Origin of the sequence: Gilliamella sp. BG1 (assembly GCF_046635625.1) — a bacterium.
In the GTDB taxonomy this organism is placed as follows: domain Bacteria; phylum Pseudomonadota; class Gammaproteobacteria; order Enterobacterales; family Orbaceae; genus Gilliamella; species Gilliamella bombi.
Genome location: NZ_JBIDFG010000018.1, coordinates 1 through 55,876, shown reverse-complemented (window position 1 = coordinate 55,876; position 55,876 = coordinate 1). Strand labels below are relative to the sequence as shown.

Annotated in this window: 57 protein-coding genes, 1 tRNA gene and 3 pseudogenes; 38 read left to right on the top strand and 23 right to left on the bottom strand. The window is 33.6% G+C overall.

Translation table 11 applies throughout. The features are described from left to right. Together ACGH80_RS10265 and ACGH80_RS10260 are read left to right on the top strand one after the other, a co-directional pair. Nucleotides 1-516 (top strand): hypothetical protein (locus ACGH80_RS10265; protein WP_411631086.1); only part of this gene is annotated, 516 nt, incomplete at its 5' end. A 60-nt stretch (nt 517-576) separates the two neighbouring features. Next, a pseudogene (locus ACGH80_RS10260) lies at nt 577-1,236 on the top strand (IS3 family transposase); the annotation flags it as partial. A 92-nt stretch (nt 1,237-1,328) separates the two neighbouring features. Here ACGH80_RS10260 and ACGH80_RS10255 read toward each other — a convergent pair. Then, a pseudogene (locus ACGH80_RS10255) lies at nt 1,329-1,556 on the bottom strand (transposase); the annotation flags it as partial. A gap of 204 nt (nt 1,557-1,760) precedes the next feature. Then, a tRNA-Ser gene (locus ACGH80_RS10250) sits at nt 1,761-1,848 on the bottom strand. Between the two features lie 194 nt (nt 1,849-2,042). On the opposite strand from ACGH80_RS10250, the gene ACGH80_RS10245 reads away from it, so the two are divergent. The 6 genes from ACGH80_RS10245 to ACGH80_RS10220 are packed head-to-tail and all read left to right on the top strand — an operon-like array spanning nt 2,043 to nt 5,557. Beyond that, nucleotides 2,043-2,360 carry a TusE/DsrC/DsvC family sulfur relay protein gene (locus ACGH80_RS10245; protein WP_065560941.1) on the top strand — a complete coding sequence of 106 codons (318 nt, stop codon included), beginning with the start codon at nt 2,043-2,045 and terminating at the stop codon, nt 2,358-2,360. Nucleotides 2,361-2,381: 21 nt separating this feature from the next. Continuing rightward, nucleotides 2,382-2,678: a cell division protein FtsB gene (ftsB, locus tag ACGH80_RS10240; protein ID WP_065590839.1), complete on the top strand. Its 297-nt coding sequence runs from the start codon at nt 2,382-2,384 to the stop codon at nt 2,676-2,678. After that, on the top strand, nt 2,678-3,391 hold the full coding sequence (gene ispD / locus ACGH80_RS10235; protein WP_065590840.1) for a 2-C-methyl-D-erythritol 4-phosphate cytidylyltransferase: 714 nt from the start codon (nt 2,678-2,680) through the stop codon (nt 3,389-3,391). Before ftsB ends, ispD begins: the two co-directional genes overlap by 1 nt. Nucleotides 3,392-3,395: 4 nt before the next feature. Further along, nucleotides 3,396-3,881 (top strand): 2-C-methyl-D-erythritol 2,4-cyclodiphosphate synthase, encoded by a 486-nt coding sequence (ispF, locus tag ACGH80_RS10230; RefSeq protein ID WP_411631084.1) that lies wholly within the window; start codon nt 3,396-3,398, stop codon nt 3,879-3,881. A gap of 18 nt (nt 3,882-3,899) precedes the next feature. After that, on the top strand, nt 3,900-4,925 hold the full coding sequence (gene truD / locus ACGH80_RS10225) for a tRNA pseudouridine(13) synthase TruD (protein WP_363319050.1): 1,026 nt from the start codon (nt 3,900-3,902) through the stop codon (nt 4,923-4,925). Nucleotides 4,926-4,930: 5 nt separating this feature from the next. Further along, complete coding sequence (locus ACGH80_RS10220; RefSeq protein ID WP_065590842.1) at nt 4,931-5,557, top strand: protein-L-isoaspartate(D-aspartate) O-methyltransferase; 627 nt, start codon at nt 4,931-4,933, stop codon at nt 5,555-5,557. 102 nt (nt 5,558-5,659) lie between these two features. On the opposite strand, the gene pnuC is transcribed toward ACGH80_RS10220, so the two are convergent. Both pnuC and nadR read right to left on the bottom strand, forming a co-directional pair. Beyond that, complete coding sequence (gene pnuC / locus ACGH80_RS10215) at nt 5,660-6,349, bottom strand: nicotinamide riboside transporter PnuC (protein WP_034910015.1); 690 nt, start codon at nt 6,347-6,349, stop codon at nt 5,660-5,662. 6 nt (nt 6,350-6,355) lie between these two features. Then, nucleotides 6,356-7,588 carry a multifunctional transcriptional regulator/nicotinamide-nucleotide adenylyltransferase/ribosylnicotinamide kinase NadR gene (gene nadR / locus ACGH80_RS10210; protein WP_296317879.1) on the bottom strand — a complete coding sequence of 411 codons (1,233 nt, stop codon included), beginning with the start codon at nt 7,586-7,588 and terminating at the stop codon, nt 6,356-6,358. A gap of 237 nt (nt 7,589-7,825) precedes the next feature. Here nadR and ACGH80_RS10205 point away from each other — a divergent pair, with 237 nt between their 5' ends. Both ACGH80_RS10205 and recD read left to right on the top strand, forming a co-directional pair. Continuing rightward, nucleotides 7,826-8,044 (top strand): hypothetical protein, encoded by a 219-nt coding sequence (locus ACGH80_RS10205; RefSeq protein WP_296317881.1) that lies wholly within the window; start codon nt 7,826-7,828, stop codon nt 8,042-8,044. Nucleotides 8,045-8,068: 24 nt separating this feature from the next. After that, nucleotides 8,069-9,919, top strand: coding sequence for an exodeoxyribonuclease V subunit alpha (gene recD, locus ACGH80_RS10200; RefSeq protein ID WP_174799045.1), 1,851 nt, complete (start codon nt 8,069-8,071; stop codon nt 9,917-9,919). Nucleotides 9,920-10,019: 100 nt separating this feature from the next. On the opposite strand, the gene ACGH80_RS10195 is transcribed toward recD, so the two are convergent. The 11 genes from ACGH80_RS10195 to ACGH80_RS10145 form a co-directional block, all read right to left on the bottom strand. Continuing rightward, nucleotides 10,020-10,745, bottom strand: a complete 726-nt coding sequence (locus tag ACGH80_RS10195; RefSeq protein WP_034910011.1) for an amino acid ABC transporter ATP-binding protein — start codon at nt 10,743-10,745, stop codon at nt 10,020-10,022. Continuing rightward, on the bottom strand, nt 10,742-11,422 hold the full coding sequence (gene gltK, locus ACGH80_RS10190) for a glutamate/aspartate ABC transporter permease GltK (RefSeq protein WP_065590846.1): 681 nt from the start codon (nt 11,420-11,422) through the stop codon (nt 10,742-10,744). Before gltK ends, ACGH80_RS10195 begins: the two co-directional genes overlap by 4 nt. Further along, nucleotides 11,419-12,159: an amino acid ABC transporter permease gene (locus tag ACGH80_RS10185; RefSeq protein ID WP_065590847.1), complete on the bottom strand. Its 741-nt coding sequence runs from the start codon at nt 12,157-12,159 to the stop codon at nt 11,419-11,421. The genes gltK and ACGH80_RS10185 overlap by 4 nt, the downstream gene beginning before the upstream one ends. Before the next feature lie 92 nt (nt 12,160-12,251). After that, a complete protein-coding gene (locus ACGH80_RS10180) occupies nt 12,252-13,160 on the bottom strand; it encodes a glutamate/aspartate ABC transporter substrate-binding protein (RefSeq protein WP_085164646.1) in 909 nt (302 codons plus the stop codon). Nucleotides 13,161-13,387: 227 nt separating this feature from the next. Beyond that, a complete protein-coding gene (gene lnt / locus ACGH80_RS10175; RefSeq protein WP_296301162.1) occupies nt 13,388-14,929 on the bottom strand; it encodes an apolipoprotein N-acyltransferase in 1,542 nt (513 codons plus the stop codon). Continuing rightward, nucleotides 14,922-15,794, bottom strand: a complete 873-nt coding sequence (gene corC / locus ACGH80_RS10170; protein ID WP_085164649.1) for a CNNM family magnesium/cobalt transport protein CorC — start codon at nt 15,792-15,794, stop codon at nt 14,922-14,924. Before corC ends, lnt begins: the two co-directional genes overlap by 8 nt. Before the next feature lie 117 nt (nt 15,795-15,911). After that, entirely contained in the window at nt 15,912-16,379 is a 468-nt protein-coding gene (gene ybeY / locus ACGH80_RS10165; protein ID WP_065590851.1) for an rRNA maturation RNase YbeY, read from the bottom strand. An 18-nt stretch (nt 16,380-16,397) separates the two neighbouring features. Beyond that, nucleotides 16,398-16,868 (bottom strand): 23S rRNA (pseudouridine(1915)-N(3))-methyltransferase RlmH, encoded by a 471-nt coding sequence (gene rlmH, locus ACGH80_RS10160; protein ID WP_411631081.1) that lies wholly within the window; start codon nt 16,866-16,868, stop codon nt 16,398-16,400. Between the two features lie 4 nt (nt 16,869-16,872). After that, nucleotides 16,873-17,190 (bottom strand): ribosome silencing factor, encoded by a 318-nt coding sequence (gene rsfS / locus ACGH80_RS10155; protein WP_034909992.1) that lies wholly within the window; start codon nt 17,188-17,190, stop codon nt 16,873-16,875. A 743-nt stretch (nt 17,191-17,933) separates the two neighbouring features. Next, the gene (locus tag ACGH80_RS10150) at nt 17,934-18,734 is read right to left on the bottom strand and encodes a YdgH/BhsA/McbA-like domain containing protein (protein WP_411631079.1); all 801 of its coding nucleotides are present in this window, start codon (nt 18,732-18,734) and stop codon (nt 17,934-17,936) included. Between the two features lie 357 nt (nt 18,735-19,091). Beyond that, nucleotides 19,092-19,703 carry an NUDIX hydrolase gene (locus tag ACGH80_RS10145; RefSeq protein WP_065590855.1) on the bottom strand — a complete coding sequence of 204 codons (612 nt, stop codon included), beginning with the start codon at nt 19,701-19,703 and terminating at the stop codon, nt 19,092-19,094. A 113-nt stretch (nt 19,704-19,816) separates the two neighbouring features. On the opposite strand from ACGH80_RS10145, the gene ACGH80_RS10140 reads away from it, so the two are divergent. The 17 genes from ACGH80_RS10140 to ggt all read left to right on the top strand — a co-directional run bounded on the left by ACGH80_RS10140 (nt 19,817) and on the right by ggt (nt 38,866). Further along, on the top strand, nt 19,817-22,300 hold the full coding sequence (locus tag ACGH80_RS10140; RefSeq protein WP_411631077.1) for a class I adenylate cyclase: 2,484 nt from the start codon (nt 19,817-19,819) through the stop codon (nt 22,298-22,300). A gap of 219 nt (nt 22,301-22,519) precedes the next feature. Further along, nucleotides 22,520-23,092: an RNA polymerase sigma factor RpoE gene (rpoE, locus tag ACGH80_RS10135; protein ID WP_034909980.1), complete on the top strand. Its 573-nt coding sequence runs from the start codon at nt 22,520-22,522 to the stop codon at nt 23,090-23,092. 50 nt (nt 23,093-23,142) lie between these two features. Next, on the top strand, nt 23,143-23,721 hold the full coding sequence (locus ACGH80_RS10130) for an RseA family anti-sigma factor (protein ID WP_174799053.1): 579 nt from the start codon (nt 23,143-23,145) through the stop codon (nt 23,719-23,721). Nucleotides 23,722-23,727: 6 nt separating this feature from the next. Beyond that, entirely contained in the window at nt 23,728-24,711 is a 984-nt protein-coding gene (locus tag ACGH80_RS10125; RefSeq protein WP_174799059.1) for a MucB/RseB C-terminal domain-containing protein, read from the top strand. A gap of 155 nt (nt 24,712-24,866) precedes the next feature. Further along, on the top strand, nt 24,867-26,663 hold the full coding sequence (gene lepA, locus ACGH80_RS10120) for a translation elongation factor 4 (RefSeq protein WP_034909972.1): 1,797 nt from the start codon (nt 24,867-24,869) through the stop codon (nt 26,661-26,663). Nucleotides 26,664-26,711: 48 nt separating this feature from the next. Continuing rightward, nucleotides 26,712-27,713: a signal peptidase I gene (lepB, locus tag ACGH80_RS10115; protein WP_411631075.1), complete on the top strand. Its 1,002-nt coding sequence runs from the start codon at nt 26,712-26,714 to the stop codon at nt 27,711-27,713. 8 nt (nt 27,714-27,721) lie between these two features. Beyond that, a complete protein-coding gene (gene rnc / locus ACGH80_RS10110; RefSeq protein WP_411631089.1) occupies nt 27,722-28,399 on the top strand; it encodes a ribonuclease III in 678 nt (225 codons plus the stop codon). Next, nucleotides 28,396-29,301: a GTPase Era gene (era, locus tag ACGH80_RS10105; protein ID WP_085164856.1), complete on the top strand. Its 906-nt coding sequence runs from the start codon at nt 28,396-28,398 to the stop codon at nt 29,299-29,301. The genes rnc and era overlap by 4 nt, the downstream gene beginning before the upstream one ends. Nucleotides 29,302-29,562: 261 nt before the next feature. After that, nucleotides 29,563-29,790 (top strand): ChaB family protein, encoded by a 228-nt coding sequence (locus ACGH80_RS10100; RefSeq protein WP_065590864.1) that lies wholly within the window; start codon nt 29,563-29,565, stop codon nt 29,788-29,790. 83 nt (nt 29,791-29,873) lie between these two features. Then, on the top strand, nt 29,874-30,158 hold the full coding sequence (locus ACGH80_RS10095) for a YciI family protein (protein WP_085164854.1): 285 nt from the start codon (nt 29,874-29,876) through the stop codon (nt 30,156-30,158). Nucleotides 30,159-30,372: 214 nt separating this feature from the next. Then, entirely contained in the window at nt 30,373-31,809 is a 1,437-nt protein-coding gene (locus ACGH80_RS10090) for a 6-phospho-beta-glucosidase (protein ID WP_411631073.1), read from the top strand. A gap of 25 nt (nt 31,810-31,834) precedes the next feature. After that, a complete protein-coding gene (locus ACGH80_RS10085; RefSeq protein ID WP_065590867.1) occupies nt 31,835-32,152 on the top strand; it encodes a PTS cellobiose transporter subunit IIB in 318 nt (105 codons plus the stop codon). A gap of 165 nt (nt 32,153-32,317) precedes the next feature. Beyond that, nucleotides 32,318-34,333 carry a BglG family transcription antiterminator gene (locus ACGH80_RS10080; RefSeq protein WP_411631072.1) on the top strand — a complete coding sequence of 672 codons (2,016 nt, stop codon included), beginning with the start codon at nt 32,318-32,320 and terminating at the stop codon, nt 34,331-34,333. Between the two features lie 14 nt (nt 34,334-34,347). Further along, nucleotides 34,348-34,686 carry a PTS cellobiose transporter subunit IIA gene (locus tag ACGH80_RS10075; RefSeq protein WP_363319047.1) on the top strand — a complete coding sequence of 113 codons (339 nt, stop codon included), beginning with the start codon at nt 34,348-34,350 and terminating at the stop codon, nt 34,684-34,686. 15 nt (nt 34,687-34,701) lie between these two features. Then, entirely contained in the window at nt 34,702-35,187 is a 486-nt protein-coding gene (locus tag ACGH80_RS10070; protein WP_296301152.1) for a hypothetical protein, read from the top strand. A gap of 14 nt (nt 35,188-35,201) precedes the next feature. Continuing rightward, a complete protein-coding gene (gene celB / locus ACGH80_RS10065; protein ID WP_065590869.1) occupies nt 35,202-36,551 on the top strand; it encodes a PTS cellobiose transporter subunit IIC in 1,350 nt (449 codons plus the stop codon). Between the two features lie 653 nt (nt 36,552-37,204). After that, complete coding sequence (ggt, locus tag ACGH80_RS10060) at nt 37,205-38,866, top strand: gamma-glutamyltransferase (protein ID WP_411631087.1); 1,662 nt, start codon at nt 37,205-37,207, stop codon at nt 38,864-38,866. Between the two features lie 53 nt (nt 38,867-38,919). On the opposite strand, the gene rplI is transcribed toward ggt, so the two are convergent. Genes rplI through rpsF form a run of 4 tightly spaced genes read right to left on the bottom strand, consistent with a single transcriptional unit; the run spans nt 38,920 to nt 40,299 of the window. Continuing rightward, a complete protein-coding gene (gene rplI, locus ACGH80_RS10055; RefSeq protein ID WP_411631070.1) occupies nt 38,920-39,369 on the bottom strand; it encodes a 50S ribosomal protein L9 in 450 nt (149 codons plus the stop codon). A 22-nt stretch (nt 39,370-39,391) separates the two neighbouring features. Then, nucleotides 39,392-39,619 carry a 30S ribosomal protein S18 gene (gene rpsR, locus ACGH80_RS10050; protein ID WP_025314965.1) on the bottom strand — a complete coding sequence of 76 codons (228 nt, stop codon included), beginning with the start codon at nt 39,617-39,619 and terminating at the stop codon, nt 39,392-39,394. 4 nt (nt 39,620-39,623) lie between these two features. Beyond that, nucleotides 39,624-39,932 (bottom strand): primosomal replication protein N, encoded by a 309-nt coding sequence (gene priB, locus ACGH80_RS10045; protein WP_065560729.1) that lies wholly within the window; start codon nt 39,930-39,932, stop codon nt 39,624-39,626. Beyond that, nucleotides 39,916-40,299 (bottom strand): 30S ribosomal protein S6, encoded by a 384-nt coding sequence (rpsF, locus tag ACGH80_RS10040; RefSeq protein ID WP_065590872.1) that lies wholly within the window; start codon nt 40,297-40,299, stop codon nt 39,916-39,918. Before rpsF ends, priB begins: the two co-directional genes overlap by 17 nt. Before the next feature lie 413 nt (nt 40,300-40,712). On the opposite strand from rpsF, the gene ACGH80_RS10035 reads away from it, so the two are divergent. Genes ACGH80_RS10035 through ACGH80_RS10020 form a run of 4 tightly spaced genes read left to right on the top strand, consistent with a single transcriptional unit; the run spans nt 40,713 to nt 43,968 of the window. Beyond that, nucleotides 40,713-41,060, top strand: coding sequence for an HIT domain-containing protein (locus ACGH80_RS10035; RefSeq protein ID WP_065560728.1), 348 nt, complete (start codon nt 40,713-40,715; stop codon nt 41,058-41,060). Nucleotides 41,061-41,067: 7 nt separating this feature from the next. Then, nucleotides 41,068-41,703 (top strand): hypothetical protein, encoded by a 636-nt coding sequence (locus ACGH80_RS10030; protein ID WP_411631068.1) that lies wholly within the window; start codon nt 41,068-41,070, stop codon nt 41,701-41,703. Beyond that, nucleotides 41,703-42,746 carry a beta-N-acetylhexosaminidase gene (nagZ, locus tag ACGH80_RS10025; protein ID WP_296301155.1) on the top strand — a complete coding sequence of 348 codons (1,044 nt, stop codon included), beginning with the start codon at nt 41,703-41,705 and terminating at the stop codon, nt 42,744-42,746. The genes ACGH80_RS10030 and nagZ overlap by 1 nt, the downstream gene beginning before the upstream one ends. Further along, on the top strand, nt 42,727-43,968 hold the full coding sequence (locus tag ACGH80_RS10020; protein ID WP_411631066.1) for a sigma 54-interacting transcriptional regulator: 1,242 nt from the start codon (nt 42,727-42,729) through the stop codon (nt 43,966-43,968). The genes nagZ and ACGH80_RS10020 overlap by 20 nt, the downstream gene beginning before the upstream one ends. A gap of 65 nt (nt 43,969-44,033) precedes the next feature. Here the strand turns inward: ACGH80_RS10020 and ACGH80_RS10015 are convergent, their stop codons facing one another. Then, nucleotides 44,034-45,068 carry a glycosyltransferase family 2 protein gene (locus ACGH80_RS10015; RefSeq protein WP_174799085.1) on the bottom strand — a complete coding sequence of 345 codons (1,035 nt, stop codon included), beginning with the start codon at nt 45,066-45,068 and terminating at the stop codon, nt 44,034-44,036. 13 nt (nt 45,069-45,081) lie between these two features. After that, nucleotides 45,082-45,999 carry a hypothetical protein gene (locus ACGH80_RS10010; protein ID WP_238786448.1) on the bottom strand — a complete coding sequence of 306 codons (918 nt, stop codon included), beginning with the start codon at nt 45,997-45,999 and terminating at the stop codon, nt 45,082-45,084. Nucleotides 46,000-46,195: 196 nt separating this feature from the next. Here ACGH80_RS10010 and rfbB point away from each other — a divergent pair, with 196 nt between their 5' ends. Genes rfbB through rfbD form a run of 4 tightly spaced genes read left to right on the top strand, consistent with a single transcriptional unit; the run spans nt 46,196 to nt 49,555 of the window. Beyond that, the gene (rfbB, locus tag ACGH80_RS10005; protein WP_174799088.1) at nt 46,196-47,257 is read left to right on the top strand and encodes a dTDP-glucose 4,6-dehydratase; all 1,062 of its coding nucleotides are present in this window, start codon (nt 46,196-46,198) and stop codon (nt 47,255-47,257) included. Between the two features lie 13 nt (nt 47,258-47,270). Beyond that, nucleotides 47,271-48,137 (top strand): glucose-1-phosphate thymidylyltransferase RfbA, encoded by an 867-nt coding sequence (rfbA, locus tag ACGH80_RS10000; protein ID WP_065626154.1) that lies wholly within the window; start codon nt 47,271-47,273, stop codon nt 48,135-48,137. Nucleotides 48,138-48,150: 13 nt separating this feature from the next. Then, entirely contained in the window at nt 48,151-48,681 is a 531-nt protein-coding gene (rfbC, locus tag ACGH80_RS09995) for a dTDP-4-dehydrorhamnose 3,5-epimerase (protein ID WP_174799090.1), read from the top strand. A 7-nt stretch (nt 48,682-48,688) separates the two neighbouring features. Beyond that, on the top strand, nt 48,689-49,555 hold the full coding sequence (gene rfbD / locus ACGH80_RS09990; RefSeq protein WP_174799092.1) for a dTDP-4-dehydrorhamnose reductase: 867 nt from the start codon (nt 48,689-48,691) through the stop codon (nt 49,553-49,555). Here rfbD and ACGH80_RS09985 read toward each other — a convergent pair. After that, the gene (locus tag ACGH80_RS09985; RefSeq protein WP_065610264.1) at nt 49,547-50,440 is read right to left on the bottom strand and encodes a glycosyltransferase family 2 protein; all 894 of its coding nucleotides are present in this window, start codon (nt 50,438-50,440) and stop codon (nt 49,547-49,549) included. The two genes, rfbD and ACGH80_RS09985, sit on opposite strands and share 9 nt — an antisense overlap. Nucleotides 50,441-50,934: 494 nt before the next feature. On the opposite strand from ACGH80_RS09985, the gene ACGH80_RS09980 reads away from it, so the two are divergent. The 3 genes from ACGH80_RS09980 to ACGH80_RS09970 all read left to right on the top strand — a co-directional run bounded on the left by ACGH80_RS09980 (nt 50,935) and on the right by ACGH80_RS09970 (nt 54,564). Continuing rightward, a complete protein-coding gene (locus ACGH80_RS09980) occupies nt 50,935-51,885 on the top strand; it encodes a UDP-glucuronic acid decarboxylase family protein (RefSeq protein ID WP_174799093.1) in 951 nt (316 codons plus the stop codon). 15 nt (nt 51,886-51,900) lie between these two features. After that, a complete protein-coding gene (locus ACGH80_RS09975) occupies nt 51,901-53,199 on the top strand; it encodes a UDP-glucose dehydrogenase family protein (RefSeq protein ID WP_174799095.1) in 1,299 nt (432 codons plus the stop codon). A 246-nt stretch (nt 53,200-53,445) separates the two neighbouring features. Next, the gene (locus ACGH80_RS09970; protein WP_174799097.1) at nt 53,446-54,564 is read left to right on the top strand and encodes a glycosyltransferase; all 1,119 of its coding nucleotides are present in this window, start codon (nt 53,446-53,448) and stop codon (nt 54,562-54,564) included. Nucleotides 54,565-55,059: 495 nt separating this feature from the next. On the opposite strand, the pseudogene ACGH80_RS09965 reads toward ACGH80_RS09970, so the two are convergent. Continuing rightward, nucleotides 55,060-55,876 (bottom strand): annotated as a pseudogene (locus tag ACGH80_RS09965) (IS3 family transposase); the annotation flags it as partial.

The following is a 55,876-nucleotide window of genomic DNA, read 5'->3' as shown; positions in this document are numbered from 1 at the left end:
GGACCAGTAAACAGTAGTGCTAATAAAAATTTTAGTCCCTCTACATTTAAGCTTTATTCAGATAGAGCCAAAAGTAACGTCTTGTATAGCTTTAAAATTGAAAGATGGTATATAGCACAAGGGGTTGGTATAAATGCTTCAGCTAGTAAGACAAAAGATTATTGCAATCAAATAGGTTATCGGATGCCGAGTGTTGCAGATTATACTAATGCAAATAATGATGATATTTGGACAGGAGGTATTCCTGGAAGAAATATCAATGGTTATCGCCGACAATTAAGCTATCGCGGAGGTAATGGCAAGTGGATTGGTGGGCTAATTAATGAATGGGGAACTTTGTTTAATCATCCTAATCACTATTTAGGTCTTGACGACTGGGAAACTAAGCATCCTTATGATTGGTATTGGACAATCGATACATACAAGGGAAAATCAATTCGAGTCGATCTAGGGGATGGGGATTTAGGTTATGAATTAACTTTTAACCTATATAGAGCTGCTTGTGTTAAGCCTTAGTTAAATTTGTTTTATCTGTTCTGTAAATAGTTTGACTCCGTAACTTTTTATCGTGCTTATGGTACAAGGCGTCTGCAAGCAGAGCTGAGAAAGCAAGGCATAACCGTATCTCGACGCCGAATAGGTCGAATCATGGCGAAAAATGGCTGGGTTTCGAAATACACCTGTAAAAAATATTGTATTCATACAGAAAAAAGCAATGAATCGCTGGTAGGGAATGAACTGAATCGAGAATTTGATATAGGTCAACCACGAAAGATATTGGTGACCGATTTAACCTATGTAAGGGTTAAACAACGTTGGCACTACCTTTGTGTAATTGTTGATATCAGTAATCGAGAAATAGTGGGGCGAAGTGCTGGCAGGCATAAAACAGCGGCACTGGTCATGCAAGCTATGAGTCAAATTCCAATGAACTTACAGACGATTGAGTTGTTTCATTCTGATAGAGGAAAAGAGTTTGATAATTATTTGATTGATGAATGTTTAACAGCATTTGGAATTAAACGGTCGTTAAGTCGCAAAGGCTGCCCCTATGATAACGCAATTGCAGAAAGCACATTCAAAGCAGTGAAAACAGAATTTGTGTCAAATACTATTTTTGATTCACTGGCGCAACTTAAATTGGAATTTAATCACTATGTGGATTGGTTTAATTATAATCGACTTCATTCAACATTAAATTACCAGTCGCCGATTGAATACAAAAGAAATCGATGACCTTATCTTTTTGGTACTAAAAAGTGTGGACATACCAATGATAAATTGTAGTTGCTGTGCCCACGTTTTACGTGCCTTTGTGGGCACTAAAGCTTTTTTATAATTTCTTCTTGAAGCTGGGATTTTAAACTCAGTTCGGCAAATATCTGCTTAAGCTTGCGGTTTTCAGCCTCCAGCTCCTTTAAGCGTTTGATATCCGAAGTTTCCATTCCGCCGTATTTTTCCCGCCATTTATAGAAAGTTGAATTACCCATGCCATATTTACGGCACAGTTCTTTAACGGGAATACCCGCTTCAGCTTCTTTTAAAATAGCCACGATTTGAGTTCAGTCATTTTTTTCATAATTAATCCCCTTTACTTTTATCATAGAGAATTTTCTACTTTTTTGCTGTACTCTTTTAGGGGATGGTTACAGTATTTGATGAAAAATACAAAATAATTCAAATATATTTCGGTAGGCGTTTAAATAGTGGATTTAAGTGGACTTCTATGGACAACTGTGGAATTTGCCACAATAAGAAGATGGCGGAAGCGCAGAGATTCGAACTCTGGGAGGGTCGCCCCTCGCCGGTTTTCAAGACCGGTGCTTTCAACCGCTCAGCCACACTTCCGCAATGGCTGTGAATATTAAAGTAGACTTGCTTATTTGTAAATAGCTATTTTAATTTTTTTTATCGTTTGCTTTAAATTTCATCAAATTTCGAAGAAATTAAACAAACAATAACGTATTCGCCTGCAAAATTAGTGTTGGATTTTGATTAATTGAGTATAATACAACGCAAATAAAATAACGTACTTTGAAAAAATGTTAGAGCAGATAGAAACTGATGAGAAAGGCTATTTAAAAAATTGGCAGGATTGGACTGTTGATTTAGTTCCAGAATTGGCAGCCAAAGAGTCCATTGAATTAACCGATGCCCATTGGGAGGTTATTTTATTTGTTCGTGATTTTTACTTAGAATATAAAACCTCACCAGCTATTCGAGCTTTAGTCAAAGCAATGGAAAAAAAGTTTGGTGCAGAAAAGGGCAATAGTCGTTATTTGTATAAATTATTTCCAGACGGTCCTGCTAAACAAGCAACTAAACTTGCAGGCTTACCAAAACCAGTTAAATGCATATAGATAAAGGATAATACTAAATTCATGAGAAGATGGAAGCTACCTTTATTGTTATTAGCTGTACTGGGTTATCTGCAATATTCTTTATGGTATGGCAAAAATAATGTGTACGATTATCAAGATAATGTAGAAATGTTAGTCAATTTGCGTGCCGATAATGAGAAGTTAAAGACTCGTAACGAACAGATGTTTGCTGAAATTAACGATTTGCAACGTGGCTATGAAGCAATAGAAGAGCGTGCTCGTAGTCATTTGGGTATGGTTAAACCTGATGAATATTTTTATCGAATTATAATTGATTCGGATACTAAAAAACGATAATGCATAACTTGAATAATCTTAATGATATCATTGCTATTGTACCGGCAGCAGGAGTTGGTTGCCGTATGAATAGTCAAATCCCTAAACAATATCTAAAAGTTGGTTCGAAGACCGTTTTAGAACATACTCTAAATAAATTATTAACGCATCCTCAAATCGCTCAAGTTATTGTTGTGATTAGCTCAGAAGATAATATATTTAATACCCTTTCAATTGCTCAGCACGATAAGATTAAAGTTGCTTTAGGTGGCAAAACTCGAGCTGATTCTGTTTTAGCCGGATTAAAATTGCTAAATGATGAACAGTGGGCTTTAGTTCATGATGCGGCAAGACCTTGTGTGACTCATTGTGATATTACTCGGCTGATTGAAACAGTAACAACTAAAAAACAAGGCGGTATATTAGCCACTCGTGTTAGTGATACGATTAAGCGAGCTTGTCAAAATAATGATACCATTATTGATTATTCTGAAGATCGGACTTATTTATGGGGCGCTGCTACTCCTCAACTGTTTAATGCTGGCGAACTAAAATCATGTTTGCAACAAGCTCTAAATGATCATGTTGCCATCACTGACGAAGCTTCAGCCATTGAGTATTGTGGTGGGCATCCTTTATTAATTGAGTGTCGTGGGGATAATATAAAAATAACCCGTCCTGAAGATTTAGCATTGGCTACTTTTTATTTAACTAAGCAGATTCCAAATAGGTAAAAGTATGAGAATAGGTCATGGATTTGATGTTCATAAGTTTAGTGGAGAGGGTCCTATAACTCTTGCTGGGGTAAAAATTCCTTATCAATATGGCCTTGTTGCTCACTCTGATGGTGATGTTGTGTTACATGCAATAACCGATGCTTTAATTGGCGCATTGGCATTAGGTGACATCGGTAAGCTATTTCCTGATACAGATCCTAAATATAAAGGTATAGATAGTCGAATATTATTGAAAGATGTGTATACCCTTGTTCAAGCTAAAGGTTATGAATTAGTTAATTTAGATGCTACTATTATTGCCCAAGAACCTAAAATGCAACCTCATGTTGATCAAATGCGAGTTAATATAGCAGAAGATCTGAAAGTTCATTTTGAACAAATTAGTGTAAAAGCAACAACAACTGAACAATTAGGCTTTACTGGGCGTAAAGAAGGCATTGCTTGCCAAGCGGTAGTGTTATTAAGTAAAAAATCCGAAACAGTTTAAATTATACAATAGGCAATAATAGTGTTAGCACAACTTAATTATTTATATGGCAAACCGACCACTAAAGGACAATACAAGCAACAATACGAAGATTTTAATGTGACAGAAGATCTTGGCTTTGAGTTGACTGGTGAAGGCGAACATGTTTTAGTTTTTTTGCAAAAACGTGATTGTAATACCATTTTCGTGGCTGAGCAGTTGGCTAAATATGTGGGAATTTCAACCAAGCTAGTAAGTTATGCTGGTTTGAAAGATCGCCAAGCGGTGACTGAGCAGTGGTTCAGTTTACATATGCCAGGTCAACAAACACCAGACTTTTCGGCATTTAATTTGGCGGGTTGTAAAATATTAAAAGTCACGCGGCATAATAAAAAATTAAAAATTGGCGCATTAAAAGGTAATTATTTTAAAATAATTTTAAAATCGTTAAATAGTCAATCTGAAATTGAATCTAAATTAGCATTAATCAAACAGCATGGTGTGCCTAATTATTTTGGTGAGCAGCGTTTTGGTCGTGATGAAAATAATATTACTCAGGCTATAAAATGGGCCAATGGCGAAATTTCGGTTAAGGATCGAAAAAAACGTAGCTTTTATCTTTCTGCGGCGCGAAGTGCGATTTTTAATAATATTGTCAGTCAACGCATAACCCAAAGTTTGCATCAAACCGTGCTCAATGGCGATATATTACAATTAGCGCATCGTGGTAGCTGGTTTATTGTTCAAGCAGGCGAATTAGTTCAGTTACAAATGCGTTTAGAACAAGGCGAGATCAATATTACTGCACCAATGGTGGGGGATTCACCACTAGGTACATTATTTGATGCGCTGGAGTTTGAGCAAAAATGTTTAGAAAGTTGGTCTGAATTTAATGATCTATTTAAAAAAGAGCGAGTAGAAACAGCAAGACGGTCAATATTGTTACGAGCAGAGCAGCTTAATTGGCAATGGTTAGATGAGCATAGTCTCGAACTCAATTTTTATTTGCCATCAGGTTGTTATGCAACAAGTGTGATACGTGAACTAATAATAGAAAATGAGTAGCCCAAATGCAAAATCTAAAAATGCAATCCCTAATTGAATTCTTACGGCAACAAGGAATAAAAGACGAGCGCGTTTTAGATGCTATTGCGTCAATTCCTCGTGAACATTTTGTTGATGAGGCGCTTTCGCATCAAGCTTACGATAATCGTCCATTGCCAATAGGAAGCGGTCAAACTATTTCTCAGCCTTATATCGTAGCAAAGATGACTGAACTATTAAAATTAGAGCCTAATTCAAAAGTACTTGAAATTGGAACAGGGTCGGGATATCAAACGGCTGTTTTAGCAAAGTTAGTCGAAAATGTCTGCTCGGTAGAACGAATAAAAAGTCTACAATGGAATACTAAACGACGTTTAAAGCAACTTGATATTCATAACATTGCAACACGCCATGGTGATGGTTGGTTAGGTTGGCCTGAACGTGGACCATTTGATGGCATCATTGTTACAGCCGCCGCATCTGAAGTGCCACAAAGCTTACTAGAACAGTTAGCCGATAAAGGACGTTTAGTTATTCCTGTTGGCGAAAATAAACAGGTTTTACAATTAATTGAGCGTGATGGAGATAATTTTGTAGCTAAAAATATGGGCGAGGTTATATTCGTGCCTTTGGTTAAAGGGGATGTTGAATAATTAGACTGCATCTCAAATAAAAAATAGAAAATAAAGCACTTATTTTCTATTTTTATACTTAAACACAGTCTTTCCTGAAACTTTTTAACAAAATTAGAATATTTACTCTGGCTGCTCAGAGCGTTTCCATTCACAAATTCCATAAATGGCATTAAACAGATAGATTAAATATTGTGTTGCGATAATGATATTGTCGGTATAGATATTTAAACCAATTACCAGTACATTTAATATAACCCATAAATACCAGTTAAACGCATATCGCATCATCAATAATAATTGAGCAACAATGCCTAGACCAAATATAAAACAGTTAGTTATTAGTTGGTAGGTTGTATTAGTTGCACCAATTTTATCCGTTAAGTAAATATTAATAAAAGCGGCAATAATAAGAAATATGATTGTATATAAAAATGTGGTTTCATTGAGTGAGCGAACTTTAACGTTTTTATTATTATCAAGGTTCTTTTGCCAAGTGAATAAACCATAGATGTGTGAACAAAAATAGTAGATTGGCGGTAGTCCTGCACCAATATTGCCGCCAAGAATATTAGCACAACATTCTGCAACAACGGCAAACATACCTAATACATTTCCCATGTTTTTACGTTTTGCTAATAAGATAACGCATAGCAGACCGCAAAAAGCGCCTATGTAAGAAGTAGCATAGCGTAAATCAAATTCAGTAAATGGGTCAGTGTATAAAAATGCTAGTGTTACACATAATATACAAAAAAATGGATAGAATTTATTACGTCCAATTAAAATGGCAAGATTGCTTAATTTATTCATAATTTATTACTCTTCATCATTAATAAGTTGATTAACTAGTTCAATGCAACGTAAATAACGTTCTTCGTAATCAGGCGATTCTATTTCTATATATTTGATATTATTTTTTTCTAATAACGTTATTAATAGTTTTTGAAAATCTTTACGTTGTTTTGGACTGCCTAAATGACGTAAACCATCAGCGACCCATGGCGTGTTATTGCCGAGTAAAATTACTAAATCAAAACGATAGTTATTGATCATAGCTTGTAAAAATGGATGTTCTTTACCTTCATATTTTTTACAAAAAGCTTGAGTTGTCACAAAATCGGTATCAATAAACGAAACTTTATTGGCATGTTTTATGGCAAAATCGATATATTGTGCATGCCCTAATGCGATTTTATCGTAGTCAGCATACTGTAATGCGCGTTCGTCCCCGCCAAGTTGAGAAAATACATAATCCCGACCATATTCCCATGCACTGGTTGTGTTAAATACGTTTGCTAGTTTATTAACTAAAGTTGATTTACCACTAGATTCTCCCCCTAAGATGGCAACGGTTCTAACAAAAAAAGGTCTAACTTCGGTTGGAATGTATTGCCAGTTTTTCAGCGGTGCTTGACGGATTTGAGTACCACTTATTTGCATAAATTGTCGTTTTGGATCAATTAAGACAGTTTCTAGATCAAACAAATCTTTATACATAGCGACATCTTGCGGTTCACTTGAGTAAACATAATCTGGTTTTATGCCTTTTTCTTGAAATAGTTTCTTTACTCGTTCACTCCACTCATGCCAGCCATTTGGGTAAGCTGGAATGCCGTCTTCTTCTAATAATTCAATGTGGATATTTTTTTGATATTTAAAAGTTTGTAGTAGCCAACGAATTCTATCATTAATAGTTGGTTGGCGAGACATAGCACTTTGTTTAAAAAGCGCTTCGTCGCGTTGAGTATCAGAACAAAGAATAACATATAACTCATCAACCTGACTAATTGCTCGCTGAATAAGATAAATATGTCCAGTATGTAAAGGATAAAATTTACCAAAAATCACACCTACTTTTTTATTTTTGGTTGTTTTTTCGATTTGTAAATATTGATGGAGTGATTGTAATTTTTGTGCGCTCGGATTTTTAATTTTATCATTAATGAGTTGACTAAGATAACCTTTAGTCATTTGGCAAGCATCGGCGACAGTTTGTAAAGATATATTCTTACGTTTGATTGCTTTTTTTAGATAATTGAAGTTACTCATAGAATATTCCTTATTTTGTTTTTTATCTTAAACGAAATATAAATCATTTTTATTTTTCGTTCAATATATTAAACAAAAAATAATTTATTTTTTATACAATCATGTTAAAATTAATAGCAATTAAACAGATAGAATAACTACTTTATTACCATTGTTAGAGAGAATCATGTGCCATTTAACTTATAACATAATTATTTTTAAATAGTTATAAATTAGTTTTTATTTCAAAGGAACTATATGAAAATACAGAAATTAGCTTTTTTAAATGCATTTGCTTCTAGCAGTGTTTTTACAAACAATAATGTAACACTTAATAAAGTCAAGTTTTTTTTGCAAGGTGCAGAATTACAAGGGCAATCAAAAGTATTGTTGACCAAAGGTGAAAATAAAAATCTTAACTTAAGTTTTAAACTGACTTATCCAAAAGATAAAGTTAACGATATAATTGGCTTATAAATAAGTTAATAACAGAAATAGAATATGTTAAACGAGTGGTTAAGCCAATTTAAACAAGATAGCCAAATTAGTTTGCTAGATATTCATTTGGCAACGTTTTTGACGAATAAAGCAATGTTAAATGATGATATTACTACCAAACGTTTTAGTTTTTTGGTTCTATCACTAAGTAAAGAGGTTAGATCGGGACATGTTTGTCTTGATCTTGCTTATTTAGATGAATCAACGATTGAATCACAGCTTTGGTTACAATTAGATTCGCCAAATGCGCAAGATTGGAAAATTGCTCTTGAACAAGCTTATGATAGTCAGGTTGTGAGTGATGGAACAAATTTGTCTCCGCTTATTTTTATTGAAAATAAACTTTATTTTCAAAGAATGTGGTTAGATGAACAAAATGTAGCTCAATATTTCAATCATACAGCTTTAGATAAAGAACTTAGCTACAATACTGATTTAACCACTGTACTTAATCAACTTTTTATTCAGAATCAAACCGAAATTGATTGGCAAAAAGTAGCAGTTGCTGCTGCGTTAACACGCAAAGTTGCTATTATTTCTGGTGGACCAGGTACGGGTAAAACAACTACTGTTGCCAAAATTTTAGCCGGAATTTTGTTAACCAATCCGCATGCTCGAATTATTACATCGGCACCTACAGGAAAAGCGGCATCAAGGTTAACCGAATCACTGAGTCGCACAATCGAGCAACTCGATTTTGCACCACTAAATATAAAAGCAGAAGCAATCACTTTACATCGTTTATTAGGTGCAAAAGCAGATAATCGTTCATTTAAGCATGATAAGAATAATCCATTGCATGTCGATGTGTTAGTCATTGATGAAGCATCTATGGTTGATTTAAATATGATGGCAAGAGTAATTGAAGCATTACCTAATTCTGCTCGTTTAATTTTGTTAGGTGATAAAGATCAACTCTCATCAGTTGAAGCGGGAGCTGTGTTTGGTGACCTTTGTACCTTTATTTCGCATGGTTATAGCAAAGCACGGGCAAAAGAGCTAAGTCAATTGACTGGTTATGATGTACCAGCTTGCCAGCAAACAGCAAAAATTACTGATAGCATTTGTTTATTACAAAAAAGTTATCGTTTTAACGAATCATCTGGTATTGGATTGTTGGCTAATGCAGTCAAAGCTGGGTGCTCAACTTCTGTTAAAAAATTATTATTAGATGAATCATTAAGTGATATTCAGTATCATGCTCTTTCTTCACAACAGGCTTATGAAGATGTTTTACACGATAGTATTAATCATTATAAACATTATTTAAATGTGATTAAGCAGAATGGCACTGATGATATAGCGTTGGTTTTATCTAAATTTGCTGAATATCGCTTACTTTGTGCTGTCAGAGAAGGACATTTTGGTGTCGAAGGTTTAAATAAACAAATTGAATTACTTTTAGCCAAAAACAAATTAATTTATTTGAAAAATAAAGAAGCATGGTATGTTGGTCGACCCATCATGATATTACGTAATAGTGCTTCATTAGGGCTATATAATGGCGATATTGGCATTACATTAAAAGCCGAGCATGATAGTTCAAAATTGCGTGTTTATTTCCCTTTTGCTGATGGATCTATTAAAGGATTTTCTCCATTTCGATTACCCGAACATGAAACGGCTTATGCCATGACAATTCATAAATCACAAGGTTCAGAATTCGATGATGTAAATATTATCTTACCAACTGATAATTCGCCGTTACTTAATCGTTCTTTACTTTATACTGCTATTACCCGTGCTAAAAAAACGGTTTCAATTTATGCGACTGAAGCTATCTTGTTACAAGCAATTAAATCACAAACGCAAAGACATAGTGGTTTAGTCAGTTTATTGCAAAATAATAGCTGATTCTGTTTTGATAAGCATATTTGAGTTTATTTTTTGAAAGATGATGTGTAATTCGAGGAAGAAATAATAAAACAGGGCTAAAAGCCCTGTAATAATTAAATTAATGGATAATTTTAGCTAAGAAGTCTTTAGCACGATCTGATTGTGGATTAGTAAAGAACTGCTCTTTTGAGGTATCTTCAATAATTTCACCAGCATCCATAAAGATAACTCGGTGGGCTACCTTACGCGCAAAGCCCATTTCATGAGTAACCACCATCATAGTCATACCTTCATAAGCCAGTTCAACCATAACATCTAGCACCTCGTTTACCATTTCAGGATCTAGTGCTGAGGTTGGTTCATCAAACAACATAACAATAGGATCCATACATAACGCACGAGCGATCGCTACACGTTGTTGTTGACCACCAGAGAGCTGAGCAGGGTATTTATCTGCATGGGCAAGTAAACCAACACGCTCTAAAAGATTAAGCGCTTTTTCTCGAGCTTCTTCGTCTGTTCGACCTAACACTTTAATTTGTGCAAGTGTTAGATTTTTTAAAATAGTTAAATGTGGAAACAGTTCAAAGTGTTGAAATACCATACCTACTTTGGAGCGTAATTTAGCTAAGTTAGTCGCTTTATTTGTAACTTCTGTTCCATCAATAATAATTTTGCCTTTTTGTACAGGCTCTAAACAATTTACAGTTTTTATCAGGGTTGATTTTCCTGAACCTGAAGGACCACAAACAACAACAACTTCGCCTTTACCAACTCGAGTGGTGCAGTTTTTTAATACCTGAAATTGTCCATACCATTTTGAAATATTTTCTAAGGAGATCATCGAGTAATCCTTTTCTTAAAATAATTAACTAGACGTGAAACGGTGAAGCAAATAACAAAATAAACTGCTCCTGTAAATAATACCATTTCAACGATTAAACCATCTCTATTGCCTACAATATTAACCGCACGATAGAAGAAATCCGCTAAATTTAATGTATAAATAAGCGTTGTATCTTGGAATAATATAATCCCCTGCGTTAATAATAATGGAGCCATAATACGAAATGCTTGCGGTAAAATCACCATTCTTAATGCCTGACCTTTAGTCATGCCCAGTGCTAATGATGCACTGATTTGTCCTTTAGATACACTTTGAATACCAGCCCGAATAATTTCTGAATAGTAAGCTGCTTCAAATAATGCAAAAGCGATCAATGCTGACACAAAACGTATATCTGTTGTAGGCGGAAGATTTAAAATTTTTTCTAATAGTTGAGGCACAAGCAAATAAAACCAGAGCAAAACCATCATTAATGGAATTGAACGGAATATATTTACATAGCATAAAGCAAACCAATGTAGCACTTTAATCGAAGAAAGTCGCATAATGGCAAGTAGCGTTCCCCAAATAATACCAAAAATTACAGCGGTAAGTGTTATCTCTAAAGTTAATAACATACCTCTCATGATATAAGGTAAATTAGGTAGGATTTGTCCCCATTCTAAATCCATCATGATTTACCTCCTAATACGCCAGGAAGTCGTACTTTTTTCTCAATATATTGCATAGTAAACATTATAACGACATTGATAAGTACATACCCAAATGTTATAGCTATGAATGATTCATAAGGTTGGCCTGCATGTTCAAGCAGTTGGTTTGCTTGTTTGGTTAATTCGACGTAACCAACAGTTGAAGCAACAGCCGAGTTTTTAACCATATTTAATATTTCAGATGTTAACGGTGGTAGAACACGTCGATAAGCGTTTGGTAATAAAATATATAAATAGGTTTGTTTTAGGGTTAATCCTAATGCAATTCCTGCACTTTTCTGACCTGTAGGGATTGACTGAATAGCAGCTCTCACTTGTTCACAAATACGTGCACCTGTGAATAATCCTAATCCTATGGTTGACATTAATAAAGTAAATATCATAGGGTCAAGGCTATATAACCAGTCACGGATAGATTCTGGTACCAACGCTGGTACAACTTCAATCCAAAAGAATAAGTGAATGATTAACGGGATATTCCTAAAAACTTCAACATAACATGTACCTAAGCCAGATAAAAAGCGGTTAGGTAATGTTCTCAGCACACCAAATAGCGAACCAACCAAAAAGGCAACAGTTCCTGATGTAATAACTAGCAATATGGTCATTTGGAAACCTAACCACAACCAGCCTAGATACGTTGTATCCCCAAATGGTGCTGGTTGAAGAAAAATCCCCCAATTCCAACTTGTTGTCATAAATACTCCAACATGTAAAAAAAAAATGTAAATAGTACTAAATAAGATGATGGACGCAGTTACCTACGTCCTTATGGGAAAATATCTGCGTATTAATCTAATGCTTTATCATTAGGATGAGCGAAAAGTTCTTTCATCTCAGAAGACATATCAAAGTTCATATTTAACCCTTTTGGTGGAATAGGTTGTTTAAACCAACGGTTATATGACTTTTCGGCGACACCTGATGTTTGTGCTTCTGAAATAGTTTTATCGACTAAAGCTTTAAATTGTGGGTCTTGTTTACGCAACATACAACCATAGGCTTCATAAGATAATGGTGTACCTACAATTTCCCATTGTTCAGGTTTTTTTGCTTTGGAGCGCTCACCTGCTAATAATGCATCATCGATAAGAAATGCTGCTGCTCGTCCACTTTCAAGTGTGCGAAATGCATCACCATGATCTTTGGTTGCAATAATACGAATATTTAACCCTTTTTCAGTATTGATTTTGTTGAGCATAACTTCGGATGTTGTACCTGAAGTTACGACCACATTTTTACCTTTCAGATCGTCAATATCTTTAATATTGCTACTAGTTTTAACTAAAAAACGAGTGCCAACAATAAAGATCGTATTTGAAAAATCAACTTGTTGTTGACGAGAAAGATTATTGGTTGTTGAACCACATTCAAAATCGTAAGAACCATTTTGTAACAGTGGAATACGGTTTTGAGAAGTCAGCGGTAAGTATTTAACTTGCAAGTTAGGCATGTTTAACTCTTTTTTTACCGCATTAATAATAAGATCTGAGTAATCTTGAGAATAACCAACAACTGTTTGGTTATCACCATAATATGAGAATGGGACTGATGATTCTCTATGTCCTACGACAATCACACCATTTTCTTTTACTTTAGCTAGTGTACCAGTTAATTCATCGGCAAATGCGGTACTACTTACTAGACCTAACATTGCAAATGATAACACTAGTTTGGTTAATTTTGTCTTTTTGTTCATACTCATCTCCTACTGTTTATTTTGTATCATATTAAATAATTTTAACATTTTTACAAAGGGCATATATTATAACTTATTTTTTAGCATAAAAGTACTTTTTACTGTTTATTTATCTATTTATTGGAGTTAGATGTAACCAGCAATTAACGCAATATTAGATTGCTGATTACATCAAGACTTATTAAAACCCAATTATATTTAAGCAATAATTATGCCAGTATAGTGAACTATAAACGTTTTTTTATAAAAAGTGAGATAAACATTAATGACATCACAACTAAATAAGGCCAATTCCCCCATATAGCATAAGGCGTTAGGCCAGTTGTTGGTGATACAGATGCAGATAATGCGCCTGTTTCAAATTGCGGTAATTTTTTAACAATATTACCATGTGGATCAATAATGGCTGTAATCCCTGTATTAGTACTACGAATTAAAGGTCTACCAAATTCAAGCGCTCTAGCTTGCGCCATTTGTAAATGTTGTTTAGGTCCAATACTATCACCAAACCAAGCATCGTTTGAAACAGTAAGTAAAAAATCTGTATCTGGAGAAAAATTTTGCCATATTAAATTAGATAAAATCACTTCATAACAAATGGCTGGGGTAAATTTAAAGCCTTTTATTTGTAATTGAGGTTGTTTTGTTTCGCCAGATTTCATTGAGGACATAGGAATGTTGAGCAATTCAGCAATTGGTTCAAGTACTGATTCTAACGGTGTAAACTCCCCAAAGGGCACTAGATGGTGTTTTTTATAACGGTTGATAGTTGGATATTGATAATGCTCCTTTTCTCCTAATACTAATAAAGTATTGTAGATATATCCATTAGATTGATACCCATCTTCGCCAAAACGATAATCAATAATACCAACAGCTATTTCAGAATCATGGGCTCGGGCTTCGTTATCTAGATATTGTAAAAAAGATTGTTGATTTATTTCGTAATCGGTGATGCTAGCCTCTGACCAAATGATAATTTTATCTTTACCAAAGTTTTGTTTAGTCAGTTTTGTATAGGTTTGTAGTGTGTTGTTAAGTTGTTCTCTTGTCCAACGAATTGACTGCGAAATATTTCCTTGAATTAAAACAAAATTAGCTGAACGAGTGTCATTAACTTTAGTCCAATTAATATTATTGAATAAAATTGGTGCAAATAAGATCGCAAGTAGTGCAATAAATGCACCAAGCGTGTGCCTTTTTGGCGTTTTGCTATTTATTGTCTTTATGCAATAAACAAATAATCCGCATAAAATTGTTAGCAGTAAATTAACACCATCAATCCCCAATATAGGAAAATAGCCTTTTAACGGACTATCTAGTTGGCTATAACCGAGTTGCAACCAAGCAAATCCGGTTAAAATATACCCTCGTAAGAATTCGGTTAATTGCCAAAGCACAGGAGCAAGAAATATAAGTTGTTTAAATGAAAATTGTCCAGCAAAACGATTTGCCATCCTTAATAGAAAAGCAAATAGCATAGGATAGAGTGACAAGTATAGGATTAAAAAACCTAAAATGATAATAGCAATGGGAGCGGGTAACTCTCCATATTGCTTAATACTGATATAAACCCAATGGATCCCAGCGGCAAAATAGCCAATGCCCCAACTTAATCCCAGTAACATAGCTTGTTTTTTAGATCTATCAGCAATAAGCCATAAAAGACCGGCAAACGATACAAAAGCTAGAGGCCAAATATGAAATGGAGCATAACTAAAAACTGCTATACCACCAAAAATTAGGCTTAATAATATTTTTTTAAGCATTTTCAGATAACTCTAAATTAGGCACGGTAGCCCCATCAGGAATAGTCACATGCAATTGAATGATTCGTCTTCGATCTGCAATGGTAACTTTAAATTGATAGCCGTCAATGGTAATGGTTTCACCGCGTAAGGGTAAGCGTCCAAAATGTTGCATTACCAGTCCTCCAATGGTATCCATCTCATCATCACTAAAATCAGTTGAAAATATTTCATTAAAATCTTCCACTAGAGTGAGGGCTCGCACAGTATAAACCGATTGCGTTAAGCGACGAATATCGCGATCTTCAACTTCATCATACTCATCTTCAATATCGCCCACGATGAGTTCTAAAATATCTTCAATAGTCACAAGCCCCGAAACACCACCAAATTCATCAATAGCCATTGCCATATGGTAACGCTGCATACGAAACTCTTTTAGCATATGATCAACACGTTTACTTTCAGGTACAACAACGGTTGGTCTAAGGATTTTTTTCAAATCAAAATTATCGACGCCTTGGCGAATAAAAATCAACAGATCTTTTGCCAATAAAATCCCTTCAATGTGATCGCGATCTTCACTAATAACAGGATAACGGGAATGCCCATGTTCAGAAATAATATCTAAACACTCATCAAGTGAATAATTGTCTTTTATGGTAACAATTTGAGAGCGGGGGATCATAATATCGCGAATGCGTTGTTCGGCAATATCCATAACGCCTTCGATCATATCAAGCGTATCGGGATCGATAAGCTCGTTTTCTTCGGCTTCGCGGATCACTTCGATCAGTTCTTCTTTATCTTTGGGTTCTGAATGAAATAACTGACTTAACCATAATGCAAACCCTTTTTTAGGTCTCCGGTGATTATCATCACTCATTTGTGCTTTTCCTTTCTTACTTTATTATTAATTTACTATTTTTGGCTTAGTTTACTTAATTTACTTACTAAAAAAGTTTGCAAAATAGCATATAACTAAACGACCTATCGTACATTTCTATTCATCAATGGGTTGATAAGGATCTTCAAACCCCAACTGCAGCATAATATCAATTTCGATATTTTCCATTTCTTCAGCTTCTTCGTCAAGAATATGATCATAACCGAGTAAATGTAAACAACCATGCACAATCATATGTGCCCAGTGCGAAGTTAATGATTTATGTTGTTGCTCAGCTTCAGCTTCAACCACTTGCTTACAAATAATTAGATCACCCAATAAAGGAACATCGATCTCGATTGGAGATTCAAACGGAAAAGATAAAACGTTAGTTGGTTTATCTTTATGACGATAGGTACAATTTAATTGCTGACTTTCTTGTTTATCGACAATACGGATAGTGAGCTCGGCGTTATCCATAAACTGAGGTAAAATAACCTCTAACCATTGCATAATTTGCGCTTCGGTAGGCAAATTTTGGTTATCTTCTGTAGCAATTTGCAAATCTAAAATAATTGCGCTCATCATATTTACCTTACTTTATTATTCACGATGATAAGGATGATTAGTGGTTAAACTCCATGCACGGTAAAGGCTTTCAGCTACAATAACCCGCACTAAAGGATGAGGTAGGGTAAGTGGCGACAGTGACCAACTCTGTTCCGCTGCCGTTTTGCAAGAAGGAGATAACCCCTCAGGTCCACCAATTAATAAACTCACATCACGGCCATCTACTTTCCAACGTTCTAATTGTTCAGCTAAATTATGCGTTGTGTAAGGTTTACCTGGAATATCAAGAGTCACAATGCGATTGCCTCTGCCACAGGCACTTAACATTGCTTCGCCTTCTTTATCTAAGATCCGTACAATATCTGCATTTTTTGTACGTTTTCCAGCGGGGATTTCAATAAGCTCTAAAGGCATATCTTTAGGAAATCGTGATTGATAATCATTAAAAGCAGTGGTAACCCAGTTTGGCATTTTATTGCCAACAGCAATAAGCTGTATCTTCACGTGATTAACTCCAAAGCTTCTCAAGTTCGTAAAGCTGACGGCTTTCTTCTTGCATTATATGTACAATGACCGCATCCATATCAACTACGACCCAATCGGCATCACTTTTACCTTCGCTACCTAACACCAAATGGCCTTGTTTTTTTGCTTCATCAAGTAAATGGTTAGCAATAGAGGAAACATGACGGTTTGAAGTGCCAGTACAAATAATCATATAATCGGTAATACTTGATTTGCCACGAACATCAAGGGTAACAATGTCTTTTCCTTTTAGATCATCAATCTTATCAATAATAAAATCTTGTAACGACTGTTGCAAAATAATCTCTCTTTTTATTAAAAATAAAGCGCCATTATAGCATATATTTTAAAAATAACGGTGATGATAACTTACACATATTTTTATTGATTATTGGGATTGCTTTTTTCTTTTCTTTTTTGCTAGTTTATCTTCATGCAATTTTTTTATTTGTTCTTTTCTGTTTTTCTTTATTTGGTCTCTTTTCGCTTTTTTTCTCTATTTATGCTAAATTCCTCTAGCACCTATGTTAACGACGATATACCCAACAAGAATAAAAGTCCTAAAAATAAACCTAATAAAGATGGATATATTGGGTTGTAATCGTGACCCACGCGCGGAAGGATTCTAACCGTTGCTGCTTCTACAAAATTGGTACTAAATAAAAAAAAGTAAGAAAAATATCGCTTTCATAATATATGCAATTTAATGGAATAATTTCCACGTATTTTATCTTATACAAATATATAGATGTTAAAGGAAATTTGAACAATAAAAAAGCAAAGTTTTATATTTCAATGGCACACATTTTCAAACAAAAAATTAGCGTTGCTGATCCAATTTTTGTAAAAATATTCAGGATTCTATACCGTCTTGAGATTAAAAAATGAAAATAATAATACGAAATTTGAATTGAGATGTGGAATAATCTAGGAGTAAACAAATAAAAACTTTAATAAAATTAATTCTAAATCTGAGGTGTTTTTAGTCAAAGCCCACGGGCAAGTAAAATTGCTCACGTGGGTTTATTTCAGTTACGTACAATCTTATTTATATAGATTTATAAAAACAGTTTGTGCAGTGCTTGCGGGGTTAGATGATACTTCTTTTACATAATAAAAGTGCGCACCATTAGCAACTGCATGTTTTTGTGCGGCGGCACTGATTTCTGCTGTATTGTTAAATACACCATGGAAGCTAATAGTACTAAATGGCGTCATGTGTTTAAATGCTTCGCTACTAATTTCGTAGGCATCTTGACCTGCTATTGCTGTTGTGACGATATAATCCCTAACGGGTGCGTCTTGTTTGTATAAAGCAACTTCGATATTTTCTGCTTGGTTTCTAATATCATCAGATGAAATTGAATCGATATAAAACGCATAGGCATTTTTTTCAGCGGCTAATTTACTTGCAGTTTCGGTAATTTCGGAAGTGTTATTGTAATTACCTTTAAATTTAACAACATCAAATGGTAAATAGTAAAGAGCTTTTGAACGTTCATAAGAAACCACGCCATTATAAATAGTTTCATTTTTCTGTACGGCTATTGGTGCGTTAGATTTGTAAATATTGGCATAAACAATCGCACGATCTGAAGAAGTTCCATTAGCTGGACTTTCCATTGCAGTAATATAGTAATATTTAGCACCTGCTTCATCGGCAGCGCGAGAAATATCTTTAGCAGCATTTTCGGCTTGTAAATAACTTCCAGTTACTGAAATTTCTTTTAATGGTACTAAATGACTACTTTCTTTAGCAGTTAATGGCTCAGCAGCATAAAGACTAGCAACAGGTAATGATAACAATACGGCTAATGCAATAGAGGATTTGGTAAAACGTTTCATAATATATTCCTTCATTTTTGAATTATTAAAATAGAAAATCGTTGTTTAACGCTTATTTTATTTGCAAATACATTTATTGATATTACTTCGAAAGTATTCGAACTGGCAGAGCTCCTGATGTGTTGTCCTTGTCTACTTGTAAAAAGCGTTAAGACATTAATAGTTGTTTTGGTAGGAAAAAATAGTAAAACAACTTGTTATTGTTATAAGACGTTCAGTAATAATCCTCAAGTTCTTTTAATCAAATAGAAGGGTGCCTAGCATTAATTGTTTAAAATGAAATGAATTGTCAAAAAAAGAGTTAATTTGAGCTAATTAAGAATGTTAATATTTTCTAAATTATATTTTTCCTACAGATTATTCTCTAATTCTTTCAATAAAGAATTTAAGGATTTGTGCAGTTAATCCCCAAATAACCCGATTGTGATACTGATAATAATAGACAGAATACTCAGCTCTTTTTTGCCATTTAGGTGATCGGTTTACAATGATATCAAAAGGGAAATCATCAGAAGGTTTATGCCCGACAAACATTGTTGCACGCTGAGGGGGATTTTGAATAAACCACTCAATAGGAACGGTAAAAATCTGTTCGACTTCATCATGATTTAGTTTCAGATCATCAAGTGAATTGATTGTGCCAACAAATGGATAAATAGCCATACCTAATGTTGCAATAAACTTGGGTAATGCTCCTAAAATTGTTATGTGCTTAAAGGGGATACCCAATTCTTCAACTGTTTCACGTTTAGCTGTGTATTCGGGATTGGTATCAGATAATTCCACACGCCCACCAGGAAAGCAAATATCTCCAGGTTGCCATTTTAATTTTCTAGATCTAATTTGAAATAAAAGATGCAATTGATGATCAATATCAATAATCGGCAATAATACTGCAGCTTTATTATCGATAAATTTTGTGTTTTCTTTTTTTTGCATCTGTTTAGCAATATTTTCAATTGTTATCATAATTATTCATTTTATTTAGGGTTTAAATTTTTGTTCTATTTACCTTACACAAATAACATGCTAGATTTAATAGTAGCGTTAAATTAATACGCGTGTTTTATCTAATTGAAGCCATGCAATATTATATCAATAACATAAAAAAAGAGCTTGAAGATCTTGCCAAATTGAAACGTGAGCGTGCTATCATTGGTATGTCTCCTGAATTTCAGCAGGTATTTTTATTACTTCCTGCGCTTTTTCATTATCACACACCTAAATTACCAGGATATATGGAAGGCGATATACCTTCAGGTATTGCTTGCTATCAATTGTCTGATGATGTAAGTAAACGGCTTAAAACTGAATTCGATTTTATTCCATCCACTAACGAAAATAAAATAATTAACATCCCAGCCATATCCGCTTTATATACAATGGGAAGTACCTGTTCTATTGGACAGTCAATTCAATCTGATCTTGATATCTGGATATGCATTGAAAACAATTTAACAGATCAACAAAAAGAAGCCTTACAACAAAAATGCCGTTTGATCGAAGACTGGGCAGCAAATTTGCAAGTCAAATTAACGTTATTTGTGGTAGATGCTGATCGTTTTATTAATAAACATCATGAATGCCTAATGGGCGAAAATTGCGGAACTGCACAGCATATTTTGTTACTTGAGGAGTTTTACCGTTCCGCAAATTTATTAGCTGGCAAATACTTGTTGTGGTTTGCAATACCTTATAATTTCACCGTAAATAACCTTACTTATCCTACTTATGAAAAGTGCGTTCAAGCGATGGTTGATCTTAATTTAATCGAGCGAGAGCAATGGATTGATTTTGGTCCACTAACTGGATTATCAGCTCAAGAGTATTTTGGCGCAAGTTTATGGCAACTTTATAAAAGTATTGATTCACCTTTTAAAGCGGTACTTAAAACCCTGTTATTAGAAGCGTACTCATGGATTTACCCACAAAATAAACCAGTTGCTTATCAAATGAGGGAGCTGATTCAAAAAGGCGAAATTCATAAAGGAATGTATCTTGATTCGTATTACATGCTGTTGGACAGAATCAGTAAATACCTCATTGAAATTAATGATTATGAACGACTTGAATTAATTCGTAATTGCTTTTATTTAAAAGTGAACGAAAAACTTTCTATCCCAATGCAATCGTCGTCATGGCGACGCTCTATTTTAAGTGACCTAGTTAAAAGTTGGGGATGGGATGAGCAACAAATTGCAAAATTAGATTCTTGTCAAACTTGGAAAATAGGGCAAGTCCGAGAAATACACGAAATCTTATTACACACCATGATGTCCGGCTATCGAAATTTACTCAATTTTGGTCGTCGTAATAATTTAGACTCATTAATTAGTCCTCAAGATCTGGCGATATTAACACGAAAGCTCTATGCTGCTTTTGAAGTATTACCGGGAAAGATTACAACGTTAAAGCTCAATATATCTGATAATTTACAAGAAGAAGCATTAACATTTATTCATGTTGCAGAAGATCGTGTCAATCGAGCAGGATGGTACGTTTACAATCAAAAACCCATGTTGCACTCAATTATTGGCCATCAATATCTTGAATATAGCAAATACTTAGTAAAACTAGTAGGTTGGTGTTATTTTAACGGCTTAATTGCTGATAGCACTCACTTTTATTATCATGATGGTGAAAACAGAAATAATTCGAAAATTAATAAATTGATCGTTGATCTAAAAAATTACTTTCCTATTGATGTGCCAGCAGCAACTGAAGAACAGCTATATGGACCATGCGAAATTCGTCACTTAGCTATTATTTTAAATTTAGAAGATGATCCGACCGCTAACATTGAATTAGACGATGAAGTGACCAATAGTGTACTTAATTATGGTAAAAATGAGCTAAGTTTAGTGGGATCAATTGATCTTCTTTATCGCAATTCGTGGAACGAAATTCGTGTTCTCCATTTCAGCGGTGCACTATCAGTGCTTCAGGCGATTAAGGAATTACTAAATCGAATGCATAAAGATGCTGATTTGCCTAATTTGCTAGAAATATTTTGTTATAGCGAGTACCAGAGTGATGAAATCAAACAACAAATGAAAAAGTTAATGGATGAATGTATCGATTTACGTTTAACTACCACTCAAAATAACTCAACGCAAGTAAAACCATTAAGGATCGGTGGAGCTTCATGGTATCTATTTTTTGAGCGATTAGGGGTATCATGCCATCAATTTGAAAGTGCGATTGATTTTTATGGCGCTGTATCAAATAACAAAATACAAGGCAGACCACTAAACATTTTAGACGAAACTAACGAACTACCAAAAGAAATTGATAGCGTGGCTTATGCCGGGATCATACAATTCTTTTTTGAAAATACTGATTCAGGTTTTGATCTTTACATTCTAAATGAACATAACCAAGTTGAAATATACCGTAATTGCAACGGTTCAATAGATAATATGGTTAAAGATATTAACGAATTTTATATCTTATCTGACGATCGTTTTTCATTTACTACCAGTAGCTCAGTTAATTTTAATCTACCTCAATTTTATCAAATCACCTATAATGAGCATGATGAAAGACAGATTATCCCGCTTAATTAAAAGATCGGCAAACGATCTTACTTGAATGTAATCATGTCAAAAAGTTTCAGGTAACTATGTGTTTTAGTATAAAAATAATAAAAGTTTACAATTAATAAGTAAAATAATTAAATTTCTATTAAAATAATGGGAACTTTTTTCTAATTTAAGAATCTAACTGTATGTCTGCACAACTTTGGGCCGATTGACAGTTATTAACAAAATAAGGAAAGGCCTTTAATGGGGGAGCAAGTAACAGACCAAGTATTAGTAGATCGCGTTCTTAATGGAGACAAAAACGCATTTAATTTACTTGTTGTTCGTTATCAAAATAAACTGGCTCATTTGGTTTCTCGTTATGTATTAGCGTCCGAAGTTCCTGATGTTGTGCAAGAGACTTTTATTAAGGCATATCGATCATTAAGTCTTTTTAAAGGTGAAAGTGTTTTTTACACATGGCTGTATCGAATTGCAGTCAATACAGCAAAAAACTACTTAACGTCTCAAGGACGACGGCCACCATCATCAGATATAGATGCTAGTGAAGCCGAAAGTTACGAAGGTGCAGATTCATTAAGAGATCTTGATAATCCTGAAAATTTAGCGCTTTCAGACGAAGTAAAAAAAACAGTATTTGCAACGATCGAAGCATTACCTGATGATTTAAAAACAGCAATTACATTGCGCGAAATCGAAGGGTTAAGCTACGAAGAAATTGCTCAAATCATGGATGTACCAGTTGGCACAGTGAGATCCCGTATTTTTAGAGCTCGTGATGCAATTGATGAAAAAATTAAACCATTACTCAGTTAATGGCTACAAACAAATGAATAAAGAGTAGTCATAAATTTAAGGTATTTACTATGCAAATAGAACAGAAAGAGCAACTTTCATTACTTATGGATGGTGAGTTTACAAATGACCATATTGTTGATGAAGTATTAAATGATGAAAGTTTGCAATCATGCTGGCATCGTTACCATATTATCAGAGATACAATGCGAGGTGAATTACACAGTAATTCATTAAATCATAGTAGTTCACTAAATTTAGATATCTCTAGCCAAATTGCACAAGCGATAGCAACTGAAGATTTATACAATCAACCAACTGATCAACCTAATATTGACACAACCTCGCCACCAAAAGCTGAAAACCTAATTTGGATTCACGTTAAGGACTTTATAGGCAAAGTAAGCCAAGTTGGGCTTGCAGCTTGTGTCACTCTTGGAATTATTGCAGGTGTACAATATAATCAAGGACAAACAGATAGTACCAGTGCAAGCCCTACACTAAATACAGTACCAGTTGGTGTAAGTGTGGCTCCTGTAGGTGGCATTCATCAACAAAACGATCAGCAATTACTTGAAAAACGACAATACGACAAAATTAGATTGCTTGTACAAGATTATGAATTGCAAAAAAGATTAAATGCACACTAATTTTAAATGAAATCATCAAATTATTTTATCAAATATTTTATAAAACAGAGCCGAAAAATAATATTCGCTCTGTTTTTTGCATTTTTTTCAGTATCGATTTATGCCAACGATACAGAGGATGCCTTTGCGTTATTAAACAAAATGAATCACGCTGTACAAACGCAAGATTACCGTATTTACTTCGTATCTGAAGATAAAAATCAATATGTAACCACATTCGAATATAGCCATATAGGTGCGCCTGTAAAAGAAGATATTAATGCTTACTTGCGCTATCTGGAAGGTCCTGATAAAGAGATCATCTTACATAAAGGCATAACCAGTTACTTTCAGCCTAATAGTTCATCATTTTCTATCACTAGCTCACGAATTATCGAAGCTTACCCCGATGTTGTTTATAATAATTTTAATGACCTTAAAGAGGTTTACGATTTTATTTTTTTAGGCAAAGCAAGAACAGCTAATCGAAGCGCAAAATTAGTTAAAATCATAGCTAAAGAACAGGACCGTTATAGCTATGTAATTTGGATTGATGATGAAACCAGTTTACCAATTAGGATCGATTTATTAGATCAAAATAGCGACATCATTAATCAGATAAAAGTAATCCAACTAGATAAAAATTTTGATAAGAAAGAACAGCTAGATTATATCGCTAGTCGAACTTACCCAATCTTATTATCGATTGAAAAACAAAATAATGCTTTTGACCAATGGCGACTAGCTTGGTTACCTAAAGGATTTAAAGAAGTGGCTGCTTATAATTTGAATTTTTATAGTTCTGACATCGCGACTAAATTGTTTTCGGATGGCGTATTTTCGTTTACGGTCAATATCTCATCTGAACAAGCTAAACAAGCTAATCAAATTATTCAACAAGGTGGAAGGACTATTTATTCAACCAACTTAGGTCACAAAAACATTATCATCATAGGTAATTTACCTCGTACTACTATTGAACGTATTGCACAAAATATTGTTCAGAAATAAGTGCAAACTACTTAATAACGCTATGCTTGGTAGCGATAAAAGTGTAAAATATTTTACTTTCTGACTATGTAATTATTAGCAATATTGGTCATAACCAAAAGGCATTTTAGATAGTTAACCGTTAATAACCAAGATACTAATTATAATTTATTAATATGAATAAAAATATCCGCAATTTTTCAATTATTGCCCATATTGACCATGGTAAATCAACGCTTTCAGACCGCATAATACAAATTTGTGGTGGGCTTTCAGATCGTGAAATGGAAGCTCAAGTACTTGATTCAATGGATCTTGAGCGTGAGCGTGGCATCACAATCAAAGCACAAAGTGTAACCCTTGATTATCATGCTAAAAATGGCGAAACATACCAGCTCAATTTTATTGACACACCAGGTCATGTTGATTTTTCTTATGAAGTGTCACGCTCGCTAGCTGCTTGTGAAGGGGCGTTATTAGTTGTGGATGCGGGGCAAGGTGTTGAAGCTCAAACACTGGCAAACTGCTACACTGCGTTAGATATGGATCTTGAAGTTGTCCCTGTTCTAAACAAAATTGACTTACCTGCGGCTGAACCAGAGCGCGTTGCAGCCGAAATCGAAGATATTGTAGGTATTGATGCTAGCAATGCAGTGCGTTGCTCGGCAAAAACTGGCGTTGGCGTTGTTGATGTACTTGAGCAATTGGTCAGCGATATTCCACCACCAGAAGGTGACTCGACAGCACCATTGCAAGCACTTATTATCGATTCATGGTTTGATAATTATTTAGGTGTAGTTTCATTAATTCGCATTAAAAATGGCGAATTAAACAAAGGTGATAAGATCAAAGTAATGAGCACAGGTATGACTTATAACGTTGATCGACTTGGTATTTTTACCCCTAAGCAAATTGACAAACAATGCCTGCATTGTGGTGAAGTGGGTTGGGTTGTTTGTGCGATCAAAGATATACTAGGCGCGCCAGTGGGCGACACCTTAACTTTAGCAAAAGCGCCTGCGCAAAATCCATTACCTGGTTTCAAAAAGGTCAAACCACAAGTTTATGCTGGATTATTCCCAACCAGTTCTGACGATTACGAAGCTTTTCGTGATGCCCTTGGCAAATTAAGTCTAAATGATGCCTCATTGTTTTATGAGCCAGAAAATTCTGGAGCTTTAGGATTTGGATTCCGTTGTGGTTTCCTTGGCTTATTACATATGGAAATCATTCAAGAACGCTTAGAGCGTGAATACAACCTTGATTTGATAACCACTGCACCGACGGTTGTTTATGAAGTACTAACTACATCAAATGACATTATCTACGTTGATAGCCCTGCCAAGTTACCAGCAGTAAATAACATTCAAGAATTACGCGAACCAATAGCAGAATGTAACATATTAGTTCCGCAAACTTATTTAGGCAACGTCATCACACTTTGTGTTGAAAAACGTGGTGTGCAAACCAATATGGTTTATCATGGCAATCAAGTTGCTTTAACGTATGAAATCCCAATGACCGAAGTTGTATTAGACTTTTTTGACAAACTAAAATCGACTTCGCGTGGGTATGCATCATTAGATTACAGTTTTAAACGATTCCAAGCTGCCGACATGGTAAGGTTAGATGTATTAATTAATGGTGAACGTGTTGACGCATTAGCCTTAATTACCCACAAAGACAATGCACCATATCGTGGACGAGAATTAGTTGAAAAAATGAAAGATCTTATTCCTCGTCAACTATTTGATATTGCCATACAAGCGGCTATCGGTAATCATGTCATAGCAAGATCAACGGTCAAACAACTACGCAAAAATGTATTAGCCAAATGTTATGGTGGCGATGTGAGTCGTAAAAAGAAACTTTTACAGAAGCAAAAAGAAGGTAAAAAGCGCATGAAACAAATAGGTAATGTGGAATTACCGCAAGAAGCCTTTTTAGCCATTTTGCATGTAGGAAAAGATTAACCAATTAAAAACAAATCAATAAAAAGATTTATTTAAAGAGGGAAAAAAATGGCTGGAACATTTGCCATCATATTAACACTAGCAACACTCATTACTGGTATCTTTTGGTTTTTAGAAAAATTCAAATGGAAACCAGCAAGACAACGTAAAGTTGAAGAAATCCGCACTCAAAGCAATGGCGAAGTTGATGGAAAGATACTGGCTGAAGTTGGTAAACCCAAAGGTTGGGTTGAAAATTTGGCATCGTTTTTTCCGGTATTGTTTGTCGTGTTTGTTATTCGTTCATTCATCTATGAACCGTTTCAAATTCCATCAGGATCAATGATGCAAACATTACTAATTGGCGACTTTATTGCGGTTGAAAAATTTTCTTATGGCGTGCGTGATCCTATTACTAATACCGTCATCATTCCGACAGGACAACCAAAACGTGGTGATGTTGCCGTATTTAAACACCCAAATGTGCCTCAAATGGATCTTATAAAGCGTGTTGTTGGCTTACCAGGTGACAAAATAGTCTATTTGGTAAAAGAAAAGCAAATCTTAATCTATCCTGCTTGCCAAGCAACAGATGCAAATTGCGAAGGGCAACAATCACAGCCGCTCAATTTGCATTACAGCGAACCAAGGCCAAGTAACTGGAAAGAGGTGCATGAACAGTTCAAATCAAACCCTAATTTTTACACGCTAGAACAATATGCGGATAAAGGTATTGTTGATTCTCAGTCTATCATGACATTAAATATGAATATTCAACAAGAAACTCTTGGTGACACACCGCATGATATTCTAACCACTCAAGGTTCACAAGAAAATCCTAGCTATTTTTATCATCAGGATGGACAACCGATAGCCACTTGGGTTGTACCACAAGGTCATTACTTTATGATGGGTGACAACCGTGACAACAGTGGTGACAGTCGATACTTTGGTTTTGTACCGGAAGCTAATTTTGTTGGTAAAGCAACCGCAATTTGGATCAGCTTTGAAAAACAACCAAACGAATGGCCAACTGGAGTTCGCTTAAGTCGTATTGGTGGCATACATTAATAGCTATAATTATGAAAAAATTTAGTCAAATTCAACAATCAATCGGCTATATATTTCAAGATATATCCTTACTTGAATTAGCACTTACTCACCGAAGTGCTAATAAACTGCATAATGAACGTTTAGAGTTTTTAGGGGATTCTATTTTAAGTCTTGTTATAGCTGATGAACTTTATCACCGTTTTATCAAACAAGATGAAGGTGACCTAAGCCAAATGCGTGCAACACTCGTTTGCGGGCAAACACTTGCCGAAATTGGTAAAGATTTTAAATTGGGCGATCACCTTATTTTAGGACAAGGTGAATTAAAAAGTGGTGGTTTTCGTCGCGAATCGATTATTTCTGATGCTGTAGAAGCCATAATTGGTGCCATTTATCTAGATAGCAACCTCGATACAGCTCGTTCACTAATCTTATCATGGTACCAAAGCCGCTTGACTCAAATTCAACCTGGTATTAAACAAAAAGATGCCAAAACAAGATTACAAGAATACTTACAAGGAATTCATCGTCCGCGCCCATGTTATTTAATTCTTGAAGTAACTGGCGATAACCACGAACAAGAATTCTTAATTCAATGCAAAATTGACAATGATAGCCATGAATATTTAGGTCGTGGCTTAAGTCGCCGAAAAGCAGAACAAGCTGCCGCACAAGAAGCACTCAACCAATTAGGTATAAAATGACAGAAACAACACAACATTGTGGATTTGTCGCCATTGTCGGGCGACCAAATGTAGGTAAATCAACGCTACTAAACCAATTGCTTGGTCAAAAAATTTCGATTACATCACGCAAAGCGCAAACGACCCGTCACCGAATTGTGGGTATTGACACGCAGGATAATGACCAAATTATCTATATCGATACTCCCGGACTTCATATTGAAGAAAAAAGAGCCATAAACCGCTTAATGAATCGTGCTGCAAGCAGCTCAATAGGGGATGTTGAACTCGTTATTTTTGTGGTTGAAGGCACACATTGGAATGACGACGACGAAATGGTCGCCAACAAACTCAAAGATTGCAAAAGCCCAGTTCTGTTAGTAATTAATAAAATTGACAACGTCACCGACAAAACACAATTATTACCGCATATTCAAGCGATAAGCCAAAAAATTAACTTCCTTGATGTTGTGCCAATTAGCGCTGAAAAAGGAGAAGGTGTAGATATTATAAAAGATATCGTCAAAAAACACTTACCAGAAGGTGAACACCATTTCCCTGAAGATTACATTACCGACCGCTCGCAACGCTTTATGGCATCAGAAATTATCCGTGAAAAACTTATGCGTTTTTTAGGTGATGAATTACCTTATTCAGTAACGGTTGAAATTGAACAATTTAAAGTTGACGAACGTAATGGAATGTACCGCATTAACGGATTAATCTTAGTTGAACGTGAAGGACAAAAGAAAATGGTCATCGGCAACAAAGGTGAAAAAATCAAAAAAATTGGTATTGAAGCGCGCAAAGACATGCAATCATTTTTCGACAACAAAGTCCATCTAGAGCTTTGGGTAAAAGTCAAAGCAGGCTGGGCTGATGATGAACGAGCGTTGCGTAGTTTGGGTTATAGTGATGATTAAAGATCTTACTTGATTTTAGTTATTCATCAGGCATAAATATGCCTGATTTTTTAATTTTATTTCCCTCTTTTCGATGTTGTAAACAAAAGACTTAAGAATATTTATTTATCGCATTGAAAACTGGTACTAATTAGTGTAGCCGATCCACGCCCTAGTAATTATATTATTTTATAGACGATAATATATTCGATGAATGTGCTATTTTACCATTACCATTTTAAATTTTCAGTCATCTAAGATTAATTTATGAGGGGATGTGATATGCCATATAAAACACGTGAAGATTTACCTGATTCAGTACGCCATGTCTTGCCTGAACATGCGCAAGATATTTTTAAAGAAGCATTTAATAGTGCAATTAAGGAATATCAAGATCCGCATAAACGGCGTGATAACAGTGCACCAGAAACGATTGCTTTTAAAGTAGCTTGGGCTGCTGTCGAAAAGGTTTATCACAAAGGTGAAGATGGTAAATGGGTAGCTAAATAGATATTTAAATGGTTTAAGTTGAGCAACACAGCTTAATATTTTGAAAAATTTATTTTTTGTATATTTATTTAGGAGATATATATATGTATATTTGTACACTTACTTATGTGAAACCCATTACTGAAGTAGAAAAATATTTGTCACAGCATATTGATTATCTTGAGGACTATTACCGAACGGGACATTTTATTGCATCAGGTCCAAAAGTCCCTCGTACAGGTGGTGTGATTATTTGTCGTGCTGAGAATAAAGAGCAAGCGCTAGCAATATTACAAAAAGATCCGTTTTATATTCATCACATTGCTCAATATGAGATTATCGAGTTTGTGCCATCAAAATATACTGATGGGTTTGAAGAATTTATTTAAAAGTTAACTTCAAATATTTAAAGTTTATTATTCATTTTTGTGATATTTATCACATTTCGGTAAATATCACAAAAAACTGCACATTTCATTAATCACCTTTCCTACCCAAATATACTTATATTTTTCCTGATCAATACGGAAAAAGTTGGTTAGTAATTCTATTTTTTTCCTTTTATACTAAATTTGAATTATCAATAAACACAGGTACTTAATTATGAAAAATAGAGGTTTACCAAAAGATTTTTTGTGGGGTGGTGCTGTTGCTGCTCATCAATTAGAAGGTGCTTGGCAAGTTGGTGGAAAAGGAATAAGTGTCGCTGATGTGATGACTGTTGGTTCACCAAAAAGTTATCGTAAAATTACTGAAGGTGTTATTGAAGGTGAATATTATCCTAATCATGAAGCTATTGATTTTTATCATCATTATAAAGATGATATTAAGTTATTTGCTGAAATGGGTTTTAAATGTTTTCGTACTTCTATTGCTTGGACTCGTATCTTTCCAAAAGGTGATGAACTTGCACCAAATGAAGAAGGGTTAAAATTTTATGATGATCTTTTTGATGAATGCTTAAAATACAATATTGAGCCAGTTATTACACTTTCTCATTTTGAATTACCTTATTACCTTGTTACTGAGTATGGTGGATTCCGTAATCGTAAATTAATTGATTTTTTTGTCCGTTTTGCAGAGGTATGTTTTGATCGTTATAAGAATAAAGTCAAATATTGGATGACTTTTAACGAAATCAATAATCAAGCTAACTTTAATGAAGATTTTGCACCGTTTACTAACTCAGGTATTTTCTATAAACAAAGCGACGATCGTGAGCAGATTATGTATCAAGCTGCACATTATGAATTAGTTGCTAGTGCTAAAGCGGTACAAATTGGTCATGCTATTAATCCTGATTTTAAAATAGGCTGTATGTTGGCGATGATCCCTATCTATCCAGAGACTTGTAAACCAGGTGATATTCTAATGGCACAAAAGGCTATGGAGCGTAAATATTTTTTTGGTGATGTTCATGTCCATGGAGAGTATCCAAACCATATTAAAAATTATTGGCAACGTAAAGATTTTAAACTTGATATCACCAATCAAGATCTTGAGATCTTGAAAAATGGAACAGTTGATTACATTGGCTTTAGCTATTACATGTCTAATGCAATTAGGAAGAAAGAAAATAATGAAAGCTATGAATATAACGAAAAAACCGATCTGATCGGCAATCAATATGTTAAAAAATCAGATTGGGGTTGGCAAATCGATCCTGAGGGACTTCGTTATACACTTAATTGGTTAACTGATATGTATCGTTTACCGCTTTTCATAGTTGAAAATGGTTTTGGCGCCTACGATAAAGTCGAAGCTGATGGTAGCGTGCACGATGCTTACCGTATTGATTATCTGCGTGAACATATTAAACAAATGAAACTTGCTGTTGAAGAAGATGGTGTTGATTTGATGGGATATACTCCTTGGGGATGTATTGATCTTGTTTCAGCAGGGACAGGTGAAATGGAAAAACGTTATGGATTTATCTATGTTGATAAAGATAACGAAGGTAACGGTTCACTAAAACGTAGTCGCAAATCCTCGTTCACATGGTTTAAAAAAGTCATTGAGTCTAATGGCGAAGTCTTATAAAGCATAACTATTTCTAGGGGAATTTATGAAAAAAGCATTAATCATTTGTGCGGCAGGTATGTCATCATCATTAATGGCTAAAAAAGTAACAGAATATTTTGCTAGCAAAGATAAAACAATTTTGGTTGATGCTGTCTCGGCAACCGAAGGTGGAAATATGATTCAAAATAGTGATTTTTCACTCTTTTTAATTAGCCCGCAAACTATGATGATGCTTGATAAATTTAAAAAATTGGGGGAAGAAGTCGGTAAGCCTGTTGTGAGTATTCCTTTTCAGGCTTATATACCCGTTCAATCAGGCATTGAACAATTGGCTAAGTTAGTAGAGGAGAATATAAACTAATTTAAATCAATATATATCGGCTTTAGCGATATGATTTGGCGTTGTGAATAGATTATTAAAATAGCAGCGCCTTACTATCTTACGTTGATGTGTGGTGTACTTATGTAATAGTTAAAAGTATTCACTATATTATTAATAATATGGTTTTAGTTGACACAGGTATGGATGATAGTGATTAAAAATAAACAGCGTGACCTTATTAGTTTATTAGTTCGTTCTAAAGATATATTCAAAAGTAGTGCATTACTAGCGAATGAGTTAGCATTATCAGATCGTACTGTTCGCACTTATCTTAATGATTTGAAATCGTTAATTGAAAGTCACGGTGGATCTATTATTAGTAAACAAGGTTATGGTTACAAATTACAAATTAAAGATAGAACAGCTTTCAATTTATTTTTAATTGAGCATCATTTATTAGATCGCAATGTAGAACAAGCAAATTGTCGAGAAGTATGTCAGAGAAAACACCATATTCTTAATTTATTATTATTAGAAAGCCAAAAAATCGATATAGAAGCATTAGCTGAACAATTATTTATTAGTTCTTCTCAACTAAATAAAGATATTTTAGAAATCAAACACCAACTCCAACCTTATGGGCTTACTATTAAAAAAAGTCAATCTCTGTTTTATATTGAAGGTGAGGAAAAAGCAAAACGACATTTTATTTTGAGCTATTTTTTTCATGAAGAATCGATTAATTTTCTGCAGCATCTAACTTATTTAAACAAGTTCAATGATGTAATTGGCTTAGATACGTTAACCATTATTATTTTAGATGAGTGTCGTGAGGCAAAAATAAAATTATCTGATGTAATGATACAAAACATCGTCTTGCATTTATCATTAAGTATCAAACGGTTACAGTTAGGGCTTTCTATTCAAAATCTTGATATGCCACAATCTACTAAAAAGAAATTGGAATATCAAGTCGCTAAAAAAATCATCAATAGAGTAGAAAAAGTGATTGGTTTTTGTTTTCCTAAACAAGAACAGATGTATTTAACTTTACATTTGATGAGTAAATCAAACTTTGTCCAGAATGATTTTGATTCCGAGTTGTATTTATCTTTGACTAATTTATTATTTAGAATACAGCAAGAAACTGGATATTTATTTTTAAACGATGAGCAATTGAAAAATGGAATTATTCAGCACCTAAAACCGATGATTGTCCGCTTAGAACAGCATATAAAATTGAAAAACCCATTGCTTGATGAAATTAAAACAAACTCTCCAGAATTGTTTGAGTTAGTTAAAAAATACCTTAACCAGCTTCCTGAACTTAAAAAATTTACGATTCCTGATGATGAATGGGGTTATTTGACTTTGCACTTTTTAGCTTCGATAGAAAAGTTAAAAAATGAACAAAAGGCTAAAGTGTTAATTATTTGTGCAACTGGGCAGGGTAGTGCTCAACTACTAAAAAATCGCGTTGAATGCGAGTTTAATGAAAGAATCAAAATCGTTGCAACGCAAGGCTATTATGAAATTGAACCCAAAGTATTGGATAAGGTTGATTTTATTATCTCGTCAGTTGATCTATCATCAAAAGTATTTAAAGTCCCTGTTTTTCACGTCTCTGTATTTTTTACAGAAGATGATATACAAAAAATTCGTCGTCATTTATCGTCACCAATTATGCTTATCTCGGCACATACAGAGCCAATATCAACATTTGCATCATCAAATACTTTAGATCATCTTAGTAATGTTGAACAAATGGTAGATGAACTATCCGCTGATTATTTCTACCAATGCAGTGGTACCCAAAGTAAAGAACAAGTTTTAGATGGTTTGCTTGATCTTTTAGTACTAAATGAAGATAACAATTATAAACAAAAGATGATAGAGCAAATGGAGAATCGTAACATATTAGGTGATATTTTCTTTAGCCCAACTATCGTAGTGCCACATCCAGCAATGCCTGTGGGAAAATTGTCTAAAATTGGTATTGCAATTATTCCCGATGGATTATTTTGGGATCACAATTATCCAAAAATTCACTTTATCTTTATGATTTCACCATCTATTTATCAAAACCCGACTTTATCAATGATGACAAAAGCTATTGTCAAATTGATTGACGATTTAGAAATGCAAACAAAACTGTTAAAAACACAAAACTTTAACCAATTTAAACGACTTTTTATCCAACTTATTGAAAAAGAGGTATAGCAATGAATAAAGAAATGAGCTCAGAGGATATTCAACTTATTGCTTTTAATATTATTTTGTATAGTGGTAATGCTAAAACTAAAATCCACGAGGCTTTTAAGACGATGAGACAAGCTGATTTTATTGGCGCAAATCAGCTTCTTGAAGAAGCGAATAAAGAAATCTTACAAGCACACCATTCCCAAACAGAACTACTGCAAAATTATGCCAATGGTACCAAAATCACAATGGAAATTATTATGGTACATGCACAAGATCACTTAATGACTACCATGAGCTTTCGAGAAATGGCAATTGAAATGTTACATCTATATGAAAAACATCATGAGTTAGAAATAAAACTAAAAAGCTAAATAAGGAGTGGCATAATGACAGAAGATCTAACAATGCATAAAAAAATCAGCCTAACTAATCTCTATTTTAATCGATTTTTAGTTATTCGCTATACCACTGCATTTTTTTTATTTTTGAATCTTTATTGGGCAACCTTTCTAATAGGTTCATTGTCAATAGTCGCTATTTTACCGCTTACTCTTTTTGTTTTGGGCATACTTACCACATGGGAACAAATTAAGCTTTATCGTAATCATTGCAACAAATTGCCTTATGCAAGATTATTTTATCGTGCTTTAGCGATAGTTTTTGTGACACTAATGATGATGCTTTATACACCTTTGTATCAGCTTTTTTGCCCATTTTTAAAACAGACTCAAGATGTATTAAATGTATTGGCGGTATTACTGATGGTGAGTTTAATTATTACGTTTTTAATGCTTAAAAAAATAAATAATATTCAACATAATCGGGATCAGCATTTTAAAAGAATCCAAGCTTACGAAAAATTTATTAATTAAAAGAGGACAATAAAATGAATACGGGATTTGTTATTTTGCAGAAATATCTGATGACGCCCATGGCTAAAATATCGCAATTTAAAATTGTTCGAGCAGTAATGGCTGCGGGGATGGCGTCTGTACCTTTTTCTATTGTAGGTTCAATGTTTTTAGTATTTAACACATTGCCAATGACATTTACGGGATTAGAAGTTTTTTTTGAAAATACTTTTTTTAGAGTGAGTGATCTTTATATGATTGCTAACACAGCGACAATCGGTATTTTGGCTCTTTATTTTAACTTTGTTGTTGGTTATGAACTAACTAAAATCGAAGCAGAAGAAACAGGCCTTAAAGTTAATGCTCTTAATGGTGCGATGTTATCTGTTTTTGCCTTTTTCATGACTTTGCCTGAACTGATCATGCAAAATGGGGTTATTACCTTACTTAATGATCAAAATAATTTAGTCTTTAATGGGCTACGCTTACAACCATTTATCTTTCGCTTGGGTACATCAGGTATATTTATTGCAATAGTTATGGCCATTGTGGCAACTAACCTCTATTTTTTATGTGTTAGACGAAATTGGGTTGTAAAAATGCCTGAAACAGTGCCATTAGGTGTTTCGCGATCTTTTACCGCACTGATCCCAACTTTTGTAATTGCCTTTTTTGTGATCATTGTTAATGGTATTTTCATCTATTTTGGTACTGATATTTTCAATATTATAGCTGTACCGTTTGCTTTTGTAACCAATCTTACCAAAAGCTGGTTGGGTATTATGGTTATCCTATTTTTAATCCATGCGCTATGGGTGGTTGGGATCCATGGTGCCAGTATTATTGGAGCATTTATTACCCCTATTATGTTAACTAATATGACTGAAAATACAGCGGGAGCACATATTCCTTTTGCTGGTGAATTTAATAATTCACTCGTGATTTTAGGGGGATCAGGTTCTACTTTATTAATGACATTTTTTATTGCGTTTTTTGCTAAGTCTAGCCAACTAAAAATCTTAGGGCGAGCATCTGCAGTACCTGCAATATTCAATATCAACGAACCAGTTATTTTTGGTATGCCGATTGTATACAATCCTTATTTAGCTCTCCCTTTTTTCTTAGCGCCTATGGCTTGCGGAACATTAGGTTATTTGGCTATTAATACTGGTTTTATTCATCCAATCATCGCATTAATTCCATGGCCATCCCCAATGGGATTAGGGGCATTTATTAGTACTGGCGGTGATTATAAAGCGGCTATTGTTGCCATATTTTCGGCTATTTTAGCTTTGCTAATCTATATTCCTTTTGTCAAATTATATGACAATAAATTGTATAAAGATGAGCAAGGTAAGTCAGAAAACCAAATTCAAACAGCTTAATTTTTATATAAGGGCGTATACCTTTTATTAAAGGTTACGTTCTTTTTTAGTTAAAATCATAAATATCAATTATACTTATTTTCTCTGAGATCCAAGAAATCATTCCGACTAAATTTACTACTGTTTTATACTCAAATTTATACTCAAACGTAGTGTTTCCTGAAAGTTTTTAACAAAAATCAGTTTTATTTAGACGGAGAATATTTTTTCGCTAACTGTGTTAAGAAAATATATCATTGTTGACATTTGCAGTTAATTTTGTAAAAAATTTTTTACACCAAACAAAAGTATTTTTTAAAACTTCTAGATGAAATTTTATAACAAATTTTAATTATCATCGATTGCATTTCACATTAAATCATCAGTCTCTATTGAGTAAATTATAATTGCGTTAATTATTTTTTAGTTCTAGTGATTATTGCTACTCCATTAAAATGGTAAATTAGAGTAAATATTTACTATATAACTGATCAATATTCGATCAGTATTTTTGTTTTCTATGCTATATTGATGGTTACCCTTAACTTATTGTTGCACGATCTATTAATGCGCTTTATGTATTTGGGGATTATGTGGGTACGATAAATGATACTTTAATTTGGAGGTACAAAATGTTTTCTCTTAAACGTAAATTGATAAAGTATTGCTACTTTATGGTATTTTTACTGATAAGCCAACAAGTACTAGCTGTCGAAAACGTAACACAAAAATTAACAGCTGCCGCAGTTGCTTCTCCCGATTATTATGGTGCAAAGGCAGCCGAAGAAGTGCTCGAAAAAGGTGGAAATGCAGCCGATGCTGCGGTGGCCACCGCATTTGCTCTTGCTGTTACTTATCCTGAAGCGGGTAACATTGGTGGGGGTGGTTTTATGACTCTTTGGATGGACGGTAAGCCTTATTTTATTGATTATCGTGAAGTTGCACCAAGTAAAGCTGATAAAGATATGTATCTTGATGATCATAAAAATGTGATTCTTAATTTGAGTTTATATTCTTACAAAGCATCGGGAGTGCCTGGAACTGTTGCTGGTATGTGGGCGGTTCATCAGCGTTTTGGTAAATTACCTTGGAAAGAGGTTATAGCACCAGCTATTCGATTTGCCAATGAAGGATTTGTTGTAGACAAACAACTAGTTAAACGTTATCAAGAGGCACAAGAACTTGCGCCTGCTAATGGTCACTTTAAGCAATACTTTGGTTCAATGCAAGAAGGGAAAATATTTAAACAACCTGAGCTTGGTAAAGTTTTAGATCGTATTGCCCAGCAAGGTAGCGATGGATTTTATAAAGGTGAAACGGCTAAATTAATTGCACAACAGATGGAGAAAAATGAAGGTTTAATTACTGAAAATGATTTAGCAAATTATAAGGTTAAATGGCGAGATCCTTTAATTGCTAACTGGCATGATATGCAGATTGTTACTGCTCCACCGCCAAGCTCAGGAGGTGTTGGTTTAATTCAATTATTATTAATGAAACAATATTTAGCGAATGATTTCAAAGAGGTAAAAGTAAATTCAGCGCAATATATTCACTTGTTAGCAGAAATAGAAAAACGTGTTTTTGCCGATCGAGCCGAATATATGGGAGATCCTGATTTTATCTCTGTACCTGTCACTGAATTGATTGATACTAATTATTTAGCGCAGAGAGCGAAACAAGTTAATCCAAAAGCGATTTCGATTACTGAAAAAGTTAAACCAGGTTTAGATAATAATCGTGAAAAGTTACAGACTACACATTTTTCGATTGTGGATAAATGGGGCAATGCCGCATCGAATACTTACACACTTAATGGTTGGTTTGGATCTGCTGTTGTAATAGAAGGCACTGGTATCATTCTAAATAATGAAATGGATGATTTTAGTAGTAAACCAGGTGTTGCTAATCAATTTGGTGTCGTGAGCAAAGATGCTAATGCAATAGAACCAAATAAACGTCCTTTATCTTCTATGACACCAAGTATCTTTATTAAAGATAACGAAGTTGCAATGGTCATTGGTACACCAGGTGGTTCAAGAATTTTCACTTCAATCTTTCAAGTTGTGACAAATGTTTTTGATAATCATATGTCATTAAAAGCGGCAATGGATGCTCCGCGTTATCATCATCAACTATTACCAGCGAATCTTATCTTTATTGAGCGTTTTCAAAATAAAGTGCCAGAAAAGTTAAAAGATAAACTTAAACAGATGGGTTATCATTTTAAACAGCAAGATTTTAGCGGTGATATTCAAGCCATAAAAATTACCGACAATAAACCCGAAGCCGTATCAGATATTCGAGGTCGAGGTAAATCAATTATTGTGAAATAGATAATAAAAGACCCGCCATAATGACGGGTCTTTTTGTATTTATTGTTGGATAATTATTCAGGAATAATATCAACAATAAGTTTAGCAAATGCTTCGCTGTGTACTTGGAAGAACACTTCATGTTCACCAGTAGTACGCAGTACACCATTTGGTAAGCGAACTTCGCTTTTTGATACTTGAATACCACGAGCTTTAACAGAATCAGCGATATCACGAGTACCGATTGAACCAAATAATTTGCCTTCATCACCGGCTTTAGAAGTAATAGTTACTTTACCAAGTGCATTGATTTGAGCAACACGCTCTTCAGCTGCTTTCAATGTTTCTGCAAGCTTAGCTTCTAATTCAGCACGACGAGCTTCAAAGAATTCGATATTCTTTTTAGTTGCTGATACAGCTTTACCTTGTGGAATTAAAAAGTTACGTGCGTAACCTGCTTTAACATTAACTTGATCACCTAAGCTGCCTAAATTAGCAACTTTATCGAGTAGAATAATTTGCATTATATGTTCCCTCTGTTGCTAATTACTGATGATTATCAGTATATGGTAATAATGCCAAGTAACGAGCGCGTTTGATTGCGCGAGCTAATTGACGTTGATATTTTGCGCTAGTACCAGTGATACGGCTTGGTACGATTTTACCACTTTCTGTGATATAACTTTTTAATAAAGAAACATCTTTATAATCAATTTCTTTAACGCCTTCTGCAGTAAAACGGCAGAATTTGCGACGACGGAAATAACGTGCCATTTGGCTATTCTCCTAATAGTTTAACTTGGTCAGCATGTAAAACAAGTTGGCTTGTTTGGTTGCGTTTAGTATGTGTGCTTATAAAGCCACTAACTAAAACTTTGCTGCCTTTTTTTATGTAACTTAGCTCTTGTTGTCCACTAACAATCACAGGCATTATGCACCATGCTTGTCTTGTAAGTTCTGCTTCGATTTGTTTAGAAACGTGTTCTAAATAAAATTGACAATGCGAGATCCCACTAGGACTGATTTTTCGTATCGGAGTTTTTTTTACAATACCCGATAACATTAAACGATTATTCGTCGGAATCATCGTCCATGGTTACTTCGTTAAAATCTTCTTCAGAACTACGACGTTCATCTTTGGCTTTTAACATAGGTGAAGCTTCAGTTACAGCGTGTTTTGTGCGCATAATTAAACTGCGAATTACTGCATCATTGAAACGGAAGCTATCTTCAAGCTCGTTAACAGCTTCTTGAGTTGCTTCAACATTCATTAACACGTAATGTGCTTTGTGCAGTTTTTCGATAGGATAGGCTAATTGACGACGACCCCAATCTTCTAAACGATGGATTTTGCCACCATCAGTGGTTAACGTACCAGTATAACGTTCAATCATACTAGGTACTTGTTCACTCTGATCTGGGTGAACCATAAATACTATTTCGTAATGACGCATTATCGCTCCCTACGGATTAATCAGCTTTCTGTCGGGGCAACCGCAACCCATTGAAAGCAAGGAACATGAAAAATAGGCGGTTGAAATCGACGAGGCATTATATATCAAGTTATTGGGTTTGACAAATGAATATGCCAAGATTCTTTGTAAGACAGTGTCACTTTTAGTTGATAGGAAGTATCTGTTTTTATGACTGTTTTTTATGAAATTCTTTTGAAAAACGTCAAAAAAGCAAAAAACTTCAATAAAATCAATACCTTTTCTGACCGATTTTTGTGGTTGTAAAAATGCATTGTAAAATGTAACGATTTCTATACATTTTTGTTAGTAAAATATGATATGCTTTCGTGCAATAGAATTGTTATTAGTAGATGTTTGTATAACTATATAAGTAAGATAAGAGGAAAGGTTTGATGGTTCAGGAAACTATTTTTAGCAAAATCATTCGAAAAGAAATCCCAGCTGATATTGTTTTTCAAGATGATAAAGTAACGGCATTTCGTGATATTTCTCCTCAAGCGCCGACACATATTCTAATTATTCCTAACAAACTTATCCCAACGGTTAATGATATTAAGGAAGAAGATGAAACCATTATTGGGCATATGATGGTTGTTGCTGCCAAAATTGCAAAACAAGAAGGTATTGATGAAAGTGGATATCGTTTAATCATGAATTGTAATAAAGATGCAGGGCAAGAGGTTTTTCATCTTCATATGCATTTATTAGGCGGTAAAAATTTAGGTAGATTAATAGGTTAATCATGATATGAAACAGATCAAGCGTATATTTGTTGTTAGCTCATTAGCTTTTTTGTTAGCGGGTTGTCATCTTCTTGGAAACTCTCAAAAAACCGAAGTAAAACCGCCTGTTGATGTTAATCAACCTGATGATACCGGTGTGATTGAAATGCCTCCTGAAATTGCTAAACAGACTGATTGGAATTCGGTATTATCACCATTTATCAGTAAATTAGTGAGTTCGTCATCTTTAGACTCAGATAATAAGTTGATTTTAATTAGCGATATCCAAAACCGTAGTGGTGATTATCTTGCCAATAATAAAATTGCTGATGCATTGCATCAATTAATGCACAAACAAAATACGTTCACTGTAGTTGATCAACAAGCGATAATCCAAGCTAAACAATCATTGGGGATTTCAGCTGATGATAAGTTGGTATCACGAGGTAAGATGATTGGACTGGCTAAATCGATAAATGCTAGCTATGTTCTTTTCACCACAATATATAAAGTACCAAGTGCAAGCAATGATGTCGATCTGGCAATGGAATTAATTTCAACACAAAGTGGAGAAATCCTAACCAGGGTTGCATCTAAAGATTTTCCTAAGCAGCCTGATATCAATAAGGAAACAAATAAAGTTATTGAGGACAACAAATAATGGGACCATTGTTGATTGATGTTGAAGGTTTAGCATTAACTGAAGAAGATAAAAAACTGTTGCAAAATCCATTGATTGCAGGGGTGATTTTATTTAGTCGTAATTATCAAGATCAAGCTCAATTGATGGCATTGATAAAACAGATTCGATCTGCCTCTTCACAGCGTTTATTAATTTCGGTCGATCATGAAGGTGGGCGAGTTCAGCGATTTAGAGAGGGGTTTACGGCAATTCCTCCTGCGCAATCGTTTGCGGCACTTAATAACCTTGAGCAAGCAAAGTCTTTGGCTTTTGATGCCGGTTGGGTTCTTGCTATGGAACTTATTGCTTTTGATATCGATCTTAGCTATGCGCCCGTTTTAGATTTAGGTCACGATTGTCTTGCTATCGGTACACGTTCTTTTCATCAAGATGTCGATATTGCTTATCAAGTTGCTTCCGCTATGATTGATGGTATGCATGCTGCAGGTATGAAAACTACAGGCAAGCATTTTCCTGGGCATGGTCATGTGATTGCTGATTCACATAAAGAAACGCCTGTAGATCATCGCGAAAAGTCGCTTATTGAACTTGATATGCAAATTTTTGCCAAATTGATTGCGGATAAAAAACTTGATGCAATCATGCCTGCTCATGTTATCTATCCTGCTTTTAATAATAAACCTGCTAGCGGTTCGCCATATTGGCTTAAAACAGTGCTTCGTGAGCAATTACATTTTGATGGTGTAATCTTTTCTGATGATTTATCAATGGAAGGCGCTTCAATAATGGGTAATTATGCTGAGCGAGCCCAAACTGCATTATCAGCAGGTTGCGATCTGCTTTTAGCTTGTAATAATAGGCAAGGGACATTAGCTATTTTAGACCAATTAGCAGCATTAGATAAGATTAATTCCTTAACATCAGATAAAGCAAAATGTTTATTAACCAATACAAAAATCACCTATGTAGAATTAACAAAAAGTTCTGAGTGGCAACATCGTCGTGATAATTTATTAAAACTTAATGAAAAGTGGACAGAATATGCAAGCAGCAATCATTGAAATGGATAATGACCAACTTCTGGTTGCCTATAATCATGTAGCTAGAGCACTATTTGCTCAAAACGATTTAGTATTAAATCAACCCTTTAATTATCAAAAGGTCTTCAATCTTGATAATACAATAAATATAGATGGACATGATGATACGATTATTGTGTTAGATTCTCAGCACGTTTTATTGCAAAAAGTGATGGAATCATCTAAAACAATATTTATTTTACAACCAATTGAGTATTTAAAAAAAAGGTTATCAAAAATAAAGGTTGTTGGTTCTCAAGCTTTTGATATTTTTGCCAGCCAAAGTTTAGTCATGCAAAAACTTATCGCTCAAGCTAAAGCATTCTCAATGCAAAGAGAACCATTGCTTATCTCTGGCGAAACTGGTACAGGTAAAGATTTACTTGCTAATGCTTGTCATCAATACAGTTCACGTGGCGATCAGGCTTTTCTAGCATTAAATTGTGCAGCTATGCCTGATGAGGTTGTTGAAAGTGAATTATACGGGCATGCAGCTGGTGCTTATCTTGGCGCTATTGAAGGTAAAAAAGGCTTTTTTGAACAAGCCAACGGTGGCTCAGTATTGCTTGATGGCATTGATGAAATGTCGTTTCAAATGCAAACTAAATTATTACGTTTTATCAATGATGGCTATTTCCGCCGTGTGGGTGATGATGATGAAGTTTATGTCGATGTGAGAATTATTTGTGCAACAAAGGTCGATTTAGCTGATTTGGTTGAACAAGGTAAATTTAGAAAAGATCTTTATTACCGACTTAACGTACTATCGCTTAATTTACCTTCTTTACAACAGCGTAAAGACGATATTCAATCACTTACGCATATTTTTGTAAATGAATATGCCAATAAACAAGGCATCATACCACCAACAATTGACGATAATGTTATTGATAATTTGACCCGTTACTCATGGCCAGGTAATGTAAGACAACTTAAAAACATACTTTATTCGGCATTAGCGCAATTGACCTCGCCTAGGTTAACGGTCAAAGACATTGTGTTACCGACTCCAATCACATCGCAATTATCGTGGGTCAACAATATTGAAAATAAAACTCTTGATGAAATAACTAAACAGTTTGAAAAAGAGATCTTATTAAAATTATATGATCAATACCCAAGCTCAAGAAAGCTGGCCAAAAGATTAGGTGTGTCGCATACAGCGATTGCAAATAAGTTGCGGGATTATGGGATAGGGCGGTAAGTTTATAAAACAAGCAAGAAATATTTGCTTGCTTTATACTTTATGATAAGAGTTTGTTATTAATGTTAATTTAGCAAGGCATTTATTTTGTTAGTTATAAAATTAATGTCTTTATTCAATGAAGCTCTTATAAATATGATAATGTGTTTTAAAGGTATTTTTTTTCTAATCCCATAACGTATTATATACAATATATTGCTCAGTTTTTTTGCATTATTTTTTATAAATAATCGTGTATATATATGCATGTAAATTTCTATTATTGGTGGTTTTTCTTTATATAAATAATAGATATTGATATTAAAAAGGTAATCAGAACGTAGAAAATTTATGTATTGTGTTTTTGTTTTTGGTAATAGATTGGTTTTTTGTACGTACTTTGTGCACTTATTGATGATTTGAGCATATAGTTCAATATATTGTTTACTTATCTTTTTATTGTTAGTTAATGAGTTAGCTCTTTTTCTATAATAATATAAAGGACTTTTTGAGTAATAAGTTAAATTTGCAGATAATAGTACATCCAATGTTATTAAGTGATCTTCGTGATTTCTTCCTTCAAATCGTAAATTGAGCGCTTCCTTTTTAAAAATATATTTCCAACATGCGCCAGGGTATTTTTTATTTTCAATTATATGCGTAAATAGCTCATTACCAGTGTCAAATCTGATTAAACTATTGTCATTATTATTAAATTCTATATTCTCTAATTTTTCAAAGTTTTGGTTTTCAAAATAGAATAACTCAATAACATTACTAATTTTTAAGACTTTTAAAAATGTTGCAAATAAATTAGGATGTAAAATATCATCAGGATCGACGAATTGAATGTATTGCCCTGTTGCTTGATTAATTCCGATATTTCTAGCTTGGCTAACCCCTTGATTAGTTTGATATATATATTTTACACAAGAAAATTTTTGAGCAAAGGCTTGAATAACATTAGCAGTGTTGTCAGTCGCACCATCGTCTATACATATAATTTCCTTAGGTTGAACAGTTTGTTGAACAATAGAATTGAGACACTGTTCAATGTAATTTTCAACATTATAGCAAGGAATAATGATAGAAAGGTTAAGTATTAATTTTTCATTTTCCATAGTAAAATATCTTTTAAGAAAAAATATTGCTGTTAGTTGGTTTGACATCTTTGCCTATGGATGCGTATGAACGAGGATGTTTTTTTGTTATTACACATTTCAATAATTTTAAAAAGCTTTTAAAACTTAAATTGTCTTTTTTCTTCATTTTATAAGCATAAAATAAATTTCGGCGTACTTCAATTTTAGGATTGCGAGCTCGATACATTCGCATTAACATTTTTGCATAAGCAATTTCAAGCCTTGCTCGTTCGCTAAGTTCATCATAGGAGATTTCACAAGTCATATCATGATACATTTTTCCTATACATAAGCCTTTTAACATCGCAGTTTGTGGTGTTGCATGAATTAAATCAAATAATCGATGATCTGTATGATAGAAAGCAAATTTTTCATCAAAAACATAATGATGATTAACTAGTAATTTATCAATTAAATCTTTTGATAATGCGGTACCAGAATTGATGGTTCTGGTATTGCTTAGGCTGAATTCTCCCAAAGGTACAACTTGCTCTCTTTGTTCAAAATCAGAAGGAAAACATTGCTTGCCAATTTTTTGCTTAGGGAAAATTGCTGGGCAAATAATTGCATATTGGCTATTATGATAGATATTTTGGAAGAAAGAAAAATCAACATTAGAATCTTGATCAAAAATAACAAAAAAATCGTAATCTATTTTATTAATAAAATGATTATAAATTTTACTTAATGATAGGTTTCGAACATCTTGATAAATTGATGTTGTTATTCCTTTTTTTTGAGTTGATTTTAGATAATTATTAATATCTTGTTTTTCAAGTAAAGTTGGTCCATTATTCCAAATAATCATATTTAATTTAGTGGATTCCAAATTTGCTTGTAAAATTGAGTTTAACGTTGCAGAATCAGATAAAGTGCAATTATAAAGCACAGTTAATACATTTATTCTCATGTTGATTTTGAACAAACTAAGCGGCAAAAATATTGTAACAATATAACATATAAAGAATTACGAATACAATGTTTGCAAAATGATGAGAAATTCAGCTCTTTTTTGAAAATGTAACGATTAATACCTAATTCTAAATATTGCTATTTATTGACTTTGTTATTATTATTCCGTGCATAAGATTTTAGAGGATTAATTAATGAAAGTGATTGTTACAGGAGGAGCTGGTTTTATTGGTTCTGCTGTTGTGAGACATATTATTGAACAAACTAATGATGAAGTATTAGTTATTGATAAATTAACTTATGCTGGGAATTTAGAATCATTAGATAGCGTATCTGAGAATAAACGATATCATTTCAAACAAATCGATATTTGTGATAGAAAGGAACTTGATGTTGTCATGGCTAGCTTTTGCCCCGATATTATTATGCACTTAGCTGCCGAAAGTCATGTTGACCGTTCTATTGATAATCCTTCTGCATTTATAGACACCAATATAATAGGTACTTATACTCTATTAGAAGCATCTTTAGCTTATTGGAAAACGCTAGAGGCAACCAAACAATCTATATTTCGTTTTCATCATATTTCAACTGATGAAGTATATGGTGATCTGCATGGAACGAATGATTTATTCACTGAAAAAACACCTTATTCGCCAAGTAGCCCATATTCGGCATCGAAAGCTTCAAGTGATCATTTAGTCCGTGCATGGCATAGAACCTTTGGTTTACCTACAGTTATTACTAATTGCTCAAATAACTATGGCCCATACCATTTTCCAGAAAAACTAATCCCATTAATGATACTTAATGCTCTCGAAGGTAAGCCGTTGCCCATATATGGTAATGGTCTACAAATTAGAGACTGGTTATATGTTGAAGATCATGCAAGAGCACTTTATCTTGTTGCAACTAAAGCAAAAGTAGGTGAGACTTATAATATTGGTGGGCACAATGAACAAAAGAATATTGATGTTGTAAATATCATTTGTGAATTACTTGAAGAACTCGTTCCAAATAAGCCAAATGGTGTTAAGTGTTATAAAGATCTGATTACTTATGTTACCGATAGGCCCGGTCATGATCAACGTTATGCTATTGATGCATCAAAGATCTATCAAGATTTGGGTTGGAAACCACAAGAGACATTCCAAACAGGAATGCGTAAAACAGTAGAGTGGTATCTACAAAACAAACAATGGTGTGATCATATTAAAGATGGCTCATATGCAAGATCACGACAAGGAATTATTTAATATAGGTAACTTTATGAAAGGTATTGTATTAGCTGGTGGGTCAGGAACCCGTCTTTATCCCATAACTCGAGGTATTTCAAAACAGTTGTTACCTGTTTATGATAAACCGATGATTTATTATCCTTTATCTGTACTCATGCTTGCCGGTATTCGTGATATTTTAATAATCACAACACCCGATGATTTACCTATGTTTCAACGATTGCTAGGTGACGGTTCCCGTTTTGGTGTCAAACTAAGTTATGCACAGCAACCTAAGCCAGAAGGTTTGGCACAAGCTTTTTTAATCGGTGAGGAGTTTATTCAAAAACAACGCTGTTCTTTAGTGTTAGGTGATAATTTATTTTTTGGCGAAAGCTTTGGCAAAAAATTGGTAAGAGTTGCAGCTCAAAAAGAAGGTGCAACAATTTTTGGTTATCAGGTAGTGGATCCTGAACGATTTGGGGTTGTTGATTTTGATGAAAACTTTAAAGCATTATCAATTGAAGAAAAACCAATTAAACCAAAATCTAATTGGGCTGTAACGGGGCTTTATTTTTATGATGAAAATGTGGTTGAAATGGCAAAACAAGTCAAACCATCTCATCGTGGTGAGCTAGAAATTACAACTCTTAATCAAATGTATTTGGATGCAGGACTGTTAAATGTTGAGATCCTAGGACGCGGTTTTGCTTGGCTTGATACAGGTACACATGACAGTTTGCTTGAAGCGTCATCGTTTGTTCAAGTAATAGAAAAAAGACAAGGACTCAAAGTTGCTTGCCTTGAAGAGATTGCTTATCGTAATGGCTGGCTCAGCGCTGAACAGGTCAAAGAAGAAGCCATTAGTTCAGGTAAAACATTATATGGACAATATTTAGCAAGATTGATAGAACAATAGAATAGGTGGACAAATGGAAGTTATTTCAACTAATATTGCGGATGTAAAAATTATAAAACCGAAAGTGTTTGGTGATGAACGAGGCTTTTTTCTTGAAACTTTCGAACAAAAACGGTATCAAGAAATGTTAGGTATAGAACTTAATTTTGTTCAAGATAATCATTCGCGTTCACAAAAAGATGTGTTAAGAGGATTACATTTTCAAAAGGAAAACCCTCAAGGTAAACTAGTTCGAGTTGTTAGAGGTGAAGTTTTTGATGTGGCTGTCGATATTCGTAAATATTCCCCTACTTATGGAAAGTGGGTTGGCGTTACCTTAACAGAAGAAAATAAAACACAGTTGTGGATTCCACCTGGACTTGCTCATGGTTTTGCTGTACTGTCAGATATTGCTGACTTTGAATATAAATGTACTAACTATTATGATCCTAAGTCAGAAGGGTGTTTATTGTGGAACGATCCTACAGTAAATATCAGTTGGCCGATTTCAAATCCATTACTATCGGCAAAAGATAAGTTAGGCAAAAAACTACAGGAGTTATAGTTAATTGATGAAAGTTTTGTTAACTGGTGCTAATGGTCAGTTAGGCCATTGTTTTAAAAATATCTTTCCTTCAGATTGGCAATTACTTGCCACTGACAGCCAGCAATTAGATATAACTGATGGTTTAGTTGTTGATGATTTTGTTGCCTTGCATAGACCTGATGCCATTGTAAATGCCGCAGCATATACAGCAGTGGATAAAGCGGAAGATGAATATGAATTAGCTTATAAAGTTAATGCTGTCGGTCCTAAGAATTTAGCAACAGTTGCTAAAAAATATCATGCAAAACTAGTTCATGTTTCGACCGATTATGTTTTCGATGGGACTAAACGTTCTCCTTATTTAGAGGATGATTTAACCAATCCAGTTAATGTCTATGGTGAGACTAAACGAGTTGGTGAGTTGTCTGCTTTAGACAATTATTCCACTGCAATTGTAATTAGAACCTCTTGGGTTTTTAGTGAGTATGGCAATAATTTTGTCAAAACGATGTTAAAGCTTAGTCAAACTAGACCTGAATTAACCATTATTGATGATCAGTTAGGATGTCCAACTTATGCTGGTGATATTGCTAAAACGATTTTAGAAATGCTAATGAATGATATTCAAGGTGGTATATATCATTATTGTGGCGATAAGTACGTAAGTTGGTTCCAGTTTGCCTCTAAGATATTTGCAACAGCTCATGAATTAAATCTTATGACTAATAGCAACGTAACAATAAAGCCAATTTTAACCTCAGCATATCCAACTAAGGCTAAAAGGCCATTATACTCTGTTTTAAATATGGATAAAATAAAACAGTTAGATATAAAAGCATCTGATTGGAACAAAGCATTAATGGATGTGATTCCTTGCATCTATTTAGAGTAATTGATTCATTGTTAGAGGTATACAAGAACGAGGGTGTTTTTTCCTAAAAAGACATTTAGCTAATTTGAGAAATTCTGAGCATGAATACTCTCTTCTTGTAAATTTTCTAAGTAGGTACAAAAAGACATTTAAACGACTTTTTTTATCATAAAAAATTTTGTTTAATACTTTTGAATATTCCATTTCTAGTCTTCTCATAGGGCTTATTTTTTTTCGATCTTGTAAATTAAAATCTAAAGAATGGCTAATTTTCCCTACACATATTCCTTTAAATTCGGTTTGTTTTAATTCTATCAAATCAAGGAAAAAACTGGTATCTATAGCATAAAGCGCGTAACGTTCGTTAAAAAACTCTTGTTTGCTTTTACTTATGTACTTTATTAATTGATTAGATAGAGTTAATCCAGATGAGATAGACTCAATTTCTCCCATTGCAAAAACTTTTTTATCAAAAAGTTTCCGATTTTCATGATATATTGGAAAACATAATGAGTTTTCTTTTGAAACCCATCCAGCAGAATAAACTTGAGGAACAATGACATCAAAATCATTATTTATCTTAATATTTTGGAAAAAATCATTATTCAATATCGAGTCTTGATCCAAAATAGTGAAAAAATCAAAACTTACTTGGTTGATAAAAAAATTATAGATTTTACTTAAAGCAATATTGTAAAGATTCTCATAGATAGAAAGGTTAATGTTCTTACTGTCACAAATGGATTTATATTGTCTACATTCTTGTAAGTTAAGTGCTTTTGGGCCATTATTCCATATAATTACATTTAAAGTAATATCACTTCTATCTGAATTTAATAATGATTCGAAAGTTTTAGAATTTTTAATATTTTCATTGTATAAAATGATTATAGCCGTAATTTTCATTTATGTAGTTATGAGTATTTATTATAACTCTATTATATTATAACTTTCTATTTTTAGGAAAGATTACTATACAAATTGATAAGATTATACTATTTTAATAAGCTATTTCCTACTTAAAAAAATGTTGATAGAATTTTTATTGATATTTTTATTTAAATTAAAAGAATTAATTCGTTATTGATAGAAATTAGTTATGGATTTCTATAACACTGTATTACTATTACTATAGGTAATTACAAAAAAATTACAAAAAATATTGTCAAAAATACGATAATATAGTTATACTCCCCAACTTATTAAGTTGAATAAGGTCTCGTTTATTTGAAAGGGCATGAAAATAGATTTATTGTTCATTTCAGAATCTGTTAACTTAAAATAAAAAATGTAATTTTTTTTAATTCGTACTTAATCAGAAAGATAAATCAATTTAAATAAAAGATAGTAATTCATTTTTACTAAAAATCATAACGTCTTTATTCAATTGGAGATTATAAATGGCAAGCATTTTGGTAACAGGTGGGAGCGGTTTTCTTGGATCAAATTTATGTATAAGGTTGATCAATGAAGGGAATAAAGTTATTTGTGTTGATAATAACTATACAGGTCGAATGAAAAACTTGTCAAGTATCATCGATCACCCTAATTTTTCATTTATCAACCATGATGTTATTAATCCTATTGAAATTGATGGATATTTAGATGAAATTTATCATTTAGCCTGTCCTGCCTCGCCTCCTGCTTATCAGGGTAAAGCTGCCATAATGACAACAAAAACTTGTGTTTATGGAGCAATTAATCTACTTGAATTAGCAAAAGAGAAAAATGCCAAAATATTGTTATCCTCCACATCAGAAGTTTATGGTGATCCGTTAGTTCATCCTCAAGTTGAAAGTTATCGTGGCAATGTAAACCCTAATGGTATAAGAGCTTGCTATGATGAAGGAAAACGTTGTGCAGAAAGTTTATTTTTTGATTATTCTCGTGAAGAAAATGTAAGAATAAAAGTTATTCGTATTTTTAATACTTATGGTCCTAGAATGGATCCTAAAGACGGAAGAGTAGTAAGTAATTTTATTTGCCAAGCACTACGTGGAGAGGATATCACTATTTATGGACAAGGCACACAAACTCGATCATTTTGTTATGTAGATGATTTAATTGATGCAATCATTAAAATGATGAAAACTTCAGACGATTTTGTGGGACCAGTAAATACAGGTAACCCAAGTGAATTTACGATAAAAGAATTAGCCGAAAAAGTTATAGCCAAAGTCGGGGGAACTTCAAAAATTATTTATTGTGACTTACCCAAAGATGACCCTACTCAGCGTAAACCAGATATATCTCTAGCAAATGAAAAATTATTATGGAAACCAAAGATTGATTTAGATCATGGTTTAGACAAAACGATTGAATATTTTAAATCTGAAATAATAAATGAATAATAGAGGTGAAAAATAATGCAAATAGGTATTATTGGTACGGGATATGTAGGACTACCTACGGGTGTTGGGCTGGCAGAATTAGGCCATAAAGTTATCTGTATTGATAGAGAAAAGTCAAAAATAGAAAAATTACAAAAAGGTGAAGTTACTCTTTTTGAAGATGGTTTAGAAGAACTATTAAAGAAAAACTTAAAAAATGGAAATATTTCATTTACAACCTCTATGCAAGAAGGGGTTGCGGAGGCAGATATTGTTTTTATTGCAGTGGGAACACCACCACATCCAGTGACTAAAGAAGCCGATATGAAATATGTTCATGCGGCGGCTACTGAACTTGCTCAGTATCTAGATGGTTATACGGTTATTGCAACTAAATCAACCGTTCCTGTTGGTACAGGTGATGATATTGAAATGTTAATATCTAAAAGAAATCCAGAAGCAAAATTTGATGTTGTATCTTTGCCTGAATTTTTGAGAGAAGGTTTTGCTGTCTATGATTTTTTCAATCCTGATCGCATTGTAATAGGAACCGATTCAGATGAAGCTAAAGAAGTATTAACTGAGTTATATAAACCATTCGCTGAAAAATCAAAAATTTTATTTGTAAAAAGAAGATCAAGCGAAACGATCAAATATGCTTCTAATGCATTTTTAGCGATGAAAATCCATTATATTAATGAAATGGCTGATTTTTGTGAAAAGGCGCATGCAGATATAGATGAAGTAGCCAAAGGAATGGGGTTAGATTCTCGTATTGGTAATAAATTTTTAAATCCAGGTCCTGGTTATGGAGGTAGTTGCTTCCCTAAAGATACTCATGCCATGTATTTTATGGCTAAGCAAAATGGTGTGGAGCTTACACTGATCGATGCGGCAATAAAAGGTAATGAAAAACGTAAAAAGAATATTGCCGAAAAAATTATTGCGAAAGTAAGCAATGTCAAAAATGCTAAAATTGCTGTATTAGGGCTTGCTTTTAAAGGTGGTACGGATGATTGCCGAGAAAGTCCTGCAATGGAAATTATTACAGAGTTATTAAAATCTGAGATGAAAATTATTGTCTATGATCCTAAAGGAATGGCAAATGCTAAAGAGTTACTTGACGATAAAATCAGCTATGCTGATGACATGTATTCAGTTGCTCATGGGGCAGATATTTTAGTAATTTTAACTGAATGGGATGATTTTAAAGGTTACGATTTAAACCGTATTGCATCAACAATGAGAAATAAAAACATTTTCGATACTCGTAATCTTCTAAATTGCGATATTGCTAATAAGCTTGGTTTTTCATATTGCAGGATAGGTAACTAAATGAAAAACAATATTATTGATAAGGTGGATTGATATGCGGATTTTTGTAGTTGAATGATTAGTAACATTATAAACTTGTTGTCTTGGATAGCTCTATTATTGCTAATAAGCTTGGTTTTTCATATTGCAGGATAGGTAACTAAATGAAAAACAATATTATTGATATGTATATAGAGGCTCGTTTAATTAATTTGTATAATTAATAATAAAATAATAACCATTTTATTTGAATATTATGAGGCTATAATGTCATTAGATATATCAATTATTGTACCTGTTTACAATTGTGATAAATATTTGAAAAAAAGTATAGATAGTTTGTTAAATCAAACAATATCTAACATAGAAATTATTTGTATTGATGATGGATCCACTGATGAGTCATCTAACATTTTAAAAGATTATGCTAATAAGCATTCACATATCGTTTTGTTAAGTCAAGAAAACAAAGGTCCAGCAATTGCAAGAAATAGAGGTCTAGCTATTGCACGAGGTGAATACATCATGTTTTGTGATAGCGATGATTGGTATGAGCCGACTATGTGCGAAAAAATGTTAGAAACAATAAGACTAAAGAATGTCGACATTGTTATGTGTAATTGTAATATAGTGAAATATGATGAATCATATGATGTACGTGATGATGATATTAGTTATCATAAGCTAAATATTTTTGGGTATCACTCCTTAAATTTTGATCTAAAACATAAAGTTAATAGTGTCCTTTGGAATAAAATCTTCAAAAAAAGTATTATCAATGAATTTAATATTGATTTTCCTTCAGGTCATTATCATGATGATATGGCATTTATTTTACAATATCTTTGTTCATCAAAAAATTTGTATGGAATTGATTGTAATCTATATAATTATGTATTTAGAAGCAATTCGATAATGCATCAAACTTATTTTACAGCAAACCATGAAAAAAAATTATTTGATGTAATTGATGCAATGAAATATTTTTATTTCAAATTACTTGAAACTAATAATTTGGTTGGTCATGAGAAGCTTTTTATTTCAAAGTTAGTTTCTATGGCTCAATGGGTAATATTAAAATGTAATAACAATGAAGAAAAAATGGTTAATTTTTTAAATTATTGTAATGATAAGTTAATATTTGATTTAGACCTAAATATTTTTCCTGAAAGTGATGAACGTTATTACTTAAATATGGCAAAAGATAAAAATTATGATTTTTTTAAACGGCTATATCATTTTGAAAAAGAAAACAATATTCCTCGTTTGAAACAGATTAATAAAAGAACCAAAGTTATTAAAGTAATTTTTGGAAAAATATTAGTTATTATTCGTAGTTATTTATTTTTTCCGTACTATATTTATCGAATATATAAGAAATTATAAGAGATTTTTTTAGGTATCAAGAGTTGTTATAATATGATTATTGCTAAAAATTGAATAACTCTTTATACCTAGAAAAATGAAAGAAAAAAGTTTTAATTGGGTTTTCCTTAGTACGTTATAAATAGCATGACGACTGAACATAAAGCATTTAGCTGAATCTGTGACAGTATTTTTATAAGATATGTGTGATAAGGCGTTAATTTTGTTTCTTGGTATATTCATCACAATAGTTTTTCAAATTACTGTAAACAACCTGAGAAATTTCTACATATTATATTTATAAAAATGCTATTATTTTTTAAATAAATAGTTTGGTCGGTTAATAGTCTAAATATTATGATATAAGAAATAAATAACTGCAGTGTTTTTATTATATTGTAGTTATAAATAAAATTTCATCAATAAAATTTAAAAATTTATATAATTTTAGGAAAGTAAGAGTTTTGTGATTTATAAGAAAGTAGAAAAAGGAAATATTTGATCCTCGCCAAAATATTAGACAGTGCACACCTCTATCATTTTTTCGTTTTGGTAATATTGTTGTTCATATTGTTCAAGTGATACCCAGCCATTGGCTGAATGACGGCGTATCCGATTATAATAGATTTCAATATATTCAAATAGTGCTTTATTAGCCAGTTTCCTCGTTTTGTAGTAACAGTCATGAATAATATGGGTTTTGAGTGTATGAAAAAAACTCTCAACAACCGCATTATCAAAGCAGTTTCCTCTTCGACTCATGCTTTGCCTTAGCCCAATTGTAACAATAATTGCTTGAAATCAGCACTGCGATATTGGCTTCTTTGGTCACTATGAATGAGTACATTTTTAGGAAAGTGACGCCGAAATAAGGCTTGTTTTAATGTATTACACACTAAATGACGGTCTATGTAGCGACTGGTTTGCCTAGCAATCACTTTTCGTCCATATAAATCGATAATCACCGACAAATATAACCAACCTTCACCCGTTTTAATATAAGTAATATCGGTTACCCCTGTTTTATTAGGCTTATCAGGGTTAAATTGCCTATCTAACTTGTTGGGCGCAATATTGCGATGAGCCGTGTCTGTTTTATACTTGAATTTACGTGCTGCTTTACTCCGTAATCCCAATTGTTGCAAAACACGGCTAATTGTTCTTTCTGAAACTTGATAGCCCGCTTCCCTTGCATCATGAAGCAGGCTTGGCGCACCCAAACGGGCTTTATGTTGCCAATACTGTTTTTGGATATACGCTGAGTTTAGCTGATTTGTTTGCTCTTTTTAACCAAGCATAATAACCCGATGAACTGACACCAAGTAATGAGCAT

Coding starts and splice junctions, on each gene's coding strand:
- ACGH80_RS10245 (WP_065560941.1), top strand. CDS start 2,043: ATGTTAGAGCAGATAGAAACTGATGAGAAAGGCTATTTAAAAAATTGG.
- ftsB (WP_065590839.1), top strand. CDS start 2,382: ATGAGAAGATGGAAGCTACCTTTATTGTTATTAGCTGTACTGGGTTAT.
- ispD (WP_065590840.1), top strand. CDS start 2,678: ATGCATAACTTGAATAATCTTAATGATATCATTGCTATTGTACCGGCA.
- ispF (WP_411631084.1), top strand. CDS start 3,396: ATGAGAATAGGTCATGGATTTGATGTTCATAAGTTTAGTGGAGAGGGT.
- ACGH80_RS10220 (WP_065590842.1), top strand. CDS start 4,931: ATGCAAAATCTAAAAATGCAATCCCTAATTGAATTCTTACGGCAACAA.
- pnuC (WP_034910015.1), bottom strand. CDS start 6,349: ATGAATAAATTAAGCAATCTTGCCATTTTAATTGGACGTAATAAATTC.
- nadR (WP_296317879.1), bottom strand. CDS start 7,588: ATGAGTAACTTCAATTATCTAAAAAAAGCAATCAAACGTAAGAATATA.
- ACGH80_RS10205 (WP_296317881.1), top strand. CDS start 7,826: ATGAAAATACAGAAATTAGCTTTTTTAAATGCATTTGCTTCTAGCAGT.
- recD (WP_174799045.1), top strand. CDS start 8,069: ATGTTAAACGAGTGGTTAAGCCAATTTAAACAAGATAGCCAAATTAGT.
- ACGH80_RS10195 (WP_034910011.1), bottom strand. CDS start 10,745: ATGATCTCCTTAGAAAATATTTCAAAATGGTATGGACAATTTCAGGTA.
- gltK (WP_065590846.1), bottom strand. CDS start 11,422: ATGATGGATTTAGAATGGGGACAAATCCTACCTAATTTACCTTATATC.
- ACGH80_RS10185 (WP_065590847.1), bottom strand. CDS start 12,159: ATGACAACAAGTTGGAATTGGGGGATTTTTCTTCAACCAGCACCATTT.
- ACGH80_RS10180 (WP_085164646.1), bottom strand. CDS start 13,160: ATGAACAAAAAGACAAAATTAACCAAACTAGTGTTATCATTTGCAATG.
- lnt (WP_296301162.1), bottom strand. CDS start 14,929: ATGCTTAAAAAAATATTATTAAGCCTAATTTTTGGTGGTATAGCAGTT.
- corC (WP_085164649.1), bottom strand. CDS start 15,794: ATGAGTGATGATAATCACCGGAGACCTAAAAAAGGGTTTGCATTATGG.
- ybeY (WP_065590851.1), bottom strand. CDS start 16,379: ATGAGCGCAATTATTTTAGATTTGCAAATTGCTACAGAAGATAACCAA.
- ACGH80_RS10150 (WP_411631079.1), bottom strand. CDS start 18,734: ATGAAACGTTTTACCAAATCCTCTATTGCATTAGCCGTATTGTTATCA.
- ACGH80_RS10145 (WP_065590855.1), bottom strand. CDS start 19,703: ATGATAACAATTGAAAATATTGCTAAACAGATGCAAAAAAAAGAAAAC.
- ACGH80_RS10140 (WP_411631077.1), top strand. CDS start 19,817: ATGCAATATTATATCAATAACATAAAAAAAGAGCTTGAAGATCTTGCC.
- rpoE (WP_034909980.1), top strand. CDS start 22,520: ATGGGGGAGCAAGTAACAGACCAAGTATTAGTAGATCGCGTTCTTAAT.
- ACGH80_RS10130 (WP_174799053.1), top strand. CDS start 23,143: ATGCAAATAGAACAGAAAGAGCAACTTTCATTACTTATGGATGGTGAG.
- ACGH80_RS10125 (WP_174799059.1), top strand. CDS start 23,728: ATGAAATCATCAAATTATTTTATCAAATATTTTATAAAACAGAGCCGA.
- lepA (WP_034909972.1), top strand. CDS start 24,867: ATGAATAAAAATATCCGCAATTTTTCAATTATTGCCCATATTGACCAT.
- lepB (WP_411631075.1), top strand. CDS start 26,712: ATGGCTGGAACATTTGCCATCATATTAACACTAGCAACACTCATTACT.
- era (WP_085164856.1), top strand. CDS start 28,396: ATGACAGAAACAACACAACATTGTGGATTTGTCGCCATTGTCGGGCGA.
- ACGH80_RS10100 (WP_065590864.1), top strand. CDS start 29,563: ATGCCATATAAAACACGTGAAGATTTACCTGATTCAGTACGCCATGTC.
- ACGH80_RS10095 (WP_085164854.1), top strand. CDS start 29,874: ATGTATATTTGTACACTTACTTATGTGAAACCCATTACTGAAGTAGAA.
- ACGH80_RS10090 (WP_411631073.1), top strand. CDS start 30,373: ATGAAAAATAGAGGTTTACCAAAAGATTTTTTGTGGGGTGGTGCTGTT.
- ACGH80_RS10085 (WP_065590867.1), top strand. CDS start 31,835: ATGAAAAAAGCATTAATCATTTGTGCGGCAGGTATGTCATCATCATTA.
- ACGH80_RS10080 (WP_411631072.1), top strand. CDS start 32,318: ATGATAGTGATTAAAAATAAACAGCGTGACCTTATTAGTTTATTAGTT.
- ACGH80_RS10075 (WP_363319047.1), top strand. CDS start 34,348: ATGAGCTCAGAGGATATTCAACTTATTGCTTTTAATATTATTTTGTAT.
- ACGH80_RS10070 (WP_296301152.1), top strand. CDS start 34,702: ATGACAGAAGATCTAACAATGCATAAAAAAATCAGCCTAACTAATCTC.
- celB (WP_065590869.1), top strand. CDS start 35,202: ATGAATACGGGATTTGTTATTTTGCAGAAATATCTGATGACGCCCATG.
- ggt (WP_411631087.1), top strand. CDS start 37,205: ATGGTATTTTTACTGATAAGCCAACAAGTACTAGCTGTCGAAAACGTA.
- rplI (WP_411631070.1), bottom strand. CDS start 39,369: ATGCAAATTATTCTACTCGATAAAGTTGCTAATTTAGGCAGCTTAGGT.
- rpsR (WP_025314965.1), bottom strand. CDS start 39,619: ATGGCACGTTATTTCCGTCGTCGCAAATTCTGCCGTTTTACTGCAGAA.
- priB (WP_065560729.1), bottom strand. CDS start 39,932: ATGATTCCGACGAATAATCGTTTAATGTTATCGGGTATTGTAAAAAAA.
- rpsF (WP_065590872.1), bottom strand. CDS start 40,299: ATGCGTCATTACGAAATAGTATTTATGGTTCACCCAGATCAGAGTGAA.
- ACGH80_RS10035 (WP_065560728.1), top strand. CDS start 40,713: ATGGTTCAGGAAACTATTTTTAGCAAAATCATTCGAAAAGAAATCCCA.
- ACGH80_RS10030 (WP_411631068.1), top strand. CDS start 41,068: ATGAAACAGATCAAGCGTATATTTGTTGTTAGCTCATTAGCTTTTTTG.
- nagZ (WP_296301155.1), top strand. CDS start 41,703: ATGGGACCATTGTTGATTGATGTTGAAGGTTTAGCATTAACTGAAGAA.
- ACGH80_RS10020 (WP_411631066.1), top strand. CDS start 42,727: ATGCAAGCAGCAATCATTGAAATGGATAATGACCAACTTCTGGTTGCC.
- ACGH80_RS10015 (WP_174799085.1), bottom strand. CDS start 45,068: ATGGAAAATGAAAAATTAATACTTAACCTTTCTATCATTATTCCTTGC.
- ACGH80_RS10010 (WP_238786448.1), bottom strand. CDS start 45,999: ATGAGAATAAATGTATTAACTGTGCTTTATAATTGCACTTTATCTGAT.
- rfbB (WP_174799088.1), top strand. CDS start 46,196: ATGAAAGTGATTGTTACAGGAGGAGCTGGTTTTATTGGTTCTGCTGTT.
- rfbA (WP_065626154.1), top strand. CDS start 47,271: ATGAAAGGTATTGTATTAGCTGGTGGGTCAGGAACCCGTCTTTATCCC.
- rfbC (WP_174799090.1), top strand. CDS start 48,151: ATGGAAGTTATTTCAACTAATATTGCGGATGTAAAAATTATAAAACCG.
- rfbD (WP_174799092.1), top strand. CDS start 48,689: ATGAAAGTTTTGTTAACTGGTGCTAATGGTCAGTTAGGCCATTGTTTT.
- ACGH80_RS09985 (WP_065610264.1), bottom strand. CDS start 50,440: ATGAAAATTACGGCTATAATCATTTTATACAATGAAAATATTAAAAAT.
- ACGH80_RS09980 (WP_174799093.1), top strand. CDS start 50,935: ATGGCAAGCATTTTGGTAACAGGTGGGAGCGGTTTTCTTGGATCAAAT.
- ACGH80_RS09975 (WP_174799095.1), top strand. CDS start 51,901: ATGCAAATAGGTATTATTGGTACGGGATATGTAGGACTACCTACGGGT.
- ACGH80_RS09970 (WP_174799097.1), top strand. CDS start 53,446: ATGTCATTAGATATATCAATTATTGTACCTGTTTACAATTGTGATAAA.